Origin of the sequence: Mesorhizobium sp. M8A.F.Ca.ET.161.01.1.1 (genome assembly GCF_004792105.1) — a bacterium.
GTDB lineage: Bacteria > Pseudomonadota > Alphaproteobacteria > Rhizobiales > Rhizobiaceae > Mesorhizobium.
The window spans coordinates 226,194-275,058 of sequence record NZ_SRTD01000010.1; the positions used below are offsets into that span (position 1 = coordinate 226,194).

41 protein-coding genes and 1 pseudogene (1 of these 42 running past the window's edge) are annotated in these 48,865 nt (G+C 63.2%); 24 read left to right on the forward strand and 18 right to left on the reverse strand.

All coding sequences use genetic code 11. From position 1 onward, the window contains the following. Nucleotides 1-212: the final stretch of a carbohydrate ABC transporter permease gene (locus EN804_RS23605; protein WP_135864390.1), read on the forward strand. The gene continues 637 nt to the left of window position 1, outside the view; only the last 212 of its 849 coding nucleotides appear in the window; its start codon lies beyond the left edge, outside the window; the stop codon is at nt 210-212. 3 nt (nt 213-215) lie between these two features. Continuing rightward, nucleotides 216-1,283 carry a sn-glycerol-3-phosphate ABC transporter ATP-binding protein UgpC gene (ugpC, locus tag EN804_RS23610; RefSeq protein ID WP_127280747.1) on the forward strand — a complete coding sequence of 356 codons (1,068 nt, stop codon included), beginning with the start codon at nt 216-218 and terminating at the stop codon, nt 1,281-1,283. Nucleotides 1,284-1,406: 123 nt separating this feature from the next. On the opposite strand, the gene rpmG is transcribed toward ugpC, so the two are convergent. From rpmG to EN804_RS23650, 8 genes are all read right to left on the reverse strand, one after another. Continuing rightward, nucleotides 1,407-1,574, reverse strand: coding sequence for a 50S ribosomal protein L33 (gene rpmG, locus EN804_RS23615; RefSeq protein WP_006201775.1), 168 nt, complete (start codon nt 1,572-1,574; stop codon nt 1,407-1,409). A 155-nt stretch (nt 1,575-1,729) separates the two neighbouring features. Continuing rightward, nucleotides 1,730-2,188, reverse strand: a complete 459-nt coding sequence (locus EN804_RS23620; RefSeq protein ID WP_127280748.1) for a hypothetical protein — start codon at nt 2,186-2,188, stop codon at nt 1,730-1,732. Nucleotides 2,189-2,299: 111 nt separating this feature from the next. Further along, complete coding sequence (locus tag EN804_RS23625; protein ID WP_135880491.1) at nt 2,300-3,478, reverse strand: MFS transporter; 1,179 nt, start codon at nt 3,476-3,478, stop codon at nt 2,300-2,302. A gap of 102 nt (nt 3,479-3,580) precedes the next feature. Then, on the reverse strand, nt 3,581-4,321 hold the full coding sequence (locus EN804_RS23630) for an NUDIX hydrolase (RefSeq protein WP_135864394.1): 741 nt from the start codon (nt 4,319-4,321) through the stop codon (nt 3,581-3,583). A 73-nt stretch (nt 4,322-4,394) separates the two neighbouring features. After that, the gene (locus EN804_RS23635) at nt 4,395-4,829 is read right to left on the reverse strand and encodes a DUF983 domain-containing protein (RefSeq protein ID WP_135921501.1); all 435 of its coding nucleotides are present in this window, start codon (nt 4,827-4,829) and stop codon (nt 4,395-4,397) included. Continuing rightward, nucleotides 4,829-7,138, reverse strand: coding sequence for a ribonuclease R (gene rnr / locus EN804_RS23640; RefSeq protein ID WP_135921502.1), 2,310 nt, complete (start codon nt 7,136-7,138; stop codon nt 4,829-4,831). The genes EN804_RS23635 and rnr overlap by 1 nt, the downstream gene beginning before the upstream one ends. Nucleotides 7,139-7,144: 6 nt before the next feature. Further along, nucleotides 7,145-9,781, reverse strand: a complete 2,637-nt coding sequence (topA, locus tag EN804_RS23645; RefSeq protein ID WP_135915810.1) for a type I DNA topoisomerase — start codon at nt 9,779-9,781, stop codon at nt 7,145-7,147. 366 nt (nt 9,782-10,147) lie between these two features. Then, a complete protein-coding gene (locus EN804_RS23650) occupies nt 10,148-10,525 on the reverse strand; it encodes a hypothetical protein (RefSeq protein ID WP_135921503.1) in 378 nt (125 codons plus the stop codon). Nucleotides 10,526-10,808: 283 nt separating this feature from the next. On the opposite strand from EN804_RS23650, the gene EN804_RS23655 reads away from it, so the two are divergent. From EN804_RS23655 to EN804_RS23670, 4 genes are all read left to right on the forward strand, one after another. Next, a complete protein-coding gene (locus EN804_RS23655) occupies nt 10,809-11,555 on the forward strand; it encodes a cytochrome c biogenesis CcdA family protein (RefSeq protein ID WP_135921504.1) in 747 nt (248 codons plus the stop codon). A 123-nt stretch (nt 11,556-11,678) separates the two neighbouring features. Next, complete coding sequence (gene glmU / locus EN804_RS23660; protein WP_135864406.1) at nt 11,679-13,055, forward strand: bifunctional UDP-N-acetylglucosamine diphosphorylase/glucosamine-1-phosphate N-acetyltransferase GlmU; 1,377 nt, start codon at nt 11,679-11,681, stop codon at nt 13,053-13,055. Between the two features lie 201 nt (nt 13,056-13,256). Continuing rightward, entirely contained in the window at nt 13,257-15,080 is a 1,824-nt protein-coding gene (gene glmS / locus EN804_RS23665) for a glutamine--fructose-6-phosphate transaminase (isomerizing) (protein WP_135864408.1), read from the forward strand. A 93-nt stretch (nt 15,081-15,173) separates the two neighbouring features. Next, complete coding sequence (locus tag EN804_RS23670; RefSeq protein ID WP_135864410.1) at nt 15,174-15,926, forward strand: DUF502 domain-containing protein; 753 nt, start codon at nt 15,174-15,176, stop codon at nt 15,924-15,926. Here the strand turns inward: EN804_RS23670 and recG are convergent. Next, the gene (gene recG / locus EN804_RS23675) at nt 15,878-17,986 is read right to left on the reverse strand and encodes an ATP-dependent DNA helicase RecG (protein WP_135864412.1); all 2,109 of its coding nucleotides are present in this window, start codon (nt 17,984-17,986) and stop codon (nt 15,878-15,880) included. The genes EN804_RS23670 and recG overlap by 49 nt on opposite strands. Before the next feature lie 92 nt (nt 17,987-18,078). On the opposite strand from recG, the gene EN804_RS23680 reads away from it, so the two are divergent. The 3 genes from EN804_RS23680 to EN804_RS23690 all read left to right on the forward strand — a co-directional run bounded on the left by EN804_RS23680 (nt 18,079) and on the right by EN804_RS23690 (nt 23,481). Beyond that, nucleotides 18,079-18,366: a succinate dehydrogenase assembly factor 2 gene (locus EN804_RS23680; protein WP_135864415.1), complete on the forward strand. Its 288-nt coding sequence runs from the start codon at nt 18,079-18,081 to the stop codon at nt 18,364-18,366. Between the two features lie 85 nt (nt 18,367-18,451). Beyond that, on the forward strand, nt 18,452-21,949 hold the full coding sequence (gene mfd / locus EN804_RS23685; RefSeq protein ID WP_135921505.1) for a transcription-repair coupling factor: 3,498 nt from the start codon (nt 18,452-18,454) through the stop codon (nt 21,947-21,949). A 158-nt stretch (nt 21,950-22,107) separates the two neighbouring features. After that, nucleotides 22,108-23,481, forward strand: coding sequence for a 3-deoxy-7-phosphoheptulonate synthase class II (locus tag EN804_RS23690; protein WP_135921506.1), 1,374 nt, complete (start codon nt 22,108-22,110; stop codon nt 23,479-23,481). A 118-nt stretch (nt 23,482-23,599) separates the two neighbouring features. On the opposite strand, the gene EN804_RS23695 is transcribed toward EN804_RS23690, so the two are convergent. Next, on the reverse strand, nt 23,600-24,670 hold the full coding sequence (locus EN804_RS23695) for a diguanylate cyclase (RefSeq protein WP_135921507.1): 1,071 nt from the start codon (nt 24,668-24,670) through the stop codon (nt 23,600-23,602). A gap of 413 nt (nt 24,671-25,083) precedes the next feature. Between EN804_RS23695 and EN804_RS23700 the strand changes: the two genes are divergently transcribed. The 3 genes from EN804_RS23700 (at nt 25,084) to EN804_RS23710 (ending at nt 26,566) form a co-directional block, all read left to right on the forward strand. Next, nucleotides 25,084-25,500: a GFA family protein gene (locus EN804_RS23700; RefSeq protein WP_127278687.1), complete on the forward strand. Its 417-nt coding sequence runs from the start codon at nt 25,084-25,086 to the stop codon at nt 25,498-25,500. Between the two features lie 78 nt (nt 25,501-25,578). After that, complete coding sequence (locus tag EN804_RS23705) at nt 25,579-25,938, forward strand: diacylglycerol kinase (protein ID WP_127278686.1); 360 nt, start codon at nt 25,579-25,581, stop codon at nt 25,936-25,938. A gap of 40 nt (nt 25,939-25,978) precedes the next feature. Further along, nucleotides 25,979-26,566, forward strand: a complete 588-nt coding sequence (locus EN804_RS23710) for a hemerythrin domain-containing protein (RefSeq protein ID WP_127872582.1) — start codon at nt 25,979-25,981, stop codon at nt 26,564-26,566. 4 nt (nt 26,567-26,570) lie between these two features. Here EN804_RS23710 and EN804_RS23715 read toward each other — a convergent pair whose 3' ends face one another. Both EN804_RS23715 and EN804_RS23720 read right to left on the reverse strand, forming a co-directional pair. Continuing rightward, complete coding sequence (locus tag EN804_RS23715; protein WP_127278685.1) at nt 26,571-27,158, reverse strand: DedA family protein; 588 nt, start codon at nt 27,156-27,158, stop codon at nt 26,571-26,573. Beyond that, on the reverse strand, nt 27,155-27,715 hold the full coding sequence (locus EN804_RS23720; RefSeq protein WP_127872581.1) for a DUF1003 domain-containing protein: 561 nt from the start codon (nt 27,713-27,715) through the stop codon (nt 27,155-27,157). The genes EN804_RS23715 and EN804_RS23720 overlap by 4 nt, the downstream gene beginning before the upstream one ends. An 88-nt stretch (nt 27,716-27,803) precedes the next feature. Here EN804_RS23720 and EN804_RS23725 point away from each other — a divergent pair, with 88 nt between their 5' ends. The 6 genes from EN804_RS23725 (at nt 27,804) to gltX (ending at nt 35,851) form a co-directional block, all read left to right on the forward strand. After that, nucleotides 27,804-28,520 carry a DNA-3-methyladenine glycosylase I gene (locus EN804_RS23725; protein WP_127872580.1) on the forward strand — a complete coding sequence of 239 codons (717 nt, stop codon included), beginning with the start codon at nt 27,804-27,806 and terminating at the stop codon, nt 28,518-28,520. 64 nt (nt 28,521-28,584) lie between these two features. Next, entirely contained in the window at nt 28,585-30,261 is a 1,677-nt protein-coding gene (locus tag EN804_RS23730) for an NAD+ synthase (protein WP_135915821.1), read from the forward strand. A gap of 54 nt (nt 30,262-30,315) precedes the next feature. Beyond that, complete coding sequence (locus EN804_RS23735) at nt 30,316-30,732, forward strand: GNAT family N-acetyltransferase (RefSeq protein ID WP_127872578.1); 417 nt, start codon at nt 30,316-30,318, stop codon at nt 30,730-30,732. Nucleotides 30,733-31,114: 382 nt separating this feature from the next. Next, entirely contained in the window at nt 31,115-32,920 is a 1,806-nt protein-coding gene (locus EN804_RS23740; protein WP_127872577.1) for an ABC transporter ATP-binding protein, read from the forward strand. A gap of 245 nt (nt 32,921-33,165) precedes the next feature. Further along, nucleotides 33,166-34,320, forward strand: coding sequence for a hypothetical protein (locus EN804_RS23745; RefSeq protein WP_246693472.1), 1,155 nt, complete (start codon nt 33,166-33,168; stop codon nt 34,318-34,320). Nucleotides 34,321-34,477: 157 nt separating this feature from the next. Then, nucleotides 34,478-35,851: a glutamate--tRNA ligase gene (gltX, locus tag EN804_RS23750; protein ID WP_135864425.1), complete on the forward strand. Its 1,374-nt coding sequence runs from the start codon at nt 34,478-34,480 to the stop codon at nt 35,849-35,851. On the opposite strand, the gene EN804_RS23755 is transcribed toward gltX, so the two are convergent. From EN804_RS23755 to EN804_RS23770, 4 genes are all read right to left on the reverse strand, one after another. Further along, entirely contained in the window at nt 35,769-36,971 is a 1,203-nt protein-coding gene (locus EN804_RS23755; RefSeq protein ID WP_135921509.1) for a DUF2865 domain-containing protein, read from the reverse strand. The genes gltX and EN804_RS23755 overlap by 83 nt on opposite strands. Nucleotides 36,972-37,114: 143 nt before the next feature. Next, entirely contained in the window at nt 37,115-37,792 is a 678-nt protein-coding gene (locus tag EN804_RS23760; protein WP_127280094.1) for an outer membrane protein, read from the reverse strand. Between the two features lie 161 nt (nt 37,793-37,953). Then, nucleotides 37,954-40,278, reverse strand: coding sequence for an NADP-dependent malic enzyme (locus EN804_RS23765; RefSeq protein WP_135921510.1), 2,325 nt, complete (start codon nt 40,276-40,278; stop codon nt 37,954-37,956). 176 nt (nt 40,279-40,454) lie between these two features. Next, a complete protein-coding gene (locus tag EN804_RS23770) occupies nt 40,455-41,234 on the reverse strand; it encodes an SDR family oxidoreductase (protein WP_027146364.1) in 780 nt (259 codons plus the stop codon). A 119-nt stretch (nt 41,235-41,353) separates the two neighbouring features. Between EN804_RS23770 and EN804_RS23775 the strand changes: the two genes are divergently transcribed. Further along, nucleotides 41,354-42,169 carry a UDP-2,3-diacylglucosamine diphosphatase gene (locus tag EN804_RS23775; RefSeq protein WP_135921511.1) on the forward strand — a complete coding sequence of 272 codons (816 nt, stop codon included), beginning with the start codon at nt 41,354-41,356 and terminating at the stop codon, nt 42,167-42,169. 130 nt (nt 42,170-42,299) lie between these two features. Beyond that, nucleotides 42,300-43,514 (forward strand): MFS transporter, encoded by a 1,215-nt coding sequence (locus EN804_RS23780; RefSeq protein ID WP_127281168.1) that lies wholly within the window; start codon nt 42,300-42,302, stop codon nt 43,512-43,514. Here EN804_RS23780 and dgcA read toward each other — a convergent pair. Then, on the reverse strand, nt 43,485-44,468 hold the full coding sequence (gene dgcA, locus EN804_RS23785) for an N-acetyl-D-Glu racemase DgcA (RefSeq protein ID WP_135921512.1): 984 nt from the start codon (nt 44,466-44,468) through the stop codon (nt 43,485-43,487). The genes EN804_RS23780 and dgcA overlap by 30 nt on opposite strands. Before the next feature lie 77 nt (nt 44,469-44,545). On the opposite strand from dgcA, the gene EN804_RS23790 reads away from it, so the two are divergent. The 4 genes from EN804_RS23790 to EN804_RS23805 all read left to right on the forward strand — a co-directional run bounded on the left by EN804_RS23790 (nt 44,546) and on the right by EN804_RS23805 (nt 48,623). Continuing rightward, nucleotides 44,546-45,733: an ABC transporter permease gene (locus EN804_RS23790; protein WP_127872568.1), complete on the forward strand. Its 1,188-nt coding sequence runs from the start codon at nt 44,546-44,548 to the stop codon at nt 45,731-45,733. Between the two features lie 4 nt (nt 45,734-45,737). Beyond that, nucleotides 45,738-46,547: an ABC transporter ATP-binding protein gene (locus EN804_RS23795; RefSeq protein ID WP_127872567.1), complete on the forward strand. Its 810-nt coding sequence runs from the start codon at nt 45,738-45,740 to the stop codon at nt 46,545-46,547. A gap of 14 nt (nt 46,548-46,561) precedes the next feature. Continuing rightward, nucleotides 46,562-47,935 (forward strand): MlaD family protein, encoded by a 1,374-nt coding sequence (locus tag EN804_RS23800; RefSeq protein WP_127279083.1) that lies wholly within the window; start codon nt 46,562-46,564, stop codon nt 47,933-47,935. Nucleotides 47,936-48,044: 109 nt separating this feature from the next. Beyond that, nucleotides 48,045-48,623, forward strand: coding sequence for an ABC-type transport auxiliary lipoprotein family protein (locus EN804_RS23805; protein WP_245464412.1), 579 nt, complete (start codon nt 48,045-48,047; stop codon nt 48,621-48,623). 32 nt (nt 48,624-48,655) lie between these two features. On the opposite strand, the pseudogene EN804_RS38080 reads toward EN804_RS23805, so the two are convergent. Then, nucleotides 48,656-48,745 (reverse strand): annotated as a pseudogene (locus EN804_RS38080) (exonuclease); the annotation flags it as partial. Between the last annotated feature and the right edge of the window lie 120 nt (nt 48,746-48,865).

Consider the following 48,865-nt stretch of genomic DNA (forward strand, 5'->3'; position numbering starts at 1 on the left):
GGAGCGAGCTTCTGTTCGCGCTGATGCTGATTTCCAGCGACGACCAGAAGACCTTCGCCGTCGGCCTGCTCACCTTCATCGGCAAGTTTGCCGTCGACTGGGGGCAGATGATGGCGGCGTCGATCCTGGCGCTGATCCCGGTCTGCATCTTCTTCGCCTTCCTGCAACGCTATCTCGTCACCGGCCTGACCGCCGGCGCCGTCAAAGGATGATCGATGGCCTCTGTCACGCTCGAAAAGGTTCGCAAGGATTACGGCGCCGTGCGCGTCCTGCATGCGGTCGATCTCGAGATCGCCGACGGCGAGTTCGTCGTGCTGGTCGGACCGTCAGGTTGCGGCAAGTCCACGCTTTTGCGGATGATCGCCGGGCTGGAGGAGGCCTCCGGCGGCGAAATCCGCATCGGCGAGCGGCTGGTCAACGATGTCGCGCCGAAGGATCGCGACATCGCCATGGTGTTCCAGTCCTATGCGCTCTATCCGCATATGGACGTATCGAAGAACATGGGCTTCAGCCTGATGTTGCGAAAGGCCGAGAAGCCGGCGATCGATGCTCGCGTCGATGGTGCTGCCAGGCGGCTGGGGCTGGATACGTTCCTGCAACGCCTGCCCAGGCAATTGTCAGGTGGCCAGCGGCAGCGTGTCGCCATGGGCCGCGCCATCGTGCGCGATCCCAAGGTTTTTCTCTTCGACGAGCCGCTGTCGAACCTCGACGCCAAGCTGCGCGTCCACATGCGCGCCGAGATCAAGGCCCTGCACCAGCAATTGAAGACCACTTCGGTCTACGTCACCCACGACCAGATCGAGGCGATGACCATGGCCGACCGGATCGTCGTCATGCATGACGGGCTGATCCAGCAGGTCGGCGCGCCGCTCGATCTCTATGACCGGCCGGCCAACATGTTCGTCGCCGGCTTCATCGGCTCGCCGGGCATGAATTTCCTGCCGGCGGTGGTGGAGAAGGGTGGCAAGATGGACGCCGTATTGTCCGATGGCCAGAAGCTTCGGCTGCCGGACGGATTGCCGCTCGGGGATGGCGACGTCATCACCGTCGGCCTGCGGCCCGAGCATATAAGGCTGGCCGATGACGGTGCGCTGCAAGGCGAAGTCGGTGTGGTGGAGCCGCTCGGCCTGTCGACGCAGTTCTATGTCAAGCTGGCCGGCCAGCAGCTTTGCGTCTTTGCCATGGGCCGCGCGGGCGTGAAACCCGGCGACGTCGTGCGGCTGGCGGCCGATCCGGCGTCGCTGCATCTGTTTGACAGGGAAAGCGGCGACCGTATCGGCTGAATGAATTCAGTCAGGCTGAATGAATTCAGCCGGGCTGAGCGCACCCAGCCGTAGCCTTCCGCCTTGCAAACAAAAACGCCGCCCATCGGGCGGCGTTTTTGCATTCCAGAGGGAAAACCCAGATTACTTGATCTTGGTTTCCTTGAATTCGACGTGCTTCTTGGCGACCGGGTCGTACTTGCGGAACGACAGCTTGTCGGTCTTGGTACGGCTGTTCTTGCTGGTGACGTAGAAGAAACCGGTGTCGGCGGTCGACAGAAGCTTGATCTTGATGTTTGCGGCTTTGGCCATGATCTCAGTCCGTTATGTTCGTGGAGTTTTGGCCGCTGGAGCACGGGGAAAACACCCGGACGCGGGAAACTTGGCGCGACACATAAAGAACGTGCCTGGAAAGTCAAGCCCGGCGGACCCGATGTGGCCCGCTCAAGCTGCCCGGTATGCATAAATCAGACGGTTTGCGCCTCTGATACCGCGACCTTCTTCCAGTCTCCGGTCGTGTTCCACCAGCGATTCGGATTGGCGCGGTCGTCCAGCCCCTTGGAGCGGCTGGCAAGGATCGGCTGGATGCGGATCACCGGCTCCTGATAGGAATGGGCCTGGAAAATCGCCTCGACGACGCGGGCCGCCAGCGCCTGGTCGTCGGGTAATTCGAAGGAAACCTCGACCGTGCCCGGGCGGCGGCGCAATTCGGTTTCGGCGCCGGCCGCTGCCCCTTCAAGGGGCCTGTAGCGCTCGATGCCGCGCGCCGACTGATAGGCATTGCGGTCATACTTGCCCATGGCAAGCGGTGCGATCGCCACAACCGCGTCCATGATGCGGTCGACGTCGGCAGCCGGAGCCTGGAAGCTGACGAGCAGCAGGAGGGTCATTCGCAGCGAAGTGGTTTCAAAGCCGCTGTCGATCATCGGAGTGTCCTCGGTTCAGGTGTTTTAGGACACCCTTTTAACCGGTGGCTGCTGACACGGTTCTGTCAGCAGCCTGTCGCTGGGCAGTGCCGATAAGCGACGGGTTGGGCTCTACAGCAGGATCTTGCGAACGAGCCTGAAGCAGACCAGGGCGATGTAGGCGCCGAAGAAAAGGCCGAGCGACCAGCCGAAGCCGGAAGGCCCGAAACTGTCCATGCCGATGCCGATCGCCTGCGGCCCAAGCACCATCCCGACGCCATAGCACAGCACGAAAGCAGCATTGGCCGACGCCAGTTCGTGGCCGGAGAGCTGCGATCCGAGATGGGCAAGACCGATCGTGTACATGGCAGCAACGACACCGCCCCACACGAAGAGAAGCGCTGCCATCAAATGCCAGTTCGCGGCAAAGAACGGCATGAATATCGTGCCGACGAGACCAACCGTGGCACAGGCGAGCAGCAGATAGCGCCGGTCCGAGACGCGGTCGCTGATCATGCCGATCGGGATCTGCAACAGCACATTGCCAAGGCCGATCATGGTCAGCAGCAACGCCGCGTCGGCCTCGGAATATCCGATGCGGTTGCCATAGACCGGGAACAGCGCGAAGCCGCCGGTCTCGACCGCGCCGAACACCAGCACGGCGAAAGTCGCGGTCGGCACCAGCCAGATGTAGCGCAGGAAGTGGCTGGTCTCGCTCTCCGCCACGATGGTAGGGCTTTCGTTGCGGGCGGCCAGAACCGGTATGGCGGCGAGCGTCACCAGGGCGATGATGACGCCAAACGGCCTGAAGCCGGAACTGCCGAGATGGGCGAACAGCCACGGCCCTGCGGCAAAGCCGAGCGACAGGACGGTGGCGTAGATGCCAAGCACAAGGCCGCGCCGGTGCGGCGGCGCCGACGTGCTGATCCAGAATTCCGACAGGATGAACAGCACCGTCAGCGCGATGTGCAGCACGATGCGCAGCGGAAACCACATCCAGAAATCAGGCGCGAAATGGAAACCGACGAAAGCCAGCGCGCCGGTAGCAATCATGGCGATCATCGTCCAGGCGACGCCGAAGCGCATGGCGAGCGGCGTGGCGAGCGGCGCCCCGGCGATCGAGGCCAGGCCGGCTACGGCCGTGTTGAGGCCGATCATCGAGGCCGAATGGCCGCGTGTTTCCAGGATGACGCTGAGCAGCGGCATGCCGAGGCCGATGGCAATGCCGACGACGCTGATCGACGAGATCGCCGCCACCATCGGCAGCCAGTGTACGCGTTCGTCGCCCTGTGGTTGGGTATCGACCGTCATGAGATGCTGAATACTCTGTCTGTTTGATCTTACGCAATTCCCAAGGGCAAGTGCTTCGCTCTTGTCCCGGGAAAACCGGGTCACACTTTTCCTGGAATTGCTCTAGAGAAGCTCGCGGGTGAAGCGGTTGCGGACAAGCCGGTAGAAGGGGACGGGGCCACCCGGACGCAGCAGCGGATCGTGGGCGAGCCGCCTTTCCAACTCGTCCAGGATCATTCGGGTGATGTCGGGTATATCAGCCTGCTTGGCCTTGGCGAGCGGCAGCCAGACCAGTTCCTCCAGCTCGTTGGTCGGGCCGCCATCGGGCAATTCGATGGCGACGTCGCCACGCCAGGCGCTGAAGAAGCGGGTGTCGAATCGGCGCACCCGGTTCGGCGGCGTGATGGCGCGCGCGACGAAGCGCAACGCCTCCAGCGACGGTGCCACGCCATGTTCGACGAAACCCTGCCAGTCGCGCCTGGTCGTCGCAAAGGCGCCTTTGCGGCCGATCAGCAGGCCGGCTTCCTCATAGGTTTCGCGGACCGCCGACAAAGCGATGGCACGGGCTCGGGCGTGGCTGGTGCGGCCGGGGCCGGCCGTCAGCTTGGCTTCTTCGTGCTGGTTAAGGGCGGTCGCCGTCGGGATGCGGCTGTCGGCAGGGTCGGTACGGCCGCCCGGGAAAACGAATTTCCCTGGCATGAAGGCGTGCGCGGCGTGGCGGCGTCCCATCAGCACTAGGACGTCGTCGCCTTTGCGGTCGAGCAGGATGAGCGTCGCGGCATCACGCGGACGCAGGGGCCGGCCGTCATGCACGGCCAGGCCCTTGTCGATCTTGTCGACGTCCGCCTTGGTCATAGCTTCCATGCGCGGGACCTAGCGGAAACTTCTTGCATGCGAAAGTGGCCTTAACGATTGGCATGTTGCGCCAGCCAACACCTCAGGCCCCGGGATGCGGCTCGATTACATCCTTTTCGCCACCAAATCCGTGCATATAGAACGCCCATTGCAATCCGATGACGGCGCCTTTGACAGGCTGCAGCAACGCGATCGAGAGAAGGATGGTCAAGGGCACCCAGATGAGGATGTGTTGCCAGGTGGAGAGCGTCGAGGTCGCCTCGACACCCATGAAGGCGCCGAGCACGATGTGGCCGACGATGACGATGACGAGATAGGCGGGCAAATCGTCGGCGCGATGGTGATGAATCTCCTCGCCGCAGACGCTGCAGGTTTCGACGGTCTTGGTGAAGCCGCGGAACAGCTTGCCTTCGCCGCAATTCGGGCAGCGGCCCAAGAGCCCCCGCTTCAACGCCGTCCACAATGGGCGGGCAATCCGGCCCGAGTGATGTTCGCCACCAAAAACCTGTTGTTCCATTATCGTCTCCTGCCGCGCGACCCCGGTCGCGATTGCGACGCACGGGCGCGGCCCTTAGCCTTGTGAAACGACCTGCTGGAGCCTGGCAGGGGCTTTGGGTCGGTCAACATCTCGAAGCGCATCGCGCCGGCCATTGGCGCCACCTCGACGAGCCGGACCTCGACGCGGTCCGCCAGTTGGTAGCCTTTGCCCGAGCGTTCTCCGAACAGCGAGCGGGCCGTTTCGTCGTATATATAGTAATCGCCGCCCAGAGTTGACACCGGGATGAAACCATCGGCGCCATACTGCGGCAATTGGACAAAAAGTCCTGATTTGGTGACGCCGGAGATGCGGGCATCGAAGCGGTCGTCGATGCGCTCTGCGAGATAGGCGGAGATCAGCCGGTCGACCGTGTCGCGCTCGGCAGACATTGCGCGCCGCTCCGTGCCGGAGATCAGCACCGCAACGTCTTCAAGGCGCGCCTCCTCATCTTGCGTCAATCCTCCGGGGCCAAGACCCAGTGCGGCAATAAGCCCGCGATGGACGATCAGGTCGGCGTAGCGGCGGATCGGCGAGGTGAAATGCGCGTAGCGCCTGAGGTTGAGGCCGAAATGGCCGATGTTCTTGGGTGAATATTCGGCCTGGCTCTGCGAGCGCAGCACCACTTCGTTGACCAGCGCCTCATTGTCGGCGCCGCGTACGCGGTCCAGAATGCCGTTGAACTGGCTGGGCCGCATCTGGGCGCCGCGTGCCAGCGACAGGCTAAGCGTCTGCAGGAATTCGCGCAGCGATTCCTGCTTGGCCAGCGACGGCGCGTCGTGAATGCGGTAGACCAGCGCCTGCTTTTTGCCCTCCAGCGTTTCGGCCGCGGCGACATTGGCCTGGATCATGAACTCTTCGATCAGCTTGTGGGCGTCGAGCCGCTCCGGCACGATGACGCGGTCGACCGTGCCATCCGGTTTGAGCAGGATCTTGCGCTCCGGCAGCTCGAGTTCGAGCGGCTGGCGGCTGTCGCGGCCGCGCTTGAGGATCGCGTAGGCGTCCCACAACGGCCTCAGCACCGTGTCGAGGATCGGGCCGGTCTTGTCGTCCGGCACGCCGTCGATCGCCGCCTGGGCTTGGCTGTAGGCGAGCTTGGCCGCCGACTTCATCATGACGCGGTGAAAGGAATGCCTGATCTTGCGGCCATCGGCGGAGAAGGTCATGCGCACCGCTAGCGCCGGGCGATCCTGGCCCTCGCGCAGCGAGCAGAGATCGTTGGAGATGCGCTCGGGCAGCATCGGCACGACGCAATCCGGGAAATAAACCGAATTGCCACGCTTCAGGGCCTCGCGGTCGAGCGCCGTGCCGTAGCGGACATAGGCGGCGACATCGGCGATCGCGACGGTGGCGATAAAGCCGCCGAGATTTCTCTCGTCGAGGTCAGGGGTGGCGAAGACGGCGTCGTCATGGTCCTTGGCATCAGCCGGATCGATGGTCACCAGGGGCAGGTCGCGCCAGTCCTCGCGATGGGCAAGCGTCGCCGGCTTGACGGCTTCGGATTCGGCTATCACCTCGGCCGGGAAGATATGCGGAATGTCGTGCGCGTGGATGGCGATCATCGAGACCGCCTTTTCGCTCGTCAGCGAACCCAGCACGTTGAGCACCTTGGCTCTCGGCAGCCCATAACGCGAGGCTCGCGCGGGCTCGACCTCGACAAGGTCGCCGTTTTTGGCGCCGTTCTGGAATTCCTTGTCGACGATCAGCTCGGGCTGGCGCCGTTCCACCGGCTCGATGCGGAAGCTGCCGTCCTGAAGCACGCGAAAGACACCGAGGAGGACGGCATCCGTGCGCTTCTCGAAGATCTTCATCACCCGGCCGGTATAGGCAGGCCCTGACGGATCGTCGGTCGGGAAGGTCTTGGCCAGCACACGGTCGCCGATGCCGGGCGCCGGTCCGTTCCCCCCGCGCGAAACACGGATCGAGACCACGGGAGGTTCGCCCGGGCCAACCGCCTCGGCCGGATGCGCCAGCAAGACCCCGTCGCCATCGCGGCCAAAGATGTCGAGCACTGCGACATGGGGCAGGGCGCCGACGCGGGCCAGCCGCTTGCGTTCCTTGGTCAGAACGCCTTCGTCCTGCAGGTCGCGCAGGAGATCCTTTAGCCAGATTCGGTCGTCGCCGCGCAGCGCGAACGCCTTCGCGATATCGCGCTTTCCGGCACGATCGGGGTTTTCGGCGATATAGCGCAGGATTTCATCGCGCGAGGGCCGGTAATCGTCCTTGACCTTGGCCCTGGTGTCGGCGGTGCGCGGATCGCCGTGGCTTCTTCCGGTGATCCTGCGCGCCACGCCGTCCTATCCTTTTTTCTTCGCGGCCGGCTTCTTGGCGGCTGCCTTCTTGGTCGTGGTTTTCTTGGCTGTGGGGGCCTTGGCCGCGGCCGCCTTGCGGAACGGCTTCTTGCCACCGCCGCCCTTGGCTTCCTTCTCGGCAATCAGCGCCAGCGCATCCTCGACGGTCACTGATTGCGGATCCTTGCCCTTGGGCAGCGTGGCGTTGACCTTGCCGAAATTTACATAAGGGCCGTATTTGCCGTCGCGCACGACGATCTTGCCGCCGCCGTCCGGATGGTCGCCAAGCTCCTTCAGGGCTGCCGGCGTGCCGCCGTTGCGGCCGCCCTTGCCCTTCGACTGCTTCTCGGCAATCACGGTGACCGCGCGGTTGAGGCCGATCGAGAACACGTCCTCGATGCTGTCGAGATTGGCGTAGGTGCCATCGTGCAGCACGAATGGGCCGTAGCGGCCAAGACCGGCCGAGATCATCTTGCCGCTTTCCGGATGCTGCCCCACGTCGCGCGGCAGCGCCAGCAAGGCGAGCGCCTTCTCGTGATCTATGGATTCAGGCGTCCAGCCCTTGGGCAGGCTCGATCGCTTGGCTTCCTTGCCGTCACCGCGCTGGATGTAGGGGCCGAAGCGGCCCGAGCGCAGCGTGATTTCCTCGGCCGTGTAAGGATCCTTGCCAAGCAGCTTGGTGCCGTCCTCGCCACCGCCGTTCTCCCCATTGGGATTGGCGGCGTCACCGAGCTGGCGGGTGAAGGAGCATTCGGGATAGTTCGAGCAGCCGACGAAGGCGCCGAACTTGCCGAGCTTCAGCGACAGATTGCCGGTGCCGCATTTCGGGCAGATACGCGGATTGGAGCCGTCCTCGCGGGCGGGGAAAACCAGCGGCGCCAGTTCCTCGTTCAGCGCATCGAGCACATCGGTGACGCGCAGCTCCTTGATGTCGGCGACGGCACCGGAAAAATCCTTCCAGAAGTCCCGCAGCACGTCCTTCCAGGCGAGCTTGCCGTCGGAAATCTCGTCGAGCTTTTCCTCCAGCGAGGCGGTGAAGTCGTATTCGACATAGCGCTCGAAGAAGCTTTCGAGGAAGGCCGACAGCAGGCGGCCCTTGGCCTGCGGCACCAGCCGGCGCTTGTCGATCGTGACATAATCACGGTCCTCGAGCGTCTTCAGGATCGCCGTATAGGTAGAGGGACGGCCGATGCCGAGTTCTTCCAGCTTCTTGATCAGCGACGCCTCGGAGTAGCGCGGCGGCGGCTCGGTTGTGTGCTGGGTGGCATTGATTGCGCGGCGGGCAAGCTGCTCGCCGGCGCGGATTTCGGGTAGACGGCGGTTTTCCTCGTCTTCCGCGTCGTCGTCCTTCTGGTCGGTGTAGGCGGCGATGAAGCCATCGAAGCGGACGACCGAGCCAACGGCGCGGAGCTCGGCGGTGCGGGCGCCGTTCAGCGCTTCGATTTCGACGGTGGTGCGCTCGATCTCGGCCGACTGCATCTGGCTGGCGATGGCGCGCTTCCAGATGAGTTCATAGAGCCGTGCCTGGTCGGCATCGAGATATTGCCGGACCGACGCCGGGGTGCGCATGAAATCCGTCGGCCGGATCGCTTCGTGCGCTTCCTGGGCGTTCTTGGCCTTGGCGGTGTATTGGCGCGGCTTTTCCGGCAGGTATTTCGGGCCGAATTCCTTGGCGATGGCGTCGCGAGCGGCGTCGATCGCCTCGGGGGCCATCTGCACGCCGTCGGTTCGCATATAGGTGATGAGGCCGGCGGTCTCGCCGCCAATGTCCATGCCTTCATAGAGCCGCTGCGCCACCTGCATGGTACGCGTGGCCGAGAAGCCGAGCCCCGACGAGGCGGCCTGCTGCAGCGTCGAGGTGGTGAAGGGCGGGCCGGGGTTGCGCTTCGTCGGCTTGGCTTCGACGGACAGCGCCTTGAAGGTAGCCCCCTCGAGCATCGCCTTGATGTCGTCGGCCTGCGCCTTGTTGGCAATGTCGAGCTTTTGCAGCTTCTTGCGCTCGAATGCGGTCAGGCGGGCTTCGAAGGTCTCGTTGCGCGGTGTGCCGAGGATGGCAGCGATCTGCCAATATTCCTCGCGGATGAAGCGTTCGATTTCGGATTCGCGGTCGCAGACCAGGCGCAGCGCCACCGACTGGACGCGGCCGGCGGAGCGGGCGCCCGGCAATTTGCGCCACAGCACCGGCGACAGCGTGAAGCCGACGAGATAGTCCAGCGCCCGGCGGGCGAGATAGGCATCGACGAGAGGCGCATCGATCTGGCGCGGATTGGCCATCGCCTCCAGCACCGACGCCTTGGTGATGGCGTTGAAGACGACGCGGCTGACGGGCTTGTCCTTCAGCGCGCGCTTCTGCTTGAGCACCTCCAGCACATGCCAGGAGATAGCCTCGCCTTCGCGATCCGGGTCGGTGGCGAGGATCAGGCCGTCGGCATCCTTGACCGCATTGGCGATGTCGGTAAGGCGCTTGCCCGAGGCGGTGTCGACCGCCCAGGACATCGCGAAATCCTCATCCGGGCGCACCGAGCCATCCTTGGCCGGCAAATCGCGGACGTGGCCGAACGAGGCAAGAACCTTGTAGTTCCTGCCGAGGTATTTGTTGATTGTCTTCGCCTTGGCCGGCGATTCGACGACGACGACGTCCATGAGGTCTCATATCAGCTGTGATGCGGCAGAAGAATTCCGCTGCGCGCGACGAAATCTCGGTTCTGTTCGTCGCTCACATGGCCGCGCTTTTGCATCCGGTCAAGGGGAAGGGGCCAAATTGCGGGGGTGCCGCCAGCAATACACTCTAAGAGTGTATGGAGAAATCACAGAATTTCGGTCAGGCTGGATGATCGTCACCAGTCTCGAAAGATGACCCGGTTCATTTTTCGGTGAGTCGAGGAAAGATCCGCCGGAATGCCGGACCGGGGCGCGCCATGGTTCACAAAAAAGCCAATCGCCGGATCGGGCAAGGATGCCGGCGACCAACCCATGTCCCCCAGCGGGCAGGATATGGCGTTGAGGGGTTCAGTCGGCTTTGGCGATGTGCCAGACGCCGGCGACGCCATCGCCGCTCACATCTCCGGCTTTCTTGTCCTTGATGAAGGTGTAGACCGGCTTGCCGTCATAGGCCCACATCTTGGTGCCGTCGGTGCGCTTGACGGTCGTCCATCCTTCGGAGGCCTTCGCGCCGGCTTCGGCCTTCAACGGTGGCCAGTTGGCGGCGCATTTGTCGTCGCAGTTCGACTTGCCCTTCTCATCCTTGTCGTAGGTATAAAGCGTCATGCCCTTGGCGTTGGTGTAGATCTTGGTGCCTCCGACATCGGCTTCCTTCCACGCATCGGCAGCGAGGGATGCGACGGTGCTGAGCAAAAGCGCGGCTAGCCCTACAGTTATGGTCTTCATGGAAATCTCCCTGGCTAATATGTGGAGGTGCGCGGGAAATCGCGGCCTCGTCGTGTCAACGCCTGCCGGTCGGGTTTTCTTCCCGAGAGGCTTGAGGACACTGGCAGCTGGCGGGCCTAGTTGCCCGTAACAATTCTCTCGGTTCGGTCGTACTTAGATGGGTGGCGCAGCTGGATTCGGGGCCAGTGCGATTGCCCGAACAGCGACCGGTTGCCACACATTGGTGATTGGCGCACGGGTCGGCGCGTCGCTATATCGAACGCCAAACAGTCGGAGCTTTGGAATGGCATTGGACATTGGCTATGTCAGCGCGGTCGGGGCGGGGGCCATCTCGTTCCTGTCGCCATGCGTGCTGCCGCTGGTGCCGCCCTATCTCTGCTACATGGCCGGCATATCGGTCGACGATTTCCGCGGCAATGCGGGCGCGACCGCAAGTCAGGGCGCACGCGGCGCGCTGCTCTACTCCTCGATCGCCTTCGTGCTCGGCTTTTCGACCGTGTTCGTCGCGCTCGGCGCCGGCGCCTCGACCATCGGCCGGCTGCTGCGCGTCTGGCAGGAGCCGCTGGCGATGGGCGCCGGGGTGCTGATCATCCTGATGGGCCTGAATTTTCTGGGCATCCTGCGCATCCCCTTGTTGTCGCGCGAGGCGCGCTTCCAGTCGCAGGGCAAGCCGGCCAGCGCCGTCGCCGCCTATGTCATGGGCCTTGCCTTCGCCTTCGGCTGGACGCCCTGCATCGGCCCGGTGCTGGGACCGATCCTGACGCTGGCCGGCGGTCGTGAAACCGTGGGCGAGGGCGCGCTGCTGCTCGCCGCCTATTCGCTCGGCCTCGGCATCCCGTTCCTGATCGCCGCGCTGTTCTCCGGCGCTTTCATGCGCTTCCTCGGCAAATTCCGCGTCCATCTCGCCCGCGTCGAAAAGGCGATCGGCGCGCTGCTGGTCGTCGCCGGCGTGTTTTTCCTCACCGGCGGCGTGCAGGCGGTGTCTTATTGGCTGCTGGAGAATTTTCCGCTGCTGGGGCGGCTGGGGTAAGCCTACTGATTAGAAGTCAGTTGCTCTTCCGTCTGCATCTCACCGGAATTTAACCGCATTGGTGCAGCATCGCGCCACTGCTAGCATGATTTGATTCCCAACCCTTTTCATATGGTTGCATTCATGAGCCAGAGAACCTGCCTGTCCGTCATCCTCGCCGCCGGCGAAGGCACGCGCATGAAGAGCGCGCTGCCGAAGGTGCTGCACCAGATCGCGGGGTTGCCGATGGTAGCTCATGTGGTGAAGGCGGCCGAGGCCGCTGGCGCCAGCGGCCAGGCGCTGGTCATCGGGCATGGCGCGGATGAGATGCGTAAGGCGGCGGCGAAATTTGCACCGAAGGCGGAGACCTTCGTTCAGGACAAACGCCTTGGCACGGCGCATGCCGTCCTCGCCGCTCGCGAAGCGATATCAAAGGGTTATGACGATGTCCTCGTCATGTTCGGTGATACGCCGCTGATCGATGCGGATGCCCTGACGGTGGCGCGACTGAAACTGGCTGAAGGTGCCGCTGTCGTGGTCATCGGTTTCCGACCGCCCAGCCCGACCGGCTATGGCCGGCTGATCGAAAAGGGAGGCAAGCTGATAGCGATCCGCGAGGAAAAGGATTGCTCCGAAGAAGAGAAGAAGATCGGCTTCTGCAATGCCGGCATGATGGCGGTGGCCGGCGCGCACGCGCTCAAACTGCTCGACGCCGTCGGGAACAAGAATGCCAAGGGCGAGTATTATCTCACCGATATCGTCGAGATCGCCAGTGCACAGGGCCTTGATGTCGTTGCCACCGAAGCCAGCTTCGAAAGTGCGCTGGGCATCAACAACCGCGCCGAACTGGCGCAAGCCGAAGCCATCTGGCAGGCGCGTCGGCGCCATGAGGCGATGCTGTCGGGCGTGACGCTGATTGCTCCGGAAACCGTCTATTTCTCGCACGATACCGAAATTGGCGCCGACACGATCGTCGAACCCAATGTCTGGTTTGGACCGGGTGTCAGGGTTGCCTCGGGCGCCAAGATCCATGCCTTCAGCCATATCGAGGGCGCCACCATTGCTTCCAATTGCGATGTCGGGCCATTCGCACGGCTGCGGCCGGGCGCCGATCTCAAGCAGAAGTCCAAGGTCGGCAATTTTTGCGAGGTCAAGCAGGCCGTTATCGAGGAGGGCGCCAAGGTCAACCATTTGACCTATATCGGCGATGCCCGCGTCGGCGCCGGGGCCAATATCGGCGCCGGCACCATCACCTGCAACTATGACGGCTATTCGAAATTTTTCACCGACATCGGCGAGGGCGCCTTCATCGGCTCGAATTCCTCACTGGTGGCGCCGGTCACCATCGGCAAGGGCGGCTATATCGCCTCGGGCAGCGTCATCACAGAAAGCGTGCCCGACGATGCGCTGGCCTTCGGCCGCGCCCGCCAGAAGACGATTCCCGGCAAGGCCAAGGAATTGCGCGAACGGTTTGCTTCCGCAGCGGCGGCGAAGAAAAAGGCGGCTGGCGCCGACCATTAGCGATTGGTCGACGGGGCTGCTTTCTCGCCGAAGCAATCGAAAAACCGAGCGATTGCAGTAACCGGATTGCAAGGGCGGGCTGTCATGGTGCATGCCTGCAGAAGCGTCCGTTACACGGGACGAAATGCAATGTGACTTTCGCGGCAGGCCGGCCACCCCTAAATAGCGCTGGTTTTCCATGGGCAATCGGGGACTGTCTGCATGTGCGGTATCGTTGGAATCGTCGGCCACTCCCAGGTTGCGCCGCTTATCGTCGATGCGCTGAAGCGGCTCGAATATCGCGGCTATGACTCGGCAGGCGTCGCCACCATCGAAAAGGGCGTGCTCGGCCGCCGCCGCGCCGAAGGCAAGCTGGTCAACCTCGAACGCCGGCTCAAGGACGAGCCGCTCGACGGCATGATCGGTATCGGCCACACGCGCTGGGCGACCCACGGCGTGCCCAACGAGACCAACGCGCACCCGCATTTTTCCGACGGCGTCGCTATTGTCCACAACGGCATCATCGAGAATTTTGCCGAATTGCGCGACGAGCTGATCCGCGACGGCTATTCCTTCTCGTCGCAGACCGACACGGAGGTCGTTGCGCATCTGGTGGCGCGGGAGCTCGCCAAGGGGCTGAAGCCGGTCGAGGCCGCGCACAAGGCGCTGAAGCGGCTGGAAGGCGCTTTTGCGTTGGCCATCATGTTCAAGGGCGACGAGGACCTGATCGTCGGCGCCCGCAACGGCCCGCCACTGGCGGTCGGCCATGGCGATGGCGAGATGTTCTTGGGGTCCGACGCCATCGCGCTCGCTCCGTTCACCAACTCGATCACCTATCTCGAAGACGGCGACTGGGCGGTGGTGCGCCGCGACAGCGTCGCCATCTTCGACATCGACGGCAGACAAGTCGACCGCAGGCGCCAGCAGTCGCTGTCGACCAGCTTCATGGTCGACAAGGGCAACCGCCGCCATTTCATGGAGAAGGAAATCCACGAGCAGCCCGAGGTGATCTCGCACACGCTGGCGCATTATGTCGATTTTGTCTCCGGCGTGTCCAAGCCGCTCGACCTGCCATTCGATTTCGCCAAGATCGGCCGCTTGGCCATCTCCGCCTGTGGCACTGCCTATCTCGCCGGCCTTGTCGGTAAATACTGGTTCGAGCGCTATGCGAGACTCCCGGTCGATATCGATGTCGCATCGGAATTCCGTTACCGCGAGATGCCGCTGTCGGCGAACGATGCGGCCTTCTTCATCTCGCAGTCCGGTGAGACCGCCGATACGCTGGCCTCGCTGCGCTATTGCCGCAAGGCCGGCATGAAGATCGGCGCCGTCGTCAACGTGCGGGAATCGACCATGGCGCGCGAATCCGACGTGGTGCTGCCGACGCTCGCGGGGCCGGAGATCGGCGTCGCTTCGACCAAGGCTTTCACCTGTCAATTGTCGGTGCTCGCGTCGCTTGCCGTGCGCGCCGGCGTGGCGCGCGGGGCGATCTCGACGGAGCAAGAGAAGACGCTGGTGCGAGCGCTTTCGGAAGCACCGCGCTATGCCAACCAGGTGCTGAAGCTCGAAGAGCAGATCGAACGGATCGCGCGCGAGCTGTCGCGCTACAAGGACGTGCTCTATCTCGGGCGCGACACCAATTTCCCGCTGGCCATGGAAGGCGCGCTGAAGCTCAAGGAAATCTCCTACATCCATGCCGAAGGCTATGCGGCGGGCGAGCTGAAGCACGGGCCTATCGCGCTGATCGACGAGAACATGCCGGTGATCGTGATTGCGCCACATGACCGCATCTTCGAAAAGACCGTGTCCAACATGCAGGAAGTGGCGGCGCGCGGCGGCAAGATCATCCTGATCACGGACAGCAAGGGCGCGGCACAGGTGAGCGTCAAGACGATGGAGACGATCGTGCTGCCGGATGTGCCGGAAATCATCTCGCCGATCATCTATGCGCTGCCGATCCAGATGCTCGCCTATTTCGCCGCCGTGTTCATGGGCACCGACGTCGATCAGCCGCGCAATCTGGCGAAATCGGTGACGGTGGAATAGGCACTCTTAAACAGGCGCCTTTAAAAACTTCGCAGTTCCAAACCGTCTTCCGGTTCACTAATGTTGCGGCGCAATCCGCGCGCCCGGTGAACCATGTCCGATGCTCCGAAGACCTCCGGCATGACCCGGCTGAGGAACTATTTCCTCACGGGCTTCGTCGTCTGCGCCCCACTGGCGATCACCGCCTATATCGCATGGTCGTTCATCGGCTGGGTCGATTCCTGGGTCAAACCCTATATCCCGGCGCGTTACAGCCCCGATACCTACCTGCCGTTCCCGGTTCCGGGGTTCGGGCTGATCGTCGCGCTGATCCTGATAACGCTGATCGGTTTTCTCGCCGCCAACATTGTCGGCCGCGCCATCGTCGGATTTGGCGAGCGCCTGCTTGGCCGCATGCCGCTGGTGCGCGGCATCTATGGCTCGCTGAAGCAGATTTTCGAGACCGTGCTGTCGAACAAGGGCGACATGTTCCGTCAGGTTGGGCTGGTCGAATATCCACGCAAGGGTGTGTGGTCGCTGGTGTTTGTCGCCAGCGAGAAGGAAACCGAGATCAATCAGAAGCTCGACCAGGAAGGCGATCCGCTGATCGCCGTGTTCATGCCGTGCACGCCGAACCCGACGACCGGTTTCCTGATGTATGTGCCCAAATCCGAAATCGTGCCGCTCGACATGACGATCGAGGACGGGGCCAAGCTGATCGTGTCGGCCGGGTTAGTGGCCCCTGAGGTAAAGACGAAATTGGTGACGCTGAACGGTGAGCCGATCAACGGAACCCTGGCCAATCCGCCGCTAGGCCCTCATCCGGCGCGCAGGAGCCGGACGGCCTCGTCGCGGCCAAACAAGTAGAGCAGGAGCCGCAGCGCCTCGCCGCGATCCGATTGCAGTTCGGGGTCGCGTGACAGGATCAGCCTGGCATCGTCTCGCGCGGCTTCGAGAAGGTCGGCATGCGCCTCGATCCGCGCCACCTGGAAACCCGGCGTGCCGGACTGGCGCGTGCCGAGCAATTCGCCTTCGCCGCGCAATTTCAGGTCCTCCTCGGCGATCAGGAAGCCATCCTCGGTCTCACGCATCACCGACAGCCGGCGTTTGGCGGTTTCGCCGAGCGGGTCCTTGTAGAGCAGCACGCAGGATGACTTGATATCGCCGCGCCCGACCCGGCCGCGCAGCTGGTGCAATTGGGCGAGACCGAATCGCTCGGCATGCTCAATGACCATGATCGTGGCGTCAGGCACGTCGACGCCGACCTCGATGACCGTGGTGGCGATCAGGATGCGCGTCTCGCCCTGCTTGAAGGCGCGCATCGCCTCGTCCTTCTCGGCACCCTTCATGCGGCCATGGACAAGGCCGATGCGGTCGCCGAACAGCGGCTTCAGCGAGGCGAAACGATCCTCGGCCGACATCAGTTTTATCTCTTCGGACTCCTCGACCAGGGGACAGATCCAATAGATTTTCTGGCCATCCGCGACGGCATCGAGCATACGGCCGACCAGTTCGTCGAGCCGTTCGAGCGGCAGCGTGACGGTGCGGATCGGCTGGCGGCCGGCTGGTTTTTCCGTCAGCTTCGACACATCCATGTCGCCGAAAGCGGTCAGCACCAGCGTGCGCGGGATGGGGGTCGCGGTCATCACCAGCATGTCTGGCGCGTCGCCCTTGGCGGTGATGGCAAGCCGCTGGTGGACGCCGAAGCGATGCTGCTCGTCGATGACGGCCAGGACCAGATCGTGGAAGCTGACCGTTTCCTGAAACAGCGCATGGGTGCCGACGACGATGTCGATTTCGCCGCTGGCGAGACCCGCCAGTGTTTCGACTCGCTCGCGGCCCTTTTCGCGGCCGGTCAGGATGGCGATGCGCAATCCGACCTTGGCGGCAAGCGGAGTGATCGTCGCCAGATGCTGGCGCGCCAGGATTTCGGTCGGCGCCATCAGCGCTCCCTGGCCGCCGGCCTCGACGGCGCGTGCCATGGCCAGGAGCGCCACGACCGTCTTGCCCGAGCCGACATCGCCTTGCAGCAGCCGCAGCATGCGCTCGGGGTCGGCGAGATCGGCGTTGATTTCGGCGAGCGCGAATTCCTGCGAGGGGGTAAGCGAATAGGGCAGGGCCGCACGCAGCTTCTCGACGATGCGGCCATCGCCGACGAGCGGTCGGCCTGACAGCCGTCGCACCTTTGCCCGCACCAGGGCCAGCGAAACCTGGCCGGCGAGCAATTCATCATAGGCGAGGCGGCGCCATGCAGCCCCTTCGACCGCGACATCGATCGGGTCGGCGGGATAATGGATGCGGGTCAGCGCGTCGCCGAAGGACGCAAAGCTCTGGCGGCGCATGAAGGCATCGTCCTGCCATTCCGGCAGGTCCGGCAGGCGGCCGAGCGCCTGGCCGATGGCACGGCGCAAAACCTTGCCGGACAGCCCCGCGGTCAGCGGATATACCGGTTCGACCAGCGGCAGGTTCTCGGCTTCATTGGCGAGTGCGATATGGTCGGGATGGACCATGGTCGGGCGCCCATTGAACCATTCCATGCGGCCTGACACCACGACATGCTCGCCCACCGGCATCGCCTTTTCGAGATAGGCGGCATGGGCATGGAAGAAGGTCAGGCCGATTTCGCCGGTATCGTCATGGGCGTAGACCCGGTAGGGCACTGATTTGTTGCCGCGCGGCGGCGGCTGGTGGCGGTCTATGCGCAGCTCAAGCGTCACGATGGCGCCTTCGGCCGCGAGTGCGATGCCTGGCCGGTTGCGGCGGTCGATGACGGTGTGCGGCAGCACGAACAACAGATCGCCGGCACGCGCTGCGCGATCGCCGAGGTCGGCCGCCACGACCTTCTCGATCAACGCACCGACCTTCGGTCCGATGCCGGCAAGCGAAGTGATCGGGACAAACAGGGGATCGAGGATGGAAGGACGCATGATGTCAGCTTATGTCGCGACGGCCGCAGCGCAAGGCTGACACCGCCCACTATCCACGCTATATGCGCCGCTTGAAGCGAGGATGCGGCACAATGACCGGAACGAAACGATCAAGCGAGGGTCTGGACGCCCATCGCCGCAAGCTGTTGTTCCGCTCCTGGCATCGCGGCATGCGCGAGATGGACCTCATCCTCGGCACCTTCGCCGATGCCGAGATAGGCACCTTGACCGCCGAGGAAATCGACCAATATGAGAGGCTCCTCGACATTTCCGACACCGAATTCCTGCCGCTGGTCACTGGCGAACGCCCGGTGCCGGCGGAGATCGACTGTGCCGTCCTGCAAAAGATCCTGGCGTCCCGCCGGACCATGACTTTCTGAACACAAGACTTTCTAAACACAAGCAATTCCAGGAAAAGTGAAGCGGTTTTCCCATGGGAATTGCGACAACCAAGACCGTGATTTGATGGCTCTCATTCCTACCATTGGCTTGCCGAAGGGCCGCACCGGCCAGTTCATCGTCGACGGTGTCGCCGATGGCTACGAGGCCTTCGCGCTGGTCCAGACGGCGCTCGAGATCGCACCCGACAAGCCGGTGCTGTTCGTGGCCCGCGACGGCCAGCGCCTGCCTTCCATCATCGAGGCGCTGTCCTTCGTCGCACCCGGCCTGCCCGTGCTGGAGCTGCCTGCCTGGGACTGCCTGCCATACGACCGTGTGTCGCCGGGTTCCGATGCCGCCGCCAAGCGCCTCGATGCGCTGACCGCCATGATCGCGCTGGCGAAGAAACCGCATCGTGCCGTCATTCTCACCACCGCCAATGCGTTGCTGCAGCGTATCCCGCCCGCGGAGCTTGTCGAGGCGCAGACCTTCCACGCCAGACCCGGCAACCAGATCGACATGAATGCGCTGATCGCGCGGCTGGAGACGTCGGGATTCGAACGCGTGCCGACCGTGCGAGGCATTGGCGAATTCGCGGTGCGCGGCGGCATTCTCGACCTCTTCGCGCCTGGCTGGACCGAGGCGCTGCGACTTGATTTCTTCGGCGACACGCTGGAATCGATCCGCGTCTTCGACGCCGCCACGCAGCGCACCACTGGCCAGCGCAAATCGATGGCGCTGCAGGCGATGAGCGAAGTGGCGCTGACGCCCGAAACCATCAGCCGCTTCCGCCGCGCCTATATCGAGGCCTTCGGCGCGCCATCGCGTGACGACGGGCTCTACGCCGCGGTCAGCGAGGGGCGGCGCTTCGCGGGCATGGAGCATTGGCTGCCGTTCTTCTACGAACGGCTGGAGACGGTGTTCGATTACCTGCCCGACGCACCCGTGGTTTTCGACCATCTGGCGCATGAGGCGCTTGCCGAACGTCATACGCTGATCCTCGACCACTACGAGGCGCGCAAAAAGCAGGCTGACGGGGCGCTCAAGGACGCGGTGCCCTACAAGCCGGTTGCGCCGGACCTGCTCTACCTCTCGCCGGAGAATCTCAAGGCTTCGCTTGGCGAGCGCGAGGACATCGACTTTACCGTGTTCGATGCGCCCGACGTAGGGGGTAAGAAAGTCTTCCACGCCGGCTCGCGGCATGGCCGCAGCTTCGTCGAGGAGCGTGCCGATCCGAACGTCAATGTCTTCGATGTCGTCGTCCGGCACATAGCCGACGAGCGCGCGGCGCGGCGCCGGGTCGTCATCGCCGGCTGGACCGAAGGCTCGCTCGACCGGCTTGGCCAGATCCTGGCCGAACATCATCTCGGCAATCTCAAACAGGTCGAGACGCTGGCCGAGGCCGAACAGCTCGAGCCAGGACAGGCTGCATTGGCGGTTTTGCCGCTGGAATCCGGCTTTGAGACCGACAAGCTGGTCGTCGTCGCCGAACAGGACATTCTGGGTGATCGGCTGATCCGGCGTTCGAAGCGCAAGAAGCGCGCGTCCGACTTCATTGCCGAGGCCTCGGCCCTGTCGGCCGGCGACATTGTCGTCCATGCCGACCACGGCATTGGCCGCTTCATCGGCCTGCGCACGATCGAAGCGGTCGGCGCGCCGCATGACTGCCTGGAAATCCACTATGCCGGCGACGACCGGCTGTTCCTGCCGGTGGAAAACATCGAGCTTTTGTCGCGCTACGGCTCCGACACAGCCGAGGCAACGCTGGACAAGCTCGGCGGCGGCGCCTGGCAGTCGCGCAAGGCCAAGTTGAAGCGGCGCTTGCTCGATATGGCCGGGCAACTGATCCGCATCGCCGCCGAACGGCAGATGCGCGCCGCGCCGGCGCTGGTGCCGGCCGAAGGCCTCTATGACGAGTTTGCCGCCCGCTTCCCCTACGAGGAAACCGACGACCAGCAGACGGCCATCGACTCGGTGCGCGACGACCTTGGCGCCGGCAAGCCGATGGACCGGCTGATCTGCGGCGATGTCGGCTTCGGCAAGACCGAAGTGGCGCTGCGCGCCGCCTTCATCGCTGCGTTGGAAGGATTTCAGGTCGCCGTGGTGGTGCCCACGACGCTGTTGTCGCGCCAGCACTTCAAGACATTCTCGCAGCGTTTCTCAGGGCTTCCCATCCGTGTCGCCCAGGCCTCGCGGCTGGTCGGCGCCAAGGAACTCGCCGAGACGAAGAAGGCCCTGGCCGAGGGGCAGGTCGACATCGTCGTCGGCACCCACGCGCTGCTCGGGTCGTCGATCTCGTTCAAGAATCTCGGCCTGCTGATCATCGACGAGGAGCAGCATTTTGGCGTCAAGCACAAGGAACGGCTGAAGGACCTGAAGAGCGACGTGCACGTCCTGACGCTGTCGGCGACGCCGATTCCGCGCACTCTGCAACTGGCCTTGACCGGCGTACGCGAACTGTCGCTGATCGCCACGCCGCCGGTCGACCGCATGGCGGTGCGCACCTTCATCTCGCCCTTCGATCCGCTGGTCATCCGCGAGACGCTGCTGCGCGAGCGCTACCGCGGTGGCCATTCCTTCTATGTGGTTCCGCGGATCAGCGATCTCGCTGAAATCCATGATTTCCTGAAGGAATCCGTTTCCGAGCTGAAGGTGGCGGTGGCCCATGGGCAGATGCCGCCTGGCGAACTCGATGACATCATGAACGCCTTCTATGACGGGCAGTACGACGTGCTTCTGTCGACCACCATTGTCGAATCCGGCCTCGACATCCCGACCGCCAACACGCTGATTATCCATCGCGCCGACATGTTCGGCCTGTCGCAGCTCTACCAGTTGCGCGGCCGCGTCGGGCGCTCGAAGGTGCGCGCCTATGCGCTGTTCACCCTGCCGGCCAACCGCAAGCTGACCGACACCGCCGAGCGCCGGCTGAAGGTGCTGCAATCGCTCGACACGCTGGGCGCCGGCTTCCAGCTCGCCAGCCATGACCTCGACATCAGGGGCGCCGGCAATCTTCTGGGCGAAGAACAGTCCGGGCACATCAAGGAGGTCGGCTTCGAGCTCTACCAGCAGATGCTGGAGGAAGCGGTCGCCGAGGTGAAGGATTCCGGCGAGGTGCAGGACGGCGGCTGGTCGCCGCAGATCGCCGTCGGCACGGCGGTGATGATTCCGGAAGGCTACGTGCCGGACCTGCAGCTCAGGCTGGCACTTTATCGCCGTCTCGGCGATCTCGAAACCACCGAGGAGATCGACGCCTTCGGCGCCGAGCTGATCGACCGTTTCGGCCCGCTGCCGGACGAGGTGAAGCATCTCCTGAAGATCGTCTTCATCAAGGCGCTCTGCCGCAAGGCCAATGTCGAGAAGCTCGACGCCGGGCCGAAAGGCGTCGTCATCCATTTCCGCAAGCGCGAATTCCCCAATCCCGTCGGACTGGTCAAGTATATTGGCGAGCAGGGTTCGCTGGCCAAGATCAGGCCGGACCATAGCGTGGTCTTCGCGCGCGATTGGCCGAATGCCGAAAAGCGCCTGGCGGGCTCGGCTGTGGTCATGACGCAATTGGCGAAGTTGGCGGAGAAGGCGGCCTGACTCGCCTTTCGGCCCGTCCTGGGGGCGTCAAGCCATTCGCCAGCACCGAAATTCCGGTCTAGAATAGGAAATCGGCTTCGTGTATGGAGCCGCCACCCCATTTAGGGGCTGGAAATGGCGGGCAAGGGTGTTCGCCGGAAAGAGCGTTGGGTGCAGCGATGACGAAATGGTCGCCGAATTCGTGGAGAGCAAAGCCGATCAAGCAGGTTCCCGCCTATCCGGACCTTGTCGCGCTGAAGAACACGGAAGCCCAACTCGCCACCTTTCCGCCGCTGGTCTTTGCCGGCGAGGCGCGCAAGCTGAAGAAGCAATTGGCTACCGTCGCCGCAGGTGAGGCCTTCCTGCTCCAGGGCGGCGACTGCGCCGAGAGTTTTGCCGAACATGGCGCGGACAACATCCGCGACTTCTTCCGCGTCTTCCTGCAAATGTCGGTCGTGCTGACCTTCGCCGGCGCGCAGCCGGTGGTGAAGGTCGGCCGCGTCGCCGGCCAGTTCGCCAAGCCGCGCTCGTCCGACAACGAGACCAAGGGCGAGGTGACGCTGCCGAGCTATCGCGGCGACATCATCAACGGCATCGAATTCGACGCCAAGTCCCGCATCCCTGATCCTGCCCGCCAGGAAATGGCATACCGCCAGTCGGCGGCGACCCTTAATCTTCTGCGTGCGTTCGCGCAGGGAGGCTATGCCAGCCTTGAGAACGTGCATCGCTGGATGCTCGGCTTCGTCTCCGACAGCCCGCAAGGCGAGAAATACGAGTCGCTCGCCAACCGCATCACCGAGACGATGGATTTCATGCGCGCGGTCGGCATTACGTCCGAAACCAATTTCGCGCTGCGCGAAACCGACTTCTACACCAGCCACGAGGCGCTGCTGCTCGGCTACGAGGAAGCGCTGACCCGTGTCGATTCGACCTCCGGCGACTGGTACGCCACGTCGGGCCACATGATCTGGATCGGCGACCGCACGCGCCAGCCCGACCATGCGCATGTCGAATATTGCCGCGGCATCAAGAATCCGCTCGGGCTGAAATGCGGTCCGTCGCTGACGCCGGACGGCCTGCTGGAACTGATCGACCTGCTGAACCCCGAGAACGAGCCGGGGCGGCTGACGCTGATCGCCCGCTTCGGTTCCGACAAGGTTGCCGACCATCTGCCGAAGCTGGTGCGCGCGGTGCAGAAGGAAGGCCGCAGCGTGGTCTGGTCGTCGGATCCGATGCACGGCAACACCATCGAAGCCGCCGGCTACAAGACGCGGCCCTTCGATCGCATCCTGAAGGAGGTGCAGACCTTCTTCGAGGTGCACCGCGCCGAAGGTACCCATCCGGGCGGCATCCATGTCGAGATGACCGGCAAGAACGTCACCGAATGCACCGGTGGCGCGCGCGCCATCACGGCCGAGGAGTTGCAGGACCGCTACCACACCCATTGCGATCCGCGCCTCAATGCCGACCAGGCGATCGAACTGGCCTTCCTGGTCTCGGATCTGTTGAAGAAGAGCCATCCGGTGCAGCACAAGCAAGTCGCGAACGGCTGAGCCTGGCAATTGGACCGATGAAGCAAAAGGCGCCTGGGAAACCCGGCGCCTTTTCCATTTTCGGCTTTTTTGTTTGTGCCTCCTACCGTGCTGGCGCGGCCGGCGAAAAGCGCAGGCTTCAATCTTGCTTGTAGAGCAGCCAGCTCTTGCCGGCGCGGCCGGCCATGGCCGAATGCCTGGTGACGCGGTTGCGGCCACTGACTTTCGAGCGATAGAGCGCCCGATCAGCCTTGGTGTAGAGGTCTTCGGGGCCTTCGGCCTCGGATGCCATGCAGATACCCATCGATACCGTCACGGTGCCGTAATTCATGCCGGTCTGGCTGCTGGTGAAGGGGGTCTGCTCGATCAGCGTGCGGATGCGTTCCGCGATCTCGTAGGTCGCGTCCTCGCTGGCGCCCTCGATGATCAGCGCGAACTCCTCGCCGCCGGTGCGGGCGACGAACATGTCGCCGCGAATGCTGGTCCGGAAAATCTCGGCGATGATCTGGATGATCTTGTCGCCGACGGGATGGCCGTAGCGGTCATTGATGTCCTTGAACCGATCGATGTCGACAAGCACCAGGGCATTGAACAGGATACCCTTGTTGCTGTTGTAGATCCTGGTGATTTCCTTGTCGAAGGCGCGGCGATTCCAGATCTGGGTCAACGGATCCGTGTCGGCCAGCCGCTTGTATTCCTCGAGCTTCGACTTGACGCTCTCGAGTTCGGCTGTCTTGTCGCTCAGCGTCGAGGCGATCTGCCGGCCGTGATCGATCGTCGAATTGGTCGCGATGGTCATTGCATTGGCGATTTTTTGCAGCAGATCCTGGGAGAGCAGGCTGCGGTTGGTCAGGCCGCTCGATGTCTCATCGAGGATTCTGCCGTATTTTTCGATGTGGCTGCGTTCGCTGCGCAGGAGCGACGCGACCTCTTCGAGCTCGCGGGCGATGACGTCCCTGGCATGCTCGACGATGCCGGGGCCATGGTTATGGGCGAAGAAGGTGCGTCCGATCTGATCCAGGTCGTCCTGCGTCGGCCGGTTGCTCAGCGATACGACGGCGAGGCTGAGTTCGCGGTTGGTGCCGCTCAAGGCCTCATAGAAAATCTCATAGTTGCGTGGCAGACCGAGGACGCCAAGCTGGCGCATGGTGGCGACAACGGTGGTTGCGATATCGGTGCTTCGTTCGGTCGAGGCTGCTGCCGGCTGCATGTCTGATTCACTCTTCCCCTCGGATCCCGGCCAGAATTCGCGGGTCCATTGATCACCGACCTGGGGAGCGCTACCCGGTGCGCCAGAACATCTTGCGAAGAGGCGCGTCCCCACCTGCGCCCTTCGCTTGGGAGGATCATAGTTGCGTCGGCGCTAAAGTTTCCTTAATCCGCCCGACTTCCACAGGTTTTCTCTACCTGTGGCCGTAATCGCATGAATTTTTGCACAACCATCCCGGGACAACCCGCTGTTCGGTGGTCTTGAATGCGAAACTCCGCGGTGTGTTGCCGCAATTGAAACTGAATTTCGAATTCGCCGCGCCAATCGATGTCGTATTTGCTTGCGCGTAACCACCGCGAAGCTGGAATCCTGACAAGGATGCTGGAGACGAGGTTTCTTCGAGGAGTGCCGAAATGAGCAACAACCACCAGGGATCATGCCTGTGCGGAGCGGTCCGCTTCCGGACAAGCGGGGCGCTGCGTGGCGTTGTCTACTGCCATTGTTCGCAATGCCGTAAACAGAGCGGGCATTTTTATGCCGCGACCAATGTCGCCGATACCGACATCTCGATTGAAGGGACGGAAAGCATCACCTGGTATGAAGCGTCCGCTTTCGCCAGGCGCGGCTTCTGCAAGGCATGCGGATCGGTGCTGTTCTGGAAGGCAATGGATCAGGACTATATTTCGGTCATGGCGGGATCGTTCGACAAGCCGACCGCGCTCAAGGGCGAATGTCATATCTTCGTCGGCGACAAGGGCGACTATTATTCGATAGACGACGGGCTGCCGCAGTTTGAAAAGTCGACGCCATCTATACCGGTCGCCGAATGAAATTTGGACGATCCGCCTTATTCCATTGATCGGAGCATTGCTTTATCCCGGGCCGGTGATTCCGAGAGGGGCCTTGGCATGCAACGGCTGATCGATGCTTTTATCAATTCGGTGCGGGCGTTTCGCAAGCTGGCCGCTCATGAGAAGGCATTCCAGCAGGAGCTGATGCTGCTGGCGCTCGCCTTGCCGGCCGGATGGTTCATTTCGGTCTCCTGGCGTGGTTATGCCTTGCTGATCGGCGCGGTGCTGCTGCTGATCATGGTCGAGGTTCTGAACACCGGCATCGAGGCGGCATGCGACGCGTTCAGCCGCGAGTTCAATGTCGACATCCAGCTGGCCAAGGACTGTGGCTCGCTGGCGGTGCTGATTTCGGTCGTGATCGCTGGCGGCGTCTGGGGCATTGCCCTGATCGAACGCATTACCGGGGTGCCGATCTGAGACCTTGATCCCTATATGACAGTCACCAAAGGAGACCGTCATGGCAGAGGTCACGAATTCCTCGCTTCTCGAACGCCTGGGCTTGCCGGAAGACCTGCGCTGGCTGGCCGAAAAGTATCCGCGCGAGAACTGGCAGGGTCACGCCAATATTCACGGCATGGCCAATATGTGGCTGCAGCGGCACGACATGTTCCGCGAACTCGGCGGCATGCTCACCGGCGGCATTGGCAACTATCGCGAAGGCAGACTGGCGGCTACCGATTTCGCGCGCTGGTTCGCACCACGCCTCAACCATTTTCTCGGGGATCTCGATGGGCACCACAATGTCGAGGACTACCAGTATTTCCCGGCCTTCGCCAAGGCGGAGCCCCGTCTGAAACGCGGCTTCGACATTCTCGATGCCGATCACCACACGATCCACGAAGGACTGGAGCGCAACGCCGAGGCGGCGAATGCCTTCATCCGCACACTTCAGGAGAGTGAGGACAAGCAGCGCTTCGCCGCCGATGCCTACGCCGACGAAAACAGCCGGCTGATCGCGATGCTGACCCGGCATCTCGCCGATGAGGAGGACCTGATCATCCCGCTCATTCTCGATCGGGGTGATCGGGCGCTCGGCATCGACTAACCGGTCAAACCTCCTTGGCGCGCTCCCGCTTGGCGATGTGGCGGGCGGCAAGCCAGGCAAGCACGGCCACGGCAAGGCCGATGCCAAGCCCGACGAACAGCCGCTCGTGGCGCATCAGCGCCTGGCCGATCAACTGTTCGGCTCCCAATCCGAAGACATAGCCGATCGTGCTGAACAGCACTGCCCAGATCACCGATGAGATGGCGTTGAGGATGACGAAGCGGGGCGCCGCTATGGTCGAAAGGCCGGCCGCGACGCCGCCGACCAGGCGCATGCCGTAAATGTAGCGGTTCGACAGCACGAATATGTTGGGATGGGTGTTGAGCAGACGGTAAGCGCGGCGAAAGCCGGGCCGCCGACGCAGCCTGACGACATGGCGATTATCGGCGAAACTCCTGCCGAGGATGAAGAAGAAGGTATCGCCGGCGAAGGCGCCCAGCGCTGCCGCGGCAAAGGCATGCCACAGCACGAAAACATGTTGGTGAGCGAAGAAGCCACCCAGGATCGCGGCACTTTCGCCTTCGGCCACGCAGCCGAGAAAAACCGCCAGCAACCCGTATTGTTCGATGAAATGGTGGATCGCCTCGGTCATGACGCCGACTGCTGTGACAGTCTTTCATCGATCCGCTTGACCACTTCCGCCAGCCGCACGATCTCGTCGCGCATGCCGATGATCTGGCTGTGGCGCAATTCGTCCAGTTTCTCATGCAGCGCCATGATCTCGATCTCGGCCTTCAGATTGACCTCGTAGTCGTGGGCGGCATCGATGCGGTCGCGTTCGGTCTGGCGGTTCTGCGCCATCATGATCACCGGCGCCTGCAGGGCGGCGATCATCGACAGCACGAGGTTGAGGAAGATGAAGGGGTAGGGGTCGAACGCATCGCGTGACAACAGCCAGACATTGCCTGATGTCCAGACGACCAGGAAGGCGATGAAGGTCAGGATGAAGGACCAGGAGCCGCCGATGCGGGCAATCGTATCGGCAAGGCGGTCGCCAAAGGTCTGATGGAAGGCGACGGCCTTGTTGGTGTCCCTGGTGATGGTGGTACGCTCGATGGTGCTTTGCAGCACCCGGCTTTCCAGCTGGCTCAGTCCATCCGGCTTACGCTTCAGCCAGCGGTTCGCCAGATCGTCGATCGTCTTGTTCATGGCCGTCTCCAAGCGCTTTGCTGCGCTAGAGGTAGAGGCTGCCGGCCCAGGCGGGAAGTGCTAGATTGAGGCGAACCGAGAGGGACCGATGGCCGACTTCAAGAAAATTCGCGCTCGCGCGGCAAATCGCAAGGGCGGCGAGGCGGAACTGACCTCCCTGTTGGGGCCGATGCCCGACAATGCGGCGGTGGCCGACATCACCGATGACCGTATCCTCTCGACGATGGCCGAGCGCGTCTTCGCAGCCGGTTTCGTCTGGCGGGTCATCGAGCAGAAATGGCCTGGATTCGAAGAGGCGTTCCTGCGCTTCGAACCCAAGCGGTTGCTGTTCCAGCCTGACGATTTCTGGCACGACCTGGCTTCGGATCAACGCATCGTGCGCAATCCGCAGAAGATCAAATCCGTTCGCGACAACGCCGCCTTCGTCGAGCGCGTGTCCAGGGAGCATCGCGGTTTCGGCCGGTTTCTCGCCGACTGGCCCGCCGACGACCAGGTCGGGCTGATGGCCTATCTCGGCAAGCATGGCAGCCGGCTCGGCGGCAACACCGGCCAGTATTTCCTGCGCTGGCTGGGCTGGGACGCTTTCGTCATTTCGGCCGATATGGCCGCCGCCCTTCGCGACGCGGGCCTCGACATCGCCGAGAACCCGACATCGAAGAAGGATCTCGACAAGATCCAGGCCCAGATCAATCAATGGGTGAGGGAGACGGGCCTGCCGCGCCGGCACATTTCGCGCATCCTGGCGATGTCGATCGGAGAGAACCATTCGCCGCAATCGCTGCGCGAGTATATGGGCGACGATTGACGGTCTGAATTGGTCCAAACGAACGCCATTGCGGGGCGAATTCCGCCGCGCTAAGTCAGCAGGCATGACCAAAAAACTCGACATACTGCGTATCGCCATTGCCCAGCTCAACCCGACGGTCGGCGATGTCGCCGGCAATCTTGCCAAGGCGCGCGAGGCGAGGGCGGATGCTGCCCGCCAGGGCGCCGATCTCGTGCTCTACACCGAGCTTTTCCTCGCCGGCTATCCGCCGGAGGACCTGGTGCTGAAGCCGGCCTTCCTCAGGGCATGCGAGCGGGCGGCCGAGGACTTTGCCAGGGATACTGCGGACGGTGGTCCGGGCGTCATCATCGGCACGCCGCTGAAGCGCAAGAGCGGCACGCATAATTCCATCGTCTTCGCCGATGGCGGCAAGATCATCGCCGAACGCTACAAGCTCGACCTGCCCAATTACGGCGAGTTCGACGAGAAGCGCGTTTTCCAGGCCGGGCCCGAGATCCAGGGGCCGGTCAACTTCCGTGGCGTGCGCATCGGCGTCCCGATCTGCGAAGACATCTGGGGCGAGGTCGGCATCTGCGAGACGCTGGCCGAAAGCGGCGCGGAAATCCTGCTGGTGCCGAACGGCTCGCCCTATTATCGCGCCAAGATCGACGTTCGCCACCAGGTCGTCATCAAGCAAGTCATCGAATGCGGCTTGCCGATGATCTATGCCAACCAGCTCGGCGGCCAGGACGAGCTGATCTTCGACGGCGCCTCCTTCGCCATCGGTGCGGACAAGACGCTCGCCTTCCAGATGAGCCAGTTCGAGGACGCGGTCGACGTCACCACCTGGAAACGTGCGGACAATGGCTGGGTCTGCTCGGAAGGACCGATGTCGAAAATCCCGGACAAGGAGGAGGCCGACTACCGCGCCTGCATGCTTGGCTTGCGCGACTACGTCAACAAGAACGGCTTCAAGAATGTGGTGCTCGGCCTGTCCGGCGGCATCGATTCGGCGATCTGTGCGGCCCTTGCGGTCGACGCGCTCGGCGAGGAGCGGCTGCGCGCCGTCATGATGCCTTACCGCTACACCTCGAAGGACTCGCTCAAGGATGCCGAGGACTGCGCCCGTGCACTTGGCTGCCGGTATGACATCGTGCCGATCTTCGAGCCGGTCGAAGGATTTTTGCACACGCTGACGCAGTTGTTCGAAGGCACCAAGGAAGGCATCACCGAGGAGAATTTGCAGAGCCGCGCGCGCGGCACCATCCTGATGGCGATCTCCAACAAGTTCGGCTCGATGGTCGTCACCACAGGCAACAAGAGTGAGATGTCGGTCGGCTACGCCACGCTCTATGGCGACATGAACGGTGGCTTCAATCCGATCAAGGACCTCTACAAGATGCAGGTCTATGCGCTGTCGCGCTGGCGCAACAGCCATGTGCCGCCGGGCGCGCTCGGGCCTTCGGGCGAGGTGATCCCGAAGAACATCATCGACAAGGCGCCGTCGGCCGAATTGCGTGAGAACCAGACCGACCAGGATTCGCTGCCGCCCTATCCGGTGCTGGACGATATTCTGGAATGCCTGGTCGAGAACGAGATGGGCGTCGACGACATCGTCGCGCGCGGCCATGACCGGGCGACGGTGACACGCATCGAACATCTGCTCTACATCGCCGAATACAAGCGCCGGCAGGCGGCGCCGGGTGTAAAAATCACCAGGAAGAATTTTGGCCGCGACCGCCGCTATCCCATCACCAACCGTTTCAGGGATCGTGGATAGGCGTCCTTTCGCCTGCTGAGCGAGAGTGCGCGAGACCGCGGCGAGAGTGCCATCATGCCGGACTGTGAGATCAGCTTCGACCTGTCACGCATCGATTTCCGCGCGACCTCCGACCTGTTGATGGCGAGCTACTGGGGAGCTGGACGCAGCGATGCGTTTCATCGCCGAGCCTTTGCCAACTCGTTCTGCGCCGCCGCTTACATCGCTGGCAAGCAGGTCGGTTTCGGCCGGGCGATCACCGACCGCACGGTATTCGCCTATCTCGCCGACATCATCATCTGGCCCGAACATCGCGGGCAAGGCATTGGCTTGCGGCTGGTGCGGGCACTCATCGATCATCCTGAACTCAGCACCGTCTCGCACTGGAGCCTGTCGACCAGCGACGCGCATGGGGTCTATGAAAGACTGGGCTTCAAGGCATCGACGGATGGACGATACATGCGCCTCGATCGTGCGGTGTCTGCCGGGTAAGCAACGCGCGACGACGACAGGCACCAGTCGCGACTGTTGCAAAATCGCCTCATCGGCTGGTCCAGCACTGCTTTTGGCCATGGCTTGCCTTGGCGAACGATCGAAGCATCCCTATAACGACCTCTCCGCGATTCCCTTCAGGGAGGACCGAATGCCAGGATTTGACATCGTTATGCGAGGCCGCGAAGCCTAGGTCTGCGCCGGTGTTCCGAAATATCGGAACCATTCCCGACGCAGAAAAGGCATTTACCGCTGCCGGTCGCCGCCCATTGGGCGGGCGACCAACCATAGCCGAACCTCCGCATTCATGGGCAATTGCCCGGCGCGGCTTATCAATTTTCGACCTTACTGGGATCGGGCTCGTTTGCGCCCGAATGACATCATGGCTCGTTTTAAGATCGATTTGCGCGCCAGCGCCTTTCGCAGTGTTCTTGGGTTCACGCTCATCCATTGGCGGCGCCAGCCCTGGCGGCTTTCGCTGATCATGGGCGGTTTCCTGCTGTCGACGCTGGCCGACGTGCTGACACCGCTCTATTCCGGCCGGCTGGTCGATGCCGTCGCCAGCAGCGCCGGCGCGGACGCGATTGCCTGGAATGCCGCGATGACGGCATTCCTGATTCTGATGGCGCTGGCGCTCACCGGCGTCGTGCTGCGCAACCTTGCCTTCATGGCGATCGTCGAATTGACTCTGAAGATGATGGCCGACATCGCGGCGGACGCTTTCCATCGCGTCCAGCGCTTTTCCACCGACTGGCATGCCAACTCGTTTGCCGGCTCGACCGTGCGCAAGGTGACGCGGGGCATGTGGGCGCTCGACCTGCTCAACGACACTATCCTGATCGCGCTGCTGCCGTCCGTCGTCATGCTCCTAGGCTCGACGCTGCTGCTCGGCTGGTTCTGGCCGCTGATGGGCGCGGTGGTCGCGGCTGGCTCCGTGCTGTTCATCATGGTGACGGCGATGCTTTCGCTTGGCTATGTGGCGCCGGCGGCAAGACTTGCCAACACCTGGGATACGCGGCTGGGTGGCTCGCTGGCCGACGCGGTGAGCTGCAACGCCGTGGTCAAGGGCTTTGGCGCCGAGGAGCGCGAGGAGCGCCGCCTCGCCAGGGTGGTTGCCAAATGGCGTGCGCGCACGCGGCGCACTTGGGTGCGCGGCACCATTAACGGCACCACGCAAGGGGCGCTGCTGCTGGTCATGCGGGCCGCGGTGATCGGCCTGGCGCTGATGCTGTGGTCGTGGGGACAGGCGAGCGCCGGCGATGTCGCCTTTGTGCTGACCTCGTTCTTCGTGCTGCAAGGCTATTTGCGCGATATCGGCACGCATATCCGCAATTTGCAGCGTTCGATCAACGACATGGAGGAACTGGTCGATTTCCAGTCCGAACCGCTGGGCATTGAAGATCGGCCTGGCGCCGGACCGATTGCCATCACGCAGGGCCACATCGCCTTCGACAACGTCACCTTTCACTACGGCAATCACCGGTCTCCGCTCTATCGCGACTTTTCGGTGGATATCGCACCGGGTGAACGTGTCGGGCTCGTCGGTCACTCGGGCTCGGGCAAGACCACCTTCGTCAAGCTCATCCAGCGGCTTTATGACGTGAACGCGGGAACGATCGCGATCGACGGCCAGGATATCTCGCAGGTCGCCCAGGCGTCGCTGCGCGGCCAGATCGCCATCGTCCAGCAGGAACCGATCCTGTTCCACCGTTCGCTGGCCGAAAACATCGCCTATAGCAGGCCAGGCGCCAGCCAAGAGGAGATCGAGCATGCCGCGAGACTGGCGAGCGCGCACGATTTCATCGCCAACCTGCCGAAAGGCTATGGCACGCTGGTCGGCGAGCGTGGCGTGAAACTGTCGGGCGGCGAGCGTCAGCGCGTGGCGATCGCCCGCGCTTTCCTGGCCGATGCGCGCATCCTGATCCTGGACGAGGCGACATCGAGCCTCGATTCGGAATCGGAGGTGCTGATCCAGCAGGCGATGGAACGGCTGATGGTCGGCCGCACGACGCTGGTCATCGCGCACCGGCTTTCGACGGTGAGGGCGCTCGACAGGCTGCTGGTGTTCGATCGCGGCAAGATCGTCGAGGAAGGCTCGCATGACGAGTTGATCCGCCTGAAGGGCGGCATCTACCGCCGCCTGTTCGAGCGCCAGGCGCTGGAACTGACCAAGGGCCTCATGGTCTGACCCGAGATGGCCTCCGGCTTAGGCTGGAGGCCATCTCCATCACGCGCTGCGAGACGTCCGAGCCCCTGTCACCCGGCATATGCTGGCTAAGCAAATCCGCCTGCGAAGTCCTTTTTCATATATCGAGATCGCGGTGTCTGTTTACGTTACCGACCGAGATTCGTTGCCTCTACTTTTGGTTGTTGTATGCTGAAAAAGCAACCCAAGCGGTCTTCGAAATGCATCTTGCTTCCGGAACTACTGGCGTGGAAAAGGTGGCTGCGCCATCGGTGCTGGAATCTCAGCACGGCTCGGTTCGGCCGCTCGCCGCCGAAGATCTCGAACGCGTCGCCGCACTCTTCCTGACGCAGTTTCGCCGGCGTCGCCGTCACCTCCTCGATCGCGCGATCGTGGAGACGGCCGAGTATATGAGAAAGATCTATCTTGACCCTGCCGGCCAGTCCGGTGAGAGCAGTGCCCTTGTCCAGATCAATCCGCAGGGCGATCTGGGAGGGTTCCTCGGCGTTCTGAAAACCCGTTACGAACTCAACGGAGCGGCATTGAATGCGGCGATCATCGGTCCGTTCATGGCCGACCCTGGCGCCGATCACGGCTCGGCCGGACCGCAATTGCTGCGCGCCTTGCATCAGGGCGAATTCGATCTGCAGCTGACGGATTCGGCCAACCGGGTATCCCTGGCCTTCGCGCGTCCGATGAAATACCAGCTCCTGCCGGTCCATTGTCTGGGATGGACCTATATCTTCCGGCCAGCCGCGATGGCGGCCGCCGCACTGCACCGTAAATGGCCCCGCCTGCCTCGCCTTGCACTCGAACCCTGCGCGAGGGCGTTCGATGCTCTCACGAAGCGAAGGTTCGAAGCGCCCGTCCAGCCTTCATCGTCGCATCGGGTCCATGCCGAGCCGATCAATGCCGCGCAATTTGCCGAGCGGCTGCCGGCCCTCCTGTCGGATTACGCTCTTCGGCCGAGTTGGAGGGATGGCGAGCTGCCGCGGCTGCTCGCATTGGCGGCCGAGAAGCGGGCCGACGGCCCGCTTCATTTTGGCGGGACTTACGACGGGACCGGCAGAATGCTCGGCTGCTATGCCTTCTACGGTCAAGCCGGCGACATGGCGAACCTGTTGCAAATCCAGGCGTCCGCACCTCACTGGGGCGCGACGCTGGATGGCCTTGTCGCCGCAGCGCGGGATATGGGCTGCGTGGGCATCAGCGGGCAGACCCAGGGCAGGTTCATGTCCCACCTCTTCGGTTATAGGAATCTCATCTTCCGCTATGCCGGGGGGACGATGGTCCGCTCGCGAATCGCCGAGGTCACGGAGGCGGTCCGCTCCGGCGACATCGCTATCGGCGGCTTGATGGGCGACCGCTGGACCCGCCTCAGTTCCGACGACTTCGGCCGCTGATCGCCTTCGACTTATCTCTTCGGGGGCGCCGCCGGCCATGCGCGGCCTGAGGCGCGCCCCGGCCCGGTCTTTTCATTCCAGCCGCCATGTTCTATGTCTGCGGCAAGGTGCGGGGGCGCATCTTGTCAATCACAAAGGCATCCGGTACGCCCCGCTCATGACAGTTACCGTTCGTTTCGCCCCGTCACCGACCGGCCGCATCCATATCGGCAATGCGCGCACCGCTCTGTTCAACTGGTTGTTTGCCCTCAACAACAAGGGCCGTTTCATCCAGCGCTTCGACGACACCGACGTCGCCCGCTCGAAGCAGGAATTCGCCGACGCCATCCTTTACGACCTGCACTGGCTGGGCATTTTCCCGGATGCCACCGAGTATCAGTCGCGACGCTTCGAAATCTATGACGCGGCGGTCGAGCGGCTGAAGGCTGCGGGTGTCCTTTACGCCTGCTACGAAACGCCGGAAGAACTCGACCTCAGGCGCAAGGTGCGCCGCACGCGAGGCTTGCCGCCAGTCTATGGCCGCGAGGCGTTGGCGTTGACGACGGAGCAGGTGGCCGAATATCAGGCCGACGGGCGCCGGCCTCACTGGCGTTTCCTGCTGCCCAATTTCTCCAGCGATCCGCTGCAGCCGGAGCGCACCGAGATCCACTGGGACGATCTGGTGCGTGGCGAGGAGACGGTGGATCTGGCTTCGCTGTCCGATCCGGTGCTGGTGCGCGAGGACGGCACCTATCTCTACACGCTGCCCTCCGTCGTCGACGATATCGAGATGGGCATCAGCCACGTCATCCGCGGCGACGATCATGTCACGAACACCGGCGTGCAGATCGCCCTGTTCAAGGCGCTGGGCGCCGAGCCGCCCGTTTTCGGCCACCACAATCTCCTGACCACCGTCTCGGGCGAGGGGCTCTCGAAGCGCACCGGCGCGCTTTCCATCGAGAGCCTGCGCGAGGACGGCATCGAGCCGATGGCCGTCGCTTCGCTGGCCGTGCTGGTCGGCACATCGGAGAATGTCGCGGCCGCGCATGACCTGGCCGAACTCGCCGGCCATTTCGACCCGGCCGCGACCTCGAAATCGTCGTCCAAGTTCGACCCGGCCGAGCTGTTCGTGCTCAACCGGGTGCTGTTGCACCGTATGCCGTTCGCCGAGGCGCGGGACCGGTTGATGGTGCTGGGTATTTCCGGCGAACACGCCGAGCCGTTCTGGCTGGCGGTGCGCGGCAATCTCGACCGGCTGGCTGATGCGATTGCCTGGTGGCGTGTCCTGCGCGAAGGGCCGCAGGAGATGCCCGAATTTTCCGATGACGACCGCGATTTTCTCCACCAGGCACTCGATCTCCTGCCTGAGGAGCCGTGGAACGGGACGGTCTGGAAGGATTGGACCGGCAAGATCAGGGAAGCGACCGGCCGCAAGGGCAAGGCGCTGTTCATGCCGCTCAGGCTTGCCCTTACTGGACGGTCTTCGGGGCCGGAGCTTGCAGATCTATTGCCGCTGATGGGTCGGGAAGGAACGTTGGCCCGACGACCCTGACCTTACGCTGTTCCGGGGGCAGGGCCGAAACGGGCGATGTCACCGGCCTGGCCGAAAGACGTTTGATGGCTTCACGGTCGAGCCCGCCTTGCATGTTGGCCAGGGTCTCGGGGTCGGCACCCGGATCGGGCTTCGAGGCCGGTACCGGAACAGACGGCGCCGCGTCCGGTTCGGGCTGTGATTGTTGCTGGCTTGGCGAGTTGCCGCCAATGATCTGGAAATTCTGCGCGGCATTGCAGCCGCAAGCGGGTGGCCGCGACATGTTGGGCTGTTTGTAGAGATAGGCGGTCGGCAACTCGCCGTAGGGCCTGCCGGTGACCGATGACGTCATCGATGCCGAATCGTCGTCCATGCCGCGCGAATAGAAGACCTGCATCTCGGTACCGGGGCAGGCCGATTCGCAATTCTTCTGGTCGCGCTCGAAATCGCCGGCCGAGGCGGCGTTCGACATGGGGAAGAAATAGCCGTCGCAAGTGCGCACGCAACTGGTGTGGAATTCGCCGCCGCTGCCCGCAACGTCCGGAATGCCGGGCTGGTTCAGGACACGGCTGACATCGCTTTCCTCGCCCGAATCGTCAGGCTGGTCCAAGGTATCGATCCGCCGGTTGTCGGCGCCGAAAAGCTGGTCGAAGAGGTTGGCATTGTCCCCATCTTCACGATTGGCTTCCTGCGGAGGCGCGCGACGGGGCCCCACCGCATCGTCACGGCAGTCATTGGCATCGAGCGCCGCCAGGATGCGGCCGCGGTCGCGGCGTGAGCCGCCGCCGGCGAGCTGGGCACGCTTGGCCTGTAGACTGTCGAGATTGGCGTTCATGCGCTCGATGGTGGCGTTCAGCCCGGCACACTGGTTGATGTTGCGTGAAAACAGCGAGAACCCGCAACCGGCGCTGCTCGCCTGACCGCGAGCCTTCGAGATCTGGTCGCGCTGCCTTTCGATCGCGGCGTCGTATTTCCGCACCAATGCCGGGCCTCCGCCACCGCCGCGTGAGGTCGCGGCGAGGTCAGCCTCCAGTTGACGGCAGACCCGCGAAGCGGCCTGCGGCTCGCTGACCGCCGCGCCGGACAGCAGGAGGCCGAGCAGCACGGCAGCATGCGCCTGCTTCAAACCTCCGCTTGCCATCCGCCTCGATCCCGCTTGCCAGTAATGGCCAAGGCTACGCCGTTCGCGGTTAATCGTCCATTTCGGAAGTCATCTTGTGTCGGCTGAAAAGCGGCGCCCATTCGATGGTGCCCGTCAGCCGCGGCAATGGGCATGGCCGGCCGTCAGAACTTGTAGTTCATCCCGATCCTGACGGTACTGAACGTATTGTCGAAGGTCGTATTGGAGTTGGGCGCGTAGTTGATCGTCTGGTCCCGCAGGTCGACATATCGATATTCGGCATTTGCCGACCAATGATCGGTGATTGCCTGCTCCAGCCCTGCGCCAATCGTCCAGCCAACCTTGGTGTTCTTTTCGGAATAGCTGTTGGCGGGTCCGTCGAGATATTGGTTTTCGACGCCTCCGAAAGCAAGGCCGCCAGTCCCGTAGACAAGGGTGCTGTCGAAAGCATAGCCCGCCCTGGCGCGGATCGTTCCGAACCAATCCACCTTGGTGTCGTAGACATCACCTCCGCCGACATTGATCTCGTCGGAATGTCCCTTGATATCGGCGCCCGAAATATCGGCCTCGATTCCAAGAACCGCGGAATTGACCTGGTAATTGTAGCCGATCTGGACACCGCCCAGAAAGCCGTCGGTGTCATAATCCTGCGTGCCCCGGATCGTTGGCGTGTTTGGCAGGTTGTAGGTCGCGTCTGTGCTGCCAAAACCATAGCCGAGATGCCCGCCGACATAGACGCCGGACCAGTCATGCACGGTCGGCTCCGACCCGATGGCGTCGGCGGCGAACGCCTCTGCGCCAGTCACAATCAGCATTGCCGAAGCGAGCAACAGGGCTCTCATGACATTCTCACGGCCTAGTCAGACGGCCTGACCATATCAAATTGATCCGTGCCGTGAAATCCGCATTCGTTCAATGCGGGATTTCTCGATCAAGAGTTGTGGGCTCGCAACACTTGATCCGCCCAACGCGGGGCTGGATCAATCGGGTCGCGAGAGCCAGTTCAGTCCAGATTGGCGATCGCTTGCGCCTTGTGCGCCGCTTCGACCACCGCCAGTGCGGTCATGTTGACGACGCCGCGCGAGGTCACCGAGGGCGTCAATATGTGCGCCGGCTTGTCGGTGCCGAGAAGGATGGGGCCGACATGCAGGGCATCCATCATGGCGCGCAGTGCCGTTAGCGTGATGTTGGCCGAATCGAGGTTCGGGAACACCAGGAGATTGGCTTCGCCCTTCAGGCGTGAATGCGGATAGACGCGCTGGCGCAGATGCTCCGACAAAGCGGAATCGGCGTGCATTTCGCCATCGCACTGCAGTTCCGGTGCGATGCGCGCCAGAATGGCCGCGGCCTGACGCATCTTCAGGGCGCTCGGCGAATCGCGCGAGCCGAAATCCGAATGCGACAGCAGCGCCGCCTTCGGCTCGATGCCGAAGCGCTGGATTTCCTCGGCCGCCAGCACGGTCATCTCGGCGATTTCGTCGGCCGTGGGGTCGACGGAGACGTGAGTGTCGGTGAGGAAGATGATGCCGCGCTGCGAGATCAGCATGGAAAGGGTCGACAGGTCCCGGTCCTTGATGCCGGTGCGCGGCCCAATGATCAGCGTCACATTGCGCAGATGCCGCTCGAAACGGCCTTCGAGGCCGCAGATCATGGCGTCGGCGTCGCCGCGCTTGAGCGCCAGCGCCGCGATCACCGTGTTGTCGGTGCGCACCATGGTGCGCGCGGCCTCCGTCGTCACGCCACGGCGGCCGGCGAGTTCGATCAGGAGGTCGACATAGTGGCGGTAGCGCGGATCGTCCTCCGGGTTGATCAGGCCGAAATCGACACCGGGCTTGATGCGCAGGCCGTAACGCTTCAGCCTGACCTCGATGACATGCGGGCGGCCGATCAGGATCGGTTCGGCGATGCCTTCCTCGAGCACAACCTGGGCGGCACGCAGGACACGCTCGTCCTCGCCGTCGGCGTAGATGACGCGTTTGGCGCTGGAAGCCTTGGCGGAGGAGAATACCGGCTTCATCACCAGGCCGGAGCGGAAGACGAAGCGGTTGAGCTTGTCGATATAGGCGGCGAAGTCGGTGATCGGCCGTGTCGCCACACCGGTGTCGCAGGCTGCCTTGGCGACGGCCGGCGCGATGCGCAGGATGAGGCGCGGGTCGAAGGGCGAGGGAATCAGGAACTCAGGGCCAAAGACCGGCGTCTCGCCGGAGTAGGCGCGCGCGGCGACATCGGAAGGTTCCTCGCGGGCAAGGGCGGCGATCGCCCGCACCGCAGCCATCTTCATCTCCTCATTGATGGCGCTGGCGCCGCAGTCGAGCGCACCCCTGAAGATGTAGGGGAAGCAAAGCACGTTGTTGACCTGATTGGGAAAATCGGAACGGCCCGTGCAGATCATGGCGTCCGGACGCGCCGCGCGCGCCAGTTCCGGCATGATCTCCGGATTGGGATTGGCCAGCGCCAGGATCAACGGCTTCGGCGCCATGTCCTGCAGCAGTTCCGGCTTCAACACGCCGGCGGCGGATAGCCCCAAGAACACATCGGCGCCCGGGAGGACGTCGGCCAGCGTGCGCGCCTCGGTTTCCTTCACATAAGGGTCTTTCCAGCGGTCCATCTCGTCGACACGGCCCTTGTAGGCGACGCCGAAACGGTCGGTGACCCAGATGTTCTCGACGCGCACGCCGAGCGAAACGAGCAGATTGAGGCAGGCAAGGGCGGCGGCACCTGCTCCGGAGGTGACGACCTTGATGTCCGAAATGGTCTTGCCGGCGAATTCCAGCCCATTGAGCACGGCGGCGGCGACGATTATGGCGGTGCCGTGCTGGTCGTCATGGAACACCGGTATGCTCATGCGAGCCTTCAGGCGTTCCTCGACCTCAAAACACTCCGGCGCCTTGATGTCCTCGAGGTTGATGCCGCCGAAGGTCGGTTCCAGAGCCGCGACGGTCTCGACCATGCGCTCGATTTCCGGCGCGTCGATCTCGATGTCAAAGACATCGATGCCGGCGAACTTCTTGAACAGGACCGCCTTGCCCTCCATCACCGGCTTGGAGGCCAGCGGCCCGATATTGCCGAGGCCGAGCACGGCCGAGCCGTTCGACACGACGCCGACCAGGTTGGCGCGCGCCGTGTAGTCGGCGGCAGTCGCGGGATTGTCGCGGATCTCGAGGCAAGGGGCGGCGACGCCAGGCGAATAGGCGAGCGCCAGGTCGCGCTGGTTGCCGAGCGGCTTGGTGGCCTGAATCTCGAGCTTTCCCGGCGTCGGATGCTTGTGGAAGTAGAGGGCGGCTTCGTCGAGGTCCGAACGTGCCGTTTTCTTGTTCTCGCCTTCCATGCGGCCGCTCCTCGAAACCTGCTTCGGGAGTCCTTTTAGCATGAGGCCAAGGTTTTTCACGACGCTAATTGACGCGCCGGCAGCTTTAAATGCCGGCACGTCAAAATCCATTATTTATCAGTTTGTTACGGATGTTTCATGCGAAATCAGGTTGCGCTGCTTCGCAGGCTCGCCGGTCAAAAGGCGCTGACGTAGAGGCCTCCGTCGACGGGTATATTCTGTCCGGTCAGATAGCCGGCATGGACAGAGCACAGGAAGGCGCAGATCTGGCCGAATTCCTCCGGCGTGCCGAGCCGCTTGGCCGGTACGTCGGCGCTGATGCGGGTCTTGCGCGCCGCGGCCGCCTTGGGATCCTCCGGCGTGCCGGCCTCATGCGGGCCGCGCAGCCGGTCGGTGTCGAGCTTGCCCGGCAGCAGGCTGTTGATGGTCACGTTGCGCTCGATCACCGTGCGCGCCACGCCGGCAAGGAACGACGTCAGGCCGGCGCGCGCACCCGATGAGAGGTCAAGGCCGGGGATCGGGACGTAGACCGACAGCGAGGTGATGTTGACGATGCGCCCGAAGCCGCGCGCCGCCATGCCGTCGATGACCGCCTGCACCAGTTCGATCGGTGTCACCATGTTCTGGGTAACGCCTTCGAGGATTTTTCCACGATCGAGCTCGCGGAAATCGCGGAGCGGCGGCCCGCCATTGTTGTTGACGAGGATGTCGGGTTCCGGACAGGCGGCGAGTAACGCCTTTTGTACCTCCGGCTTCGAAACGTCGCCGACGACTTCCGTCACCGTCACGCCATGGCGTTGGCGCAGCTCCGCGGCGGTTTTGGCGACCAGCTCCGCATTGCGCCCATTGACGACGATGTCGCAGCCTGCCTCGGCCAGCGCCATGGCGCAGCCACGCCCGAGCCCCTTGCTCGAAGCGCAGACGATGGCCTTCTTTCCGCGGATACCAAGATCCATGACGATTTCTCCTTTGATTTGCCCGGCAGGCTAGCGCCAGCGCTGGACCAATCGCAACCGTCATACGGTTGTTGCATGAATCGGAGCATAGGCTGGTCGAAAGCAAGGGTGAATCCGCAATGTCAGGCCAAGAGCCCCGCACTTTCCGCAGCATGTTCATTTCCGATGTCCATTTGGGCTCGAAAGCGGCGAAGGCCGATTTCCTGATCGATTTCCTGCGCTACCACGATGCCGACATCATCTATCTGGTCGGCGATATCGTCGACGGCTGGCGCCTGAGGCGCAGCTGGCACTGGCCGCAAAGTCACAATGACGTCGTGCAAAAACTGCTGCGCAAGGCGCGCAAGGGCGCCTCGATCACCTATATCGCCGGCAATCACGACGAATTCGCGCGCCAGTTCCAGGGCGTGCATTTCGGCGGCATCGTCGTGGCCGACCGCGCCATCCACGAAACCGCCGATGGCCGGCGACTGCTGGTCATTCATGGCGACCAGTTCGATACCGTCGTCCACAACCAGCGTTGGCTCGCTTATCTCGGCGACCATGCCTATGACGCCGCCATGCAGGTCAACCGGGTGATCACGCGGCTGCGTCAGCTGCTCGGCCTGCCTTACTGGTCGTTTTCGTCCTGGGCCAAGGTCAAGGTCAAGAAGGCCGTGAACTTCATCGGCTCGTTCCAGACGGTGCTCAGCGAGGAAGCGCGACGCTCGCATGTCGACGGCGTCATCTGCGGGCACATCCACCATGCCGCCATCGAAAGCTATGGCGACGTGCAATACATCAACACCGGTGACTGGGTGGAGAGCTGCACCGCTGTGGTCGAGCATTTCGACGGCCGCATGGAGATCCTGACCTGGGCGCATGTGCTGCCTGAGGCGCCTGACGAGCCCTTCATCCCGATGCTGATCGAGGACAGGATGGTGCAGGCCGCCTGAGGCGGAAGCCGGCCCTGTACTTTCTGGTGTTAATCGACTGGTCCAGCCGGTTTCGCCCGGTTTTTCCTCATGTTAAGGATCGGCTTGCGCTGCTCGCCGGTCGTTGAGCGCAGCGTCATTGGATCGATTCATGCCGCTGCCGCCGCTTTCGCCCGAACAACTCGTGAAGCCGAGCCGTTTTGAGCTGCGCATGAGCCTCATCTTCGGCACGCTGTTCATATCGCTTGGCACCCATTTGCCCTATTTCCCGCTTTGGCTGCAGGCCAAGGGGTTTCACGCCGAACAGATCGCCGTCATCCTTGCGGCGCCCATGTTCCTGCGCGTGGTGACGACACCGCTGCTGACCACGCTTGCCGATCGAGCCAGGGACCGCGCCGATGTCTATGTCGTGCTCGTCGCGGCCTCGCTGCTGTTGTCCGCGGGGTATTTCCTGACGCCGACCTACGCGACGGTGCTGGCGGTGTCGTTGCTGCTGACCATTGTCTGGACCCCGCATTCGCCGATCGCCGATTCGCTGGCGCTTTCGGGCGTGCGCCGCTTCGGGTCAAACTATGCGGGCATGCGCAAATGGGGATCGATCTGCTATCTCCTGGCCAATGTCGCGGGCGGCTTCATTCTGGCGGCTACTGGTCCCCGGGCCGTTCCGGTGATCATATTCCTTGCCCTTGGCGCGGCACTCGCCGCAGGCCTGATGGCGCCGCGCCTGGGGAAGCCGCGCAAGGCCTCGCCGCTGTCGGCGACGGAAATCCAGCACGCGGCGCCGGGCCTGTTCAATGCCTATTTCCTCTATTTCACGCTTGGCGTCGGCATCATCACCGCCAGCCACGCCTTCCTTTATGGCTTCGTCTCGATCTATTGGAAATCGATCGGCATCAGCGATTCCGTCGTCGGCCTGCTATGGGCATGGGGGGTGGTGTCCGAGGTCTGCATGTTCCTGTTTTTCAATCGAATATTCGCCTCCGTACCCGTCGTCCGGGTTATGCTCATTGCCGGCATCGGCTCGATCGTGCGTTGGATCGCCTTTCCGCTGGTGTGGCCGCTCGGCCTTGGCGTCGGCGGCTTTTTCGCAGTGCAGTCGCTGCATTCGGTGTCTGTCGCAATGGTGCTGATCGGCCTGCAGAAGATGATCGCCGAAACCGTCTCAGAAGAACGCACGGGCGCCGCGCAAGGCATCGCCTATTTCTTCAATGGCTTCTTCATGGCCGCCGTCACGCTTGCCTCCGGTCCGCTCTATGACCGTCTCGGCGTCGATGGCTTCCTGGCGATGATCCCGATCGCGATCATTGGCCTCGTGCTGATCGGGCTTGCGGCCCGCTCAGCCCCACAGCGCCCGGTCCGGGGGTGAGACGAGCGATCCCTGGTAGACGAGACCCGGCACACGATCCCGGGCAAGCAGCAGCGGGCCGTCGAGGTCGACGAAATCGGCTCCTTGCGCGAGCAGAACGGCCGGCGCCATTGCCAGCGAGGTGCCGACCATGCAGCCGACCATGACGCCGAAACCCAGCTCACGAGCGCGGTCGCGCAGGGTGAGCGCCGCCGTTAGCCCGCCGGACTTGTCGAGCTTGATGTTGACGGCATCGTAGAGCCCGACAAGCGCTTCGAGGGTCCCTGCTTCATGAATGCTCTCGTCGGCGCAGATCGGCACTGGATGCGCGATGTGGCGCAGGATGCCGTCACGGCCCGCCGGCAGCGGCTGCTCGATCAGGGCGATGCCCTGTTCGGCGGCAAAGGCGAGGTTCGCGACGATGTTGTCGTCGGTCCAGCCTTCATTGGCATCGAGGATCAACCGGCTCTCGGGCGCGGCCTGTCTCACCGCCCGGATGCGGGCGATGTCGTTGTCGCCGCCGATCTTGACCTTGAGCAGCGGCCGGCCGGCGTTGGCGCGGGCCTGCGCCGCCATCGCCTCGGGTTCTCCGAGCGACAGCGTGTAAGCGGTTTCGAGCCGATGCAACGGGTCCGGCCAGATTGCGTTCGCCACCGGATTGCCGCTGATCTTGGCTTCAAGATCCCAAAGGGCACAGTCTACAGCGTTGCGCGCCGCCCCGGCAGGCATTGCGTCGAGCAGGGCGATGCGGTCCATCCCGCCGGCGATCCGGTCACTCATCGCCTGGATCGCGTCATGGACACCAGCCATGGTCTCGCCATAGCGCCTGTAGGGAACGCATTCGCCACGCCCGCTATGGCCACCCTGGCTGATCGTGCAGGTAATGACCTCGGCCTCGGTCTTGGAGCCGCGCGAAATGGTGAAGGTCCCGGCGATCGGAAAACGCTCGGCCTCGACCGAAATGACACGCGCCATATTTTTCTGCTCCGGCTATGCGAGAAGGGTTGTCGGCAAATCGACAAGGTCGGACCCATCAGGCTAAACAGGACGCCATGTTGACCATCGGTAAACGCGACGCAAGCGGCACGACCGCCTCGGGGGCTGATCACGACCCGCGCGTGGCGGTCGGCGAGGAGGGTGGCGTCCTCGGCTGCGCGTTTTCCGGAGTCTGGACGACACGGACCGTGGCGCTGATCGACGCCGAGATGCGCAAGATCGAGAAGCGAAGCGGTTTCAAGACGTTGGCGCTCGATCTTTCGAAAATCGAGAAGATCGATACCGCCGGCGCCTGGCTGATCGACCGGCTGGTCAGCGTCTTCGAGAAGAAGAATGTCGAGGTCCGGCTGCAAGGCCAAAGTGACGTCGCTTCCATATTGCTCGAAGCAGTCGGCGAAGCCGTCCGGCGCGAGCCCGAATCCGGACCGGCGCGGCCGCCCAACATTGTCATTCGGGCGCTGGAGGCGGTTGGCCGGCGCGTCTACGAGATGCGCGACGATTTCCTCGCCTCGATGAACATATTGGGCGCCACCATCCGCGGCGCGCAGATGAAGCTCGGCCGCGGCCATGCGGTCAACCCGGCAGCGATCTTCAACCAGATCGATCGCATGGGCGTCGGCGCTATCCCCGTGGTGGTGCTGATGTCGGCGATCGTCGGGGCCATCGTCGCCCAGCAGGGCGCCTATCAGCTCAGTTATTTCGGCGCCGACATCTTCGTCGTCGATCTCGTCGGCGTGCTGATCCTGCGTGAACTCGGCGTGCTGATGACGGCAATCATGATCGCCGGCCGCTCCGGCAGCGCGATCACTGCCGAAATCGGCTCCATGAAGATGCGCGAGGAGGTTGATGCGCTGAAGGTCATCGGCCTCAATCCGATCGGCGTCCTGGTCTTTCCGCGGCTGGTTGCCCTGGTGATCGCCTTGCCCTGCCTGACGATCATCGCGAATTTTGCCGCACTTGGCGGCGGCATTGTCGCCGCCTGGCTTTACTCCGATATCCCGCCCGCTGCCTTCATCGACCGGTTGCGTGTCGCAATCGATCTCAGCACGATTTTCGCCGGCCTGATCAAGGCGCCGTTCATGGCCATGATCATCGGCACGATCGCCTCCGTCGAGGGCATGAAGGTTGGCGGCAGCGCCGAATCGCTCGGCCAGCACGTGACCGCTTCGGTGGTGAAGTCGATCTTCGTCGTCATCATCCTCGACGGGCTTTTCGCCATGTTCTACGCAGCGATCGAGTTCTGACAAGATGGCGAAGGGCAATGGGGTCGAGGTGAAGGACGAGGTCGACAGCGAAATCGTCCTTTCGGTGCACGACGTCACCGTTGCCATTGACGACAAACTGATCCTCGACAAGCTGTCGCTCGACATCACGCGCGGCGAAATACTGGGGTTCGTCGGGGCCTCGGGCGCCGGCAAGTCCGTGCTGTTGCGCACCATTCTTGGGTTGATGCCCAAGCAGTCGGGAACAATCAAACTGTTCGGCGTCGACGTCGACAAGGCAAGCGACATCGAGCGGTTGCGCATCGACATGCGTCTTGGCGTGTTGTTCCAGCATGGTGCGCTGTTTTCGGCGCTGACCGTGATGGAGAACGTGCAGGTGCCGATGCGCGAATATCTCGACCTGCCAAGGAAGCTGATGGACGAGCTGGCGCTGCTCAAGATCGAGCTGGTCGGGCTGCCGCCGGATGCGGCGCAGAAGTTTCCCTCCGAACTCTCCGGCGGCATGATCAAGCGCGCCGCGCTTGCCAGGGCGCTGGCGCTCGACCCCGACATCGTCTTTCTCGACGAGCCGACGTCGGGCCTCGATCCGATCAGCGCGGCCGAGTTCGACGAACTCGTCGTCAAGCTGCGCGACACCATGGACCTGACCGTCTACATGGTGACCCACGACCTCGATACGCTGTTTACAGCCTGCGACCACGTGGCGGTGTTGGGCAAGAAAAAGGTCCTGGTCGAAGGCACTATCGACGACATGCTGAAGAGCGAGGAACCGTGGGTGAAATCCTATTTCCGCGGAAAACGCGCACGGCAACTTGATCTTGCCGCTCGCGCATAGCCATAAGTGAGGCAATGGAAACCAGAGCCAACTACGTCATTGTCGGCATTTTCACGCTGGTTGCGATCCTGGCGGCTTTCGGCTTCGTCTATTGGACGGCCGCGATCGGCGACAGGGGCGAGACGACGCTGCTGCGGGTGCGCATTCCGGGCTCGGCCTCTGGTCTCGGCCGCGGCAGCTTCGTGCTGTTCAACGGCGTCAAGGTTGGCGACGTCAAGCGTGTCTATATCGACGTCGACAATCCGACTGTCGCCATCGCCGACACCGAGATCGACCGGATGACGCCGATCACCAAGTCGACGCAGGCCGATATCGGCCTTGCCGGCCTTACCGGGCAGGCCAATATCGAGCTCAAGGGCGCCGACCCCAAGGAAGTGAAGCTGCTCGACCAGGCTGAAAAGGAGGGCAAGGTTGCCGAGATTATCGCCAATCCTTCGGCCGTGACCAATCTGCTGCAGACGGCGCAGAACATCTTTACCCGCGCCGACAAGGTGCTGACGGAGCTGGAGGGCTTCACCAAGGATGTCCGCGGGCCGCTGACGCAGACCGTGCAGAACGTACGGACGTTTTCCGATGCACTGGCCAGGAATTCCGACGGCATCGACAAGTTCTTGTCCGCCGTCAGCGCGCTGTCCGATGAGCTGAAAGGCGTTTCAGGCAAGCTCGACGGCACGTTGAAGGCAGCGGAGGGCCTGCTCAATGCCGTCGACAAAGACAAGATCAAGAGCATCGTTGCCAATGTCGACACGGTGACGGGGAACCTCAAGGAAACCTCGCGGCAGCTGGATGGCGTGATCAAGAACGTCGATACGGCTGTCGGATCGGTCAACGACTTCGCCAAGCAGACGCAAGGCACGCTGGCCAAGGTCGATGGCGTACTCGACGGCATCGACCCGGCGCAGGTGCGCCAAGCGCTCGCCAACATCCAGAAGGCCAGCGACAACGCCAACAAGGCGGCTGCCGATATCGCTGAGGTGACCGGCAAGATCGCCAATCGGGCCGACGACATCGACCAGACAATCAAGGACGCCAGGCAATTGGCGCAACGGCTCAACGACGCCTCGGTGCGGGTCGACGGCATCCTCGCCAAGGTCGACAAGCTGCTCGGCTCGGGTCAGGCCGACGGCGTGATGGCCGACGCAAGGGATACGCTGAAATCCTTCAAGCAGGTCGCCGATACGCTGAACGCCCGCCTTGGGGTCATCACCGACAATCTGGCGCGCTTCTCGGGCCAGGGGTTGCAGAATGTCGAGGCGCTGGTGCAGGACAGCCGCCGCTCGATCAACCGCATCGAGGAGGCGGTGACGGATCTCAGCCGCAATCCGCAGCGCATCCTTTCGGGTGGCGAGGGCGAGGTTCGTCAGTTCGACGGCAGGGCGCGGCGTTGACTTCGGCGCCGCCCCGCCGCAAGAACAGTGCTCGTGAATGCGGGTTTGATCTTACGATCGGGGACAGCGGGGATCACGCGTGGCGTTGAGTAGGCTTGGAACAGGCGGGTTGAAATCAGCTGCGCTGCTGCTTGTCCTGGCGGTTGCCGGTTGCGCGGCTCTCGGCGGCAAGCCGGCACCGCTCGACACGTTCGAACTGTCGGCGCCATCGGTCGACGCGCATGGCCATAGCCGCAAGCAAATCCTGATCGCCCAGCCTTCGGCGTTGAAGGCGCTGGACAGCCAGAACATCGTCATCAAACCCTCCGACCGCTCGATCCAGTATCTGAAGGGCGCGCAATGGGCCGACCGCCTGCCGCTGATCGTGCAGGCGCGGCTGGCCGAGACGTTCCAGCGCTCGGGCAGCTTTGCCGGCGTCGGCAAGCCGGGCGAGGGGCTGGCGATCGACTATCAGGTGATCGTCGAGGTCCGGTCCTTCGAGGTCCGCGTCAATGGCGGCGAACATGCCGAGGTCGACCTGTTCGTGCGCCTGCTCAACGACCGCAACGGCGAAGTGAAGGCTTCCAAGAGCTTCACCGCATCTGCACCCGTATCAGGCAGCGGCAACCCGGCCTATGTCGGCGCGCTCGACGCGGCCTTCGGCGATGCGGCCAAGCAGATCGTCCGCTGGACCGATTCGGTGATCTGAGCGCCAGGCGCGCAGGAGTTCCATCTTTCGGGCTACGGACGGTCGAAGACGTCCGGCCGCAGCTTTCCAGTCTTCATCAGGTGCTGCAGGGTGTAGGTGACGGACAGCGCATCGTCTAGAGCGGTTCCTGTTTTGAGAGAATCGTAGGATTCCCAAAGCAGCTGGTTTGTGATTCAAGATGCTGGCTGGATTGGAGGCCAGCATCTGATGACGCGAGCGCTTTCAAACGATCTCCGTGAGCG

Bases quoted from the DNA above. Each gene is read 5' to 3' on its own strand.
- EN804_RS23625 (WP_135880491.1), bottom strand. From the start codon at position 3,478: ATGACGGTCGATACCCAACCACAGGGCGACGAACGCGTACACTGGCTG.
- EN804_RS23690 (WP_135921506.1), top strand. From the start codon at position 22,108: ATGACGAAATGGTCGCCGAATTCGTGGAGAGCAAAGCCGATCAAGCAG.
- EN804_RS23765 (WP_135921510.1), bottom strand. From the start codon at position 40,278: ATGGAAGGCGAGAACAAGAAAACGGCACGTTCGGACCTCGACGAAGCC.
- EN804_RS23780 (WP_127281168.1), top strand. From the start codon at position 42,300: ATGCCGCTGCCGCCGCTTTCGCCCGAACAACTCGTGAAGCCGAGCCGT.
- EN804_RS23740 (WP_127872577.1), top strand. From the start codon at position 31,115: ATGGCTCGTTTTAAGATCGATTTGCGCGCCAGCGCCTTTCGCAGTGTT.
- EN804_RS23755 (WP_135921509.1), bottom strand. From the start codon at position 36,971: ATGGCAAGCGGAGGTTTGAAGCAGGCGCATGCTGCCGTGCTGCTCGGC.
- EN804_RS23700 (WP_127278687.1), top strand. From the start codon at position 25,084: ATGAGCAACAACCACCAGGGATCATGCCTGTGCGGAGCGGTCCGCTTC.
- EN804_RS23730 (WP_135915821.1), top strand. From the start codon at position 28,585: ATGACCAAAAAACTCGACATACTGCGTATCGCCATTGCCCAGCTCAAC.
- EN804_RS23725 (WP_127872580.1), top strand. From the start codon at position 27,804: ATGGCCGACTTCAAGAAAATTCGCGCTCGCGCGGCAAATCGCAAGGGC.
- EN804_RS23800 (WP_127279083.1), top strand. From the start codon at position 46,562: ATGGAAACCAGAGCCAACTACGTCATTGTCGGCATTTTCACGCTGGTT.
- EN804_RS23735 (WP_127872578.1), top strand. From the start codon at position 30,316: ATGCCGGACTGTGAGATCAGCTTCGACCTGTCACGCATCGATTTCCGC.
- rpmG (WP_006201775.1), bottom strand. From the start codon at position 1,574: ATGGCCAAAGCCGCAAACATCAAGATCAAGCTTCTGTCGACCGCCGAC.
- mfd (WP_135921505.1), top strand. From the start codon at position 18,452: ATGGCTCTCATTCCTACCATTGGCTTGCCGAAGGGCCGCACCGGCCAG.
- ugpC (WP_127280747.1), top strand. From the start codon at position 216: ATGGCCTCTGTCACGCTCGAAAAGGTTCGCAAGGATTACGGCGCCGTG.
- recG (WP_135864412.1), bottom strand. From the start codon at position 17,986: ATGCGTCCTTCCATCCTCGATCCCCTGTTTGTCCCGATCACTTCGCTT.
- EN804_RS23650 (WP_135921503.1), bottom strand. From the start codon at position 10,525: ATGAAGACCATAACTGTAGGGCTAGCCGCGCTTTTGCTCAGCACCGTC.
- EN804_RS23715 (WP_127278685.1), bottom strand. From the start codon at position 27,158: ATGACCGAGGCGATCCACCATTTCATCGAACAATACGGGTTGCTGGCG.
- glmU (WP_135864406.1), top strand. From the start codon at position 11,679: ATGAGCCAGAGAACCTGCCTGTCCGTCATCCTCGCCGCCGGCGAAGGC.
- EN804_RS23790 (WP_127872568.1), top strand. From the start codon at position 44,546: ATGTTGACCATCGGTAAACGCGACGCAAGCGGCACGACCGCCTCGGGG.
- EN804_RS23760 (WP_127280094.1), bottom strand. From the start codon at position 37,792: ATGAGAGCCCTGTTGCTCGCTTCGGCAATGCTGATTGTGACTGGCGCA.
- topA (WP_135915810.1), bottom strand. From the start codon at position 9,781: ATGGACGTCGTCGTCGTCGAATCGCCGGCCAAGGCGAAGACAATCAAC.
- glmS (WP_135864408.1), top strand. From the start codon at position 13,257: ATGTGCGGTATCGTTGGAATCGTCGGCCACTCCCAGGTTGCGCCGCTT.
- dgcA (WP_135921512.1), bottom strand. From the start codon at position 44,468: ATGGCGCGTGTCATTTCGGTCGAGGCCGAGCGTTTTCCGATCGCCGGG.
- EN804_RS23775 (WP_135921511.1), top strand. From the start codon at position 41,354: ATGTCAGGCCAAGAGCCCCGCACTTTCCGCAGCATGTTCATTTCCGAT.
- EN804_RS23695 (WP_135921507.1), bottom strand. From the start codon at position 24,670: ATGCAGCCGGCAGCAGCCTCGACCGAACGAAGCACCGATATCGCAACC.
- EN804_RS23655 (WP_135921504.1), top strand. From the start codon at position 10,809: ATGGCATTGGACATTGGCTATGTCAGCGCGGTCGGGGCGGGGGCCATC.
- gltX (WP_135864425.1), top strand. From the start codon at position 34,478: ATGACAGTTACCGTTCGTTTCGCCCCGTCACCGACCGGCCGCATCCAT.
- EN804_RS23710 (WP_127872582.1), top strand. From the start codon at position 25,979: ATGGCAGAGGTCACGAATTCCTCGCTTCTCGAACGCCTGGGCTTGCCG.
- EN804_RS23795 (WP_127872567.1), top strand. From the start codon at position 45,738: ATGGCGAAGGGCAATGGGGTCGAGGTGAAGGACGAGGTCGACAGCGAA.
- EN804_RS23635 (WP_135921501.1), bottom strand. From the start codon at position 4,829: ATGGAACAACAGGTTTTTGGTGGCGAACATCACTCGGGCCGGATTGCC.
- EN804_RS23720 (WP_127872581.1), bottom strand. From the start codon at position 27,715: ATGAACAAGACGATCGACGATCTGGCGAACCGCTGGCTGAAGCGTAAG.
- EN804_RS23770 (WP_027146364.1), bottom strand. From the start codon at position 41,234: ATGGATCTTGGTATCCGCGGAAAGAAGGCCATCGTCTGCGCTTCGAGC.
- EN804_RS23705 (WP_127278686.1), top strand. From the start codon at position 25,579: ATGCAACGGCTGATCGATGCTTTTATCAATTCGGTGCGGGCGTTTCGC.
- EN804_RS23630 (WP_135864394.1), bottom strand. From the start codon at position 4,321: ATGGAAGCTATGACCAAGGCGGACGTCGACAAGATCGACAAGGGCCTG.
- EN804_RS23680 (WP_135864415.1), top strand. From the start codon at position 18,079: ATGACCGGAACGAAACGATCAAGCGAGGGTCTGGACGCCCATCGCCGC.
- EN804_RS23620 (WP_127280748.1), bottom strand. From the start codon at position 2,188: ATGATCGACAGCGGCTTTGAAACCACTTCGCTGCGAATGACCCTCCTG.
- EN804_RS23670 (WP_135864410.1), top strand. From the start codon at position 15,174: ATGTCCGATGCTCCGAAGACCTCCGGCATGACCCGGCTGAGGAACTAT.